Origin of the sequence: Bifidobacterium minimum, from assembly GCF_000741645.1 — a bacterium.
Lineage (GTDB): Bacteria > Actinomycetota > Actinomycetes > Actinomycetales > Bifidobacteriaceae > Bifidobacterium > Bifidobacterium minimum.
In genome coordinates, this window is record NZ_JGZD01000004.1 from 56,936 (window position 1) to 114,606 (window position 57,671).

A 57,671-nucleotide genomic window follows, 5' to 3' on the forward strand; every position below is an offset into this window, starting at 1 on the left:
CACGATGCCCTGCTCGGAGATCATGATGTTGCCGGGCTTGATGTCACGGTGGATGATCCCCATCCTGTGGGAGTACTCCAAGGCGTTGAGAACCCCGACCATCACCTGCGCGGCGTCGCGTTGGGTGAGTGCGCCGTTGGCGTGGATGATGTCCCGTAGGTCTGACCCTTGACGTATTCCATCACCAGATAGGGGAGATGCTCGCTGTGCCCGTTGCCGTCGGTGACGTTCTCCTCGCCGGAGTCATAGATGTTGACGATGTTCGGGTTGTTCATCTGCGCGACGGAGTGGGCCTCGCGACGGAAACGTGACAGGAATATCTCGTCGTTCGCGAGGTCGGACCGCATGATCTTGATCGCGACGGTACGGCCCAGACGGGTGTCGGTGGCCTGACGCACCTCGGCCATCCCGCCTCTGCCGATGAGCTGGCCGAGCTGGTATCGTCCGTTAGCCAATGACGATGGCATGATGCTGTTCATTGCTGTTCCTTCCAGTCGATCCGTGCGTGGGCCGGCGTTGCGTGGCGGTGTGTGCGTGGTTGTGACGCGTGGTCGTCGGGAAGCGAGTCACCATCATCGTCGGACGATGCTGACTGCGGGCGCTGCAGCAGCGTCCCCTGGTGCGGTGAGCTGGAGACGACGCGTGCATGGCCCGTGCCCTGATTCGCCAGGGCGGAATCGTCTCCCACGGGCGTCTCCTCGTCCAGCAGACGCCGTTCGATGCGCGACAGCGTTCGTGATACGACCAGGGCGTCCTGCGGGCGGTCCCGGGGATCCTTGGACAGCATGGACATGACGAACAGATTGAGCTGCAGATCCACGCTATCGGGAAGCGGCGGGACCACGTCGTTGACGTGGGCGGCGGCGATGTCGACCGCCGTGGTGCCGGTGAAGGGACGGTGTCCGCACAGCCCCTCGTAGGCCACCACGCCCAGCGAATAGATGTCGGACTGGGGTGTCGCCTGTTTCCCTTGCGCCTGTTCGGGAGATATGTATTGCGCCGTCCCCACGACCATCCCATCCTGTGTTATCTGCTCCTGATTGGTCGAGTAGGAGACCCCGAAATCGGTGATCTTGACCTCGCCGTCGTCGGCGACCATGATATTGGCCGGTTTGACGTCGCGGTGGATGACGCCGTGCGAATGAGCCACGAAAAGCCCTCGGGCGGTCTGCATGAGAATGGGCAGAAGCTCGGTGGGGGGTATCGCCCCGCGCTCATGGTAGATGTCCGCCAGGGATTTGCTGGGGACGTACTCCATGATGAGGAATCCGATGCCGTTGTGCTCGTAGTATTCGAACAGGGCCGCGATGTTGGGATGCGCGAGGTTGGCCGAATTGTGGGCCTCCGTCCGCAGCCGACGGAGCTTGACCTCGACGTCTCCGGTGTCACCGCGCAGCGCCTTGATCGCCACCGGACGCTCAAGCTGGATGTCGTAGCCCTTCCAGACCTCGCCCATGCCCCCCTGGGCAAGGCGATGGTCGAGGCGGTATCGCCCATGGATGAGCTGCCCCTCGATGAGTTTCATTCCTTGAGCGCCTCCTCCATCACCTGTTTCATCACTGGTCCCACTGAATAGGATGCCAGCTCATCAACATTGTGGATGACGACGGCGACGGCGATCTTCGGGTCGTCCGCGGGGGCGAACCCCATGACCCATCCGTCGATGGAACTGTTGTCCGATCCGATCTGCGCCGTTCCGGTTTTGGCGGCGACCTTGACTCCATCGATGGACAGCGTCGTGAACTCCTTCGATACCACAGCCTCCATCATGGTCGTCAGCTGGCTCGCGGTGCTTTCGCTGAACGCCTTGGACATCACGGTCGGCGATGTCTGCGAGAGGACGGAGAGATCGCTTGAACGTACGCAATCCACCAGAGTCGGCTGCATAAGCGTGCCCTTGTTGGCGATCGCGGCCGCGATCATGGCGTTCTGCATCGGCGTCTCCAGCGTGTCGCCCTGACCGATCGACGCCAGCGCGAGCTTGTCCTCGGTGATGCCCGTGGGGAAGGTCGAGGATATGGCCTTGATGGGCAGTCCCGTGGAGTTCGAGCCGTCAAGGGTGATGGAGGATCCGAAACCCAGTTTCTTCGCCTGAGCGGCGATGGCGGCGTCTCCCAGCTTCACGCCCAGCTGTGCGAACGCCGTGTTGGACGAATACGCCATGGCGTCCTCCAACGAGATCTTCCCGTTCACGCCGTTGGCCTGATAGGCCACATTGGTCAGTTCCGTCATCGTGCCGGGAAGCGTGTAGCTTGAACCGGCCGGGATGCTGCTGCTGGTCGTGTATTTTCCGCTTTCCAGCGCCGCGGCCGCGACCACGGTTTTGAACGTGGACCCGGGAGGATAGAGCTGCGATGTGGCACGGTTGAGCATGGGATTGAGCGAATCGCCGGTCAGGGATGCGTAGGCCTTGTTGACTTTCGACGTGTCGTGGGATACCAGCTGGTTGGGGTCGTAGCTGGGGGTGCTGACCATGGCCCTGATGCGTCCGGTGCTGGGCTCGATGGCCACAAGCGACGCGTCCTCGTTCTTGAGCAGATTATAGGCGAGGGTCTGCAGCTTGGGATCGATGGACGTCTCGATGGATGCCCCCTGGCTCTCTCCCCCCGTGAACAACGATTTGAACTTCTGCCAGAACAGCGTGTTCGATTGCCCGCTCAGAAGTTTGCCGCGTGACGCCTCGATGCCGCGGTCGGCGTTCTGGCTGATGGAGAAGTAGCCGGTGACGGGCGCGTATACGGCACCCGCCTTGTAGGTGCGTTGGTATTTGAACGCGTCGTTGACGGGATTCGATTCGGCCAGAACGGTGCCATCGGCCGCCAGTATGGCGCCTCGCGGAGCGTCGAACTCATGATAGAGCGAGCGCCCGTTGCGGGGGTCGGAATCGAGCGTATCCGCGCGTATCGCCGTGATAATCGTCGAGGATCCCGCAAGGACCACGAAAAGGACGACCACGGCGACGAATAACTGTCGAAGGTAATTGTTCATGATGTCGATCCCTTGGACGTGGACTCGTCTGAATGCACCATTCTGGGCTTCCGCTCCGGTGCTGTCGCACCCGCTTCGCGGTCACGGTCCCGCAGGGCCGTCAGGGCTGCGTACCGGAAGGTGTCGGAGGAGACGTCCGCTGCGGGCTTGTTGGCGGAGTTGGAGATCACGATCAACAGGGCCGCCAGAATGTAGTTGGCCATCAGCGACGAGCCGCCGGCGGCCATATAGGGCAGCGTCAGACCGGTGAGGGGAATAACGAGGGTTATTCCTCCCACGACGGTGAACACCTGAAAGGCCATGGTGAACATAAGCCCCGACGCCAGAAGCTTGCCGAATCCATCTTTGATTTTCATGGCCGTGATGAGACCGGAGGTGATGATGACCAGATACAGGACGAGGATAGCCAGCAGTCCGACCAGTCCCAGCTCCTCGCCGAGCGACGCGTATATGAAGTCGGAGTTGGCCAGCGGCGTGAGCGCCGGATGTCCCTGTCCCAGACCCGTTCCAAGAAGCCCGCCGGAGGCCATCCCGAACAGTCCCGAGACGATCTGCCCCGAACCGCCGATGCCCATGCTGTAGATCGTGGGATCAAAGGGATGCAGCCATGCCTGGATACGGTATCCGACATGCGCGAAAAGCCGGATGGCCAGAAGGTTCCCGCCACGAACGCCACGAAGCCGATGCCCAGCCAGCTTTTGCGGCCGGTGGCGACATACAGCATGGACACGAACATCGCGAAGAACATCAGCGACGTCCCCAGATCATGCTGGAGCACGAGGACGCCCATCGAGGCGATCCACACCACGATGATCGGGCCGAGGTCACGCATCCGGGGGAGTTGGATCCCCATAAGCCTGCGTCCGCCGACGGCGAGCTGGTCGCGGTGGTCGAAAAGGTAGGCTGCGAAGAAGAAGGCCAGAAAGAGTTTGGCGAACTCGCCGGGCTGCATCGTATGACCGCCGATGCCGATCCATATCCGCGCGCCGCCGATCTGCTTGCCCAGACCGGGAACCATGGGCGAGAGCAGCAGAAGCAGACCGATCACCATGCTGACATACGAGAACCGGCGCAGAAGACGGTAGTCCTGAAGAAAAACGGTGATGAGGGCCACCATGATGAGCGCGACGCACACCCAGACCAACTGCCGGAACGCCACGTCGGTGCCGTTGCTTTTGTCGATTCTGGCGATCATGATCGTTCCGGTCGACGTGAGCAGCAGAACGGCCGGAAGGATCGACTGGCTGGCATAGGGCTGGAATTTGAGCAGCAGCCCCCACTCGACGAGGAACAACGCGGCGACGATGGCCAGTATGCCGGCGTATCTGGCCGGGAATCCGCCCCAGGTGCGTTCGAACATCTGAAGGAAACCTATGAAGCTGATGAACATGGAGAACAGCAGCAGGGATATTTGACGGCAGCGTGTGGCGATCATCGCGTGCCGTCCTTCGTGGTGGAGCTGGACTTCGATGAGCCGGACTTCGATGAGCCGGCGCTCGCGGATGCCGAGGCCGATGATGACGGCGATGATCCGGCCGCGTCGTCCTGCTTCTTGAGGTCCTGTGCCTCGCTTTCGATGAGCTTGGCGTGTTGTTTGGCCTCGTCCAGCGTGTCCATGGTGATTCCGTTGTCGAGCTGGTCCCGCCAGCCGTCGGGCAGGGACGAGACGAGAATGTCCGTGCGCTCGATCTCATGCGACAGGCTGAGTCCGAAGATGTTCGTGGGAACGCCCTGGTATATCGTGACGACGCCGTTGTCCTCGCCGAGATAATAGGACGACTGGCTCCACCGGTATGCGGCGGCGCCTCCTGCCGCGAGCAGGGCCAGAACGAGGACCGTGATCGCGGCGATGGTCAGACGGATGCGGCGACGCCTTCTCCTGGTGGTCTGGCGCTGCCGGAGCTGCTCATTGCGGATGGCCTTTGCCACGTCGGGGTCGTTGGGATCGGCGGTCAGCCTCCCGTCGCGTTTCTGCACCACGGGTATCTCGCTGGTGTCGAGGTTGGCGCGTTCCCCCGATTTCTCGCGCACCGCGGACGGCTGGGCTATGCGGGGGGCCTCCGAGGCGGCGCTTTTGTCGTCCTGGGCGAGCGCCGCGGCGCGTTGCGCGGGCGATTCGTTGTTGGCGCGCAGCGAAGGGGCGCTCGCCACGGGTTCGTTGACGATGTCGGCGATGGGCTCGAGTGTGGCGCTCGCCGCTCCGCCGATCAGCGGCGTCTGGCTGGGGCCTTCGAAGGATGAGGAGTCAAGGCATAGCGTGGCGTCCGCCACCACCGCGGTGACGTTGTCGGTGCTTCCCGCCTTGAGCGCCAGGGACACGAGTATCTGGGCGCAGTCTTCGAGGCTGGCCGTATCCGTGAGGATCTGCTCGATGGTTGAGTCCTCGAGCACGCCGCAAAGGCCATCCGAGCACAGGAGCCAGCGGTCGCCGGGACGCGCCGCGCGGATCGCGATGTCGGGACGCGGATCGATGTCGAAGTCCCCCAGAACGCGCATCACCACATTGCGCTGGGGGTGGTTGCGTCCCTCCGCCTCGGTGATCCTCCCCGTGTCGATGAGATGCTGGACGTAGCTGTGGTCCAACGTCATGCGCCCCAGATGCCCGTTGCGCAGGAGGTAGGCGCGGGAGTCCCCGATATGCGCGAGGATCCAGGAGTTGTCGACCAGTGCCACGGTGGTCACCGTCGTGCCCATTCCGGCGAGGGTGCGGTCGCGTTTCGCCTTCCCCACGATCGCGTCATGCGCGGCCATAACCGATGTCTCCATCATGGAGGAGACGGTTGCGACGTCATCGTCGAGATCGTCGTGTTCGACGTGCGCGAGCGAGCGGATGGCGATCGTCGATGCCGTGTCGCCCCCGGCGTGTCCGCCCATTCCATCGCAGATAGCAATCAGATGCTCGCCCGCGAAGGACGAATCCTGATTGTTGCTGCGCACCGTTCCCACATCGGAGACGGTCGTGGAATACATGAACAGCTTGTGGGACGGGGACGGATCGGTCATGCGCTCACCTCAGCTCAAGAGTGGTGGCGCCTATGCGCACGGGCACTCGTGCCGGAAGGATGGTGGGGGAGTCGATGCGACGTTGGTTCACGATGGTCCCGTTCGTGCTTCCCAGATCCTCTATCGCCCAGTTTCCTGTGGCCTGATCCTTGTACACGCGGGCATGATGCGACGACACGTACTCGTCGTCGAGCACGACGGTGTTCGACGACGAGCGTCCCACCGTGATGGTCTGATCCGTCAGAGGCACCGACGCTCCTGCGGCGGGGCCGTCGATGAGAACCAGAAGCGTGGGGCCCGCCGATTCCTCCGGCATCTCGGATGTGGATGGATAGACGGGGGCCGGACCCGCCGCGGCCGGTGATGGAGCGGTGACGGCCTTTTTGCGTGCGCGTTTCTCCTGACGACGGTGTGACAGGGACTTGCGGGGGCTGAGGCTGGCGATGTCCCGATGCAGGGAGCGTATCGCTAGGGCGACGAATACCCAGAGCAGTACCAGGAATCCGTACTTGAGGATGGCGAATGTCAGCTCGGTGATCATGGGTGCGATTGGCCGCGGCGGACGGCTTTACTCCTGCTCCTGAGAGGCCCAGTAGAGTATTCGCGTTCGTCCGATGGTGATGGTGTTGCCGTCAAGAAGCGTCGCGGCGGGAACCTTGTGCCCCTCGACGTAGGTGCCGTTGGTCGATCCCAGGTCGCGTGCGACGACGCCGTTGGGCGTGATGTCGATTTCAAGATGTCTGCGCGACACTCCCTGATCGTCGATGATGATGTCGCAGTCCGAGCCGCGGCCGAGGACGGTTTTCTCGCTGGTCAGTACGTATTTCGTGCCGTTGATCTCGATGACGGGATTGTCCTGCGACTGCTCGTCGGTGGTCACGGGGGCGGCGTTTCCTTGGACGGATTCGGAGGTGAGGGTGAAGTTGCCTTTGCTGAGGTCCAGATCCTCCTCGAATATCACCACAACGGGTCCCACGAAGGCGTAGTGCTGGCTTTTGGCGTAGTTCGTGAGGTTGTCGGCCAGCTCGTCGGCCAGGGCGGCGCTTCCCCACTGTTCGATCCGGTCGAAATCCGCCGTGCTGAGCTTGAATCGGTACTCGTTGGGAGCGACCGTTCTATCGCGTCCCAGTGGCATGGCCTTGGCGTCGATCTCATGTTCAAGGGCGCTGGAGAGGTCCACTGGCTGAAGGTCTTTGGAGCCAAATTTCGCAAACATGCCGTTGACGGCGCCTTCGACGCTTTTCTCGAAACGGTCAAGAACGCTCATGGTGACCCCTTTCTATTCTCACCATATCCTACGCGGGCTCACGGTATGGGCCAACCGGGGACTGTGATGCTTGCAATTTCTCCATTACACGCACCTCCGACGGCCGGCGTCCATGGCCGCCTCCGACGGGACGCCGCATGTGTCCGTGGAGCCGCGCGGCGATGGCTCGCAGAAGCACGGCTCGCAGAACGCGATTCGGGTGGCATGGTCTCGGTCGGTGGTCCCACTGGTCGGTGGTCCCACTGGCTGGTGGCTCCACTGGGTGGCGGTGTGGGTACCGTATTGCCTATGGAAGAGTTTGATGGCAGGCCCATGCGTCGGGCCGTTGCCGACTATCCCGCGCGCAAGGCACGAACGATGCGATTCACCTGCGGCGCGCCCCGTTCGGCGAGGACTCTGGGGGATGGATCGAGGATGGTCTTCCTCCGTTCCGGCGACCCCGAGGACCGCGTGTGCTCGCTGTGGCTCAGCGTGATCGACGATCATGGCGGGCATGAGATCCTGCTTGCTGATCCACGGGTCCTACTGGACGGTCTAGGAGCCGAGGACGTTCCGGCCGAGGAAAGGGCGCGGCGCGAGCGGGCGCGCGAGGGCGGGGCGGGCATCGTGTCCTATGACGCGGATGCCGCCGGTGAGCGTGTCGTCTTTGCCCTTGGCGGCCATGTGTTCATGGTCGGCGCCGGCGGACGGAGCCATGGCGGACGGAATCAAGAGCGTGATCGCGGCGGACGAAGCCATGACGACTGTGGGCGGGCCGGTCAGGAGTGCACCGACCCCGTCATCCTGGATGCCCAGGTCGCCTCCGGGCCGGAGTGGACGCCGATCCTCAACCCCCGCATCTCCCCTGATGGACGGCACGTGCTGTATTCCACGGGCCGACGCCTGGTTCTGTTGGACGTCGACGACCGCATGAGGGTGATCGGACGCAGCGCGGTTCTGCCGCTTCCCGACGACGCGCCTGACACGCGGACGGTGGGCCTCGCGGAGTTCGTCGCCGGCGAGGAGATGGATCGCTACGACGGTTTCTGGTGGTCGCCGGATTCACGGCATGTTCTGGTGGAGGATTTCGATTCGGCGCAGGAGCCCGTGTGGTACATGAGCGCTCCGGCCGACCCCGAGGCGGCGCAGACCGCCCGGCGCTATCCGCGGGCGCTGACGCATAACGCCGTCGTCCATCTGACGATGGTCGATCTGGCGGTTGGCGGGGACGGCGCGGCGACGCCGCGCGAATCGCATCCCGTGAGATGGGACGCGAACAGCTACGAGTACCTTGCCGCCGTGAACTGGACCGGTTCCTTCGATCCCGTCATTCTCGTCCAGAACCGCCGGCAGAACCGTGATCAGGTCCGTGCCGTGCGGCCCGACGGGTCCACCACGCTTCTTGAAGGCCATGAGAATCCGCAATGGCTCGATCTCATACCCGGCACGCCCGCGCGCACGCCGGATGGACGGCTGATATGCGCGATGAACGACATGGAGTCGGACACCAACCGGCTCACCCTCGATGGCGTTCCCTTCACTCCCGAGGGCTGGCAGATCAGGGAGCTTCTCGATGTGGGGGAGAGCGATGTGCTGGTGGTCGTCCAGCGCACTGCGCGCGAGGGAGTCGGGGTGTGCGGGCCGTGGGCCGATGACGCCGACCGTCATGATGCCCGCAGCATGGACGTGGCGACCGTCGACTATGCGGACGGCCGTCCCGGGACGGTTCTGCCGGTGTCGTCGCGTCCCGGGGTATGGACCGCAAGCCGTCATGGCGACGGGATGGTCCTGTCGGGGAGGGACATGGAGCATCCGAAGTCGAGCATGGTCCACACTCTCACCCGTGTCGACCCATCGGGCCTCACGGCCGTCCATGCGCCGATCGCCAATCATTGCGCCACACCCGGATTCGTTCCCACCACCACATTCACGCGGCTTGGCCGGCATCGTCTGATCGCGGCCATCACCCGTCCGAGTGCGGACAGCCCGTATGCGGCCGCGACCTCGCTGCCGGTTCTCATGCGCCCCTATGGTGGTCCAGGCTTTCAGCAGGCCGTGTTCAGCCAGGCGTATCACTGGGATTCGCAATGGTGGGCGGATCAGGGATTCCTTGTCGTCACCGCCGATGGCCGGGGAACCACCGGACGCGGGCCGCTATGGGATCGCGAGATCGTCGACGACATGAAGAACGTCACCCTCGCCGATCAGATCGAGGCCGTCCGCGCGCTGCCCCAGGCGGCCCCCGAGGCGGATCTGGACAGGGTCGCGATAATCGGATGGTCCTATGGAGGGTTCCTGTCCGCATTGGCCGTCATCGACGCGCCCGAGGTGTTCCACGCCGCCTGCGCAGGCGCTCCGCCGACGGACTGGACGCTGTACGACACCCATTACACCGAGCGTTATCTGGGATTGGACCCGGAGGTCTACCGCCGCAATGGCATCATCGAGGATGCTCCGCGCCTGCGTCGCCCGCTGATGCTCATCCATGGATTCGCCGACGACAACGTGACCATCGCTCATTCGCTGCGGCTGTCGCAGGCGCTGATGGCCGCTGGCAGGCCCCACACCTTCCTGCCCCTGAGCGGCATCACGCATATGACCAATGATGAGACGGTGGCGCGCAATCTGCTGATACTGCAGCGGGATTTTCTGCGTGATGCGCTGGGTGTGGGTGTGGGTGTCGGTGGCGACGTCGACGTTCCTGACGGGCGGGGAGGTGAGTCGTGACCGGCGTGACGTTGATCGACGAGTTCCGATACGGCCAGATCATGGATGCGACGGTTCTTCCGGCCTTGGACCAATGCCGGGAGGAGGGATGGATGGAATCCCCGGGCAACGAGGGACTGGGCATCCCCGCCGCGCCCGGACGCCTGCATTATGAATGCTATGACGCGACCAGATTCGATGATCTTAACGTGGAGGGCGCGGCAGCCCGTTTCCGGGGCGCAATCGTCATATCCCACGGCTTCACGGAGTTCGCCCGCAAGTATTCCGAGCTGATCTGGTATTTTCTGCTGGCCGGGTATTCGGTATGCGTGCTTGAGCATCGGGGGCACGGGTATTCCGCACGCGACGTGGACAACCCCTCCCTTGTGTGGATCGATGACTGGCGCCGTTATCTGGCCGATCTGGTGCGGTTCAGCGAAACCGTCGGGCAACGCTACAGCGGAAGTCATCCCCTGTTCCTTTTCGCCCATTCCATGGGCGGGGGAGTCGGCGCCGCGGCGATCGAAAGATTCCCCACGCTTTTCGACAAGGCCGTGCTGTCGAGTCCCATGATCGCGCCATCCACCGGAATGCCGCTGTGGTTCACCCGGCTGGTCGTCGGCTGCGCCCAGATGGTTGGATTGGGCAGGCACCGTGCTCTGGGGCATGACGACTTCTCGTCGGAGTTCGACATGACGGGGTATGAGGGCGCCTGCGAGCAGCGCGTCAGATGGTATCACGAGCAGCGCCTCCACGACGTGCATTACCAGACCTACTCGCCGACGTATGGCTGGGTCCATGAGGCGCTCGCCATGTCGAAGGCCACGCTGAGGCAGTCGGCCTGCGATCGGGTGGAGACGCCCACGCTGCTGCTGCAGGCCGGACGTGACGTCTGGGTGCGCACCGACGCCCAGAATCGCTTCGTCCGACAGGTCAAGCTCGGCGGGGGCGATATCGATTCGCGTCGGTTCCCCCAATCCGTGCATGAGATATTCAGCATGCCCAACAGCGTTCTCGGGCCCTATATGGATGAGGTCCTGGCCTTTCTGGACACCCCGTCAGTGGAGATCATCGGAAGCGATGAGTGGAGGCACTCGTCGCGGCGGTGATCTCCACCGACGGTTTCCGCACGGTGTTTCTGGGGCGTCGCTGCGGTGGCGGGGGTGTTATTGCGATGGCTCTGCGGCGTCACTGCGGCGTCACTGCGATGGCGTTTCGATGGCGTTTCGGGAAGCCGGATTTCCGACGGATCCATCGAGAGGGTGCCGCAGGAGTTGTCAGTCCTCGCCCCACACGTCCTTCGCTATGGACCGCACCAGCGCGATCTTCGCCCACTGCTGGTCTTCGGTCAGGGAGTTTCCTTCCTCCGTCGAGGCGAACCCGCACTGCGTGGAGAGGAACAGACGGTCAAGAGGAACGAACCGCGAGGCCTCCGCGATTCGCGCCTTGATGGTTTCCGGATCCTCCAATGCCGGACGCTTCGAAGTGATGAGGCCCAGAACTATCTTCTTGTCGCCTGTCACCTTCGCGAGGGGCGCGAAATCGCCGGAGCGGTCGTCGTCGAACTCCAGATAGTAGGCTTCCGGATTCTCCTCGCCGAAGAGAACGTCCGCGACCTGTCCGTATCCGCCGGAAGAGAACCACTGCGACTGGTAGTTGCCGCGGCATACGTGCGTCGTGATCGTCATGCCCTTGGGAGCCGCGGAGATCGCGGCGTTGTTGATCGCCGCGTACTGATGCTGGACGGCAAGCGGATCACGGCCGAAGACCGAGTCCTTGAAGTCAGCGGAGACCAGCATTCCCCATGTGCAGTCGTCGAACTGCGCCACGCGGCATCCGGCGTCGTACAGGTCGCGAAGCACCCGCGCGTAGGCGCCGACGAGCGCGTCCGACAGGGCGTCATCGGAAGAATAGGGATTGGGATAGTTCTCCGCCGATCCCGCCTGAAGAAGGAACAGCGTCTGGGCGGGCGACGGCATCGTCTGCTTCGCGATGGTGGAGTCGTCCTCGAGATCCTTCATGAAGCGGAAGTGCTCGATGAAGGGATGGTTCTCGCCGGAGATCTCGCCGCACACGGCCGCGGTCTCGGACACGCCCGCGCCGCCGGATCCTTTGACCTCCACGGGATTCGTTCCCTTGGCCACGCCGTGGAGTCCCCACATGAAGTCCAGATGCCAGTAGGCGCGTCGGAATTCGCCGTCGGTGATGACGTGGAGACCGGCGCGCTTCTGCTTGGCGACGAGGTCGGTGATGGCCCTGTCCTCCACGGCCTTGAGATCGGCGTCGGAGATCCTTCCTGCGGCGTGGTCGATCCGTGCCCTCTTCAGGGCTTCGGGACGGAGGAAGCTCCCCACCACGTCGGCGCGGAAAGGAGGATGCTGCGGGTATGTCATGATTCTGATGCTCCTTGGAGGTTATGGCCAGAGTGGGCCGATAAAGGCCGGAACCCGTTCGAATGACACTCTAATCCGCGTGGCGTGGCGCGGACGTGCGCGTCTCAGCGGCGTGACGGTGGAGTGACGGTGGAGTGACGGCGCGACTGTTGTGACGACGGTGCGATGGGTGGTTGCGTCGATGACCATGCGTCGATGACCGTGCGTCGGCGGGGGCGGCAGGAGTGCATGTCGGAGGCCGCGCTCGGATTTACGCTCGGGGAATGAGAGCGCGTCGATTGCGGATGTGCTATACTGTGTTCCGGCGTTGCGCGCGGATGCTGCTGTGCGGACGCTGACTGCTGGAGGGTGCCACAAGGCGAGGGCATCCCGGCAGTTCTTTTTGTTTTGGTGGTCCCGCCGCCTCTTCGCCTTACCCTTATGCGCCTTGGGTACGCTCCCGTGAATTGGTTGAATCAGTGCGTGTGAGCGACAACCAATTATGTTCGTAAGGCTATCGGAACGGCTAACGGGGAAACCTCCGGAATCAACGGCCCATGGTCTGAGCGTTGCCGCGGTTTGCGTGTGATGATGGAAGAGTGTTGCGAAGAGTGTCACGTTCCCCGTTATATTTTCCGACTTGTGGATAGCGAAAGGCCCCCGGAAACGGCTTCATACCGCCATTCCGAAGGCCCTCGTCATCGTGCGAGCGGGGGGAGTTGAACCCCCACGAGCATTCACTCACTGCCACCTGAAGACAGCGCGTCTACCATTCCGCCACGCTCGCAGACAAGCTATCAAGCTACCACTGTCACGAGTGCGGAGCAAGACGGAGTGTCGCAACGTGGGGGATTCGGCGCCCGTCGCGGTGTCCGCCGTCCGTCCGATGCCCGTCGTGGCACCCGCCCGTTGGATGAAATCCGCCCATCGGGTAGTTCCGCCCGCCTGACGGGGTTCCCTCGTCCGGATTCCTGTGCTCCACGGATTCCTGTGCCCCACTTGGCGGTGCCTGATATCCGGGATGGCGTGGGTGCTGGATGCGACCTGCCGGGTGGTCGCGATCCCGGGTGGTCGTGATCCCGGGTGGCCGGGAGCCCGGGTGGTCGGGGGCACGGACCGTCCGATGAGTGGAGTCAGTCGACGAATGCGCGGCCGGCGTGGGCGTAGAAGCGCGAGAGCGTCTCGTCGCGGAATTCCTCGAATCGTCCCGCGTCGATGGAGGCTCGTATGTCGTCCAGCAGCCTCACGAAGAATCGCTCGTTGTGGATCGTCGCCAGAGTGAAGCCGTTGATTTCGCGCGCGTGAAGGAGATGCGCCACATAGGCCCGTGAGTAATGCGTGCATGCGTGGCAGTCGCATCCCTCCTCAAGCGGCCCGAAGTCCGTGCGGAACCGCGATCGCTTGACGTTGTACCGTCCGTCGCGCGTGAAGATGGCTCCGTTGCGCGCACAGCGTGCGGGAGCCACGCAATCGAAGGTGTCGCCGCCGTTCTCCACGCATTCGAAGATGTCGTCCACCGAGGCGATGCCCAGTACGTGACGAGGGCGGCTTTCGGGCATCGCGTCGCCGATCCACGCGCAGGTGTCTCCGATGAGCCGCTTTTCGATCGCCCCTCCGATGCCGACGCCGTCGAAGTCCAGCGAGGCGATCTGTTCGGCGGCGTGGCGGCGCAGATCCTCGTAATTGGCTCCCTGAACCACGCCGTACAGCGCCTGATACGGCTTGTCCGACCTCTCCTCGGTCAGCCTCCGGTGTTCGGCCACGCATCTTCTCGCCCAGCGGAAGGTCCGTTCGACCGATCTCTCCTGATATCCACGGGTGTTCATCAGCGTCGTCAGCTCGTCGAAGGCGAACATGATGTCCGCGCCGATCCTGTGCTGGATGCCCATGGATATCTCGGCGCTGAAACGGTGCGTCGAACCGTTGAGAGGGGATTTGAAGGTCACCCCGTCCTCGTCGACGAAGGCCAGACGCTCCTTGCCTTCGGCTATGACGTCGTCTGATTTCATGCCGGTCACGTCCATGGCGAGAGTCTTCTTGAACCCCGCCCCCAGCGAGAGCACCTGGAAGCCTCCGGAATCCGTGAACGTGGGGCCGTCCCAGTTCATGAAGCGTCCCAGTCCGCCGGCCGCGTCGATGACGCCCTCGCCGGGACGCTCGAAAAGGTGGAAGGCGTTGGACAGCAGACATTGGGCGCCCAGCTCCTTCATGGTCTCGGGGAGCACCGCCTTCATGGCCGCCTGGGTGGCTACGGGGACGAAGGCCGGCGTGTGGATGACGCCGTGCGGCGTGTGGATGACGCCGGTGCGCCCATAGCGGGCTCCGCCGCGTCCTTTGCCGTGGGCGGAATCGTCGAGTCGTGTGATGGTTTCGAAATGAAATGCTCGGTGTTCGACATCGCCGTGCGCGTCTGTTGGAGATTCTGTGGTCGAAGGCGTGTTGGGTGCCGTGGAGTCGCTTCTCATAGGGCATACTGTAGGGCCATGGGTGCCGTTGTGCGTCGGTATGGGGACGCATGGCGGGTATTGGCCGGCAACTTGACTTATTCTTTCAACGAACGTTCAGGAAACTTCCAGAGCCGATGTCTTAACTCTGTGAATAGCACAGCGGCGGCGGGGAGCTTCCCGACCCCAGACGGACCGCCACCGTCCCGATGATTAAGGAGCAACAATGGCCGACGACTATAACAACGGCTGGAATGGGCAGCCCTCGCAGCCGCGAGACGATGAGCGCAACGAGGGACAGGACGAACAGGATACGCTGAACGCCTCGCACCCTGACGATCAGGACGCCAACGGCGTCAGCGGCGTCAGCGGCGTCAACGGGAATGATGACGACACCACGCCGGGAACGGCGGGTGAGGCGGAGGCCACCGAGAGAATCGAGCGACCGGTCGCCTCCCAGTCCTCCGAATGGGACAGAACCACGTATCCGGCACAGGGCACGGATGATGGGTCGCAGCAGCAGTCCCAGCCACAGCCGCAGCCACAGCCGCAGCAGAACGGCTACTATCGCCCCGCTCCCCAGTACGGCGCATATGCACCGACCGCCCCGGTTCCCAATCAGGGCCAGGATGGTGTGAACGGATCCATGCAGAATCCGACCCAGCGTATACCCATGGGATTCCAGCAGAATCCGGAGTCGGGAGATCGGTCGCAGACCCCGATGTCGAACGCAGGCAACCGCAATCCGTACGTCATGCCCACGGGGAATCCGTTCACGAACAACCCCGATCCGCGTTCGTCCGCGCAGGAACAGCCGGCACAGCAGGGGCCGTGGGGTCCCGGCGGGCCTCAGGGGCCGCAGGATCCCACGATGATGGGGCAGATGCCCGAGGGGTCCGACGGCGGGCGACCCGTCCAACGTCGGACGGCCGGCAACGTGATCGTCGCGGTCGTCGCGGCCCTCGTGTCGGCGGCCCTGTGTCTGGGCGTCGGCTATGCCGCCGTGACTCAGGGATGGGTGACGGTGCCGACGTCGGGATCGCTGTCCAGCGTCAGCTCAAACACGTCCGGATCGGGCACGGCCTCCGCGAAGACCGGAAGCGCCATTGACTGGACCGCCGTCGCGAAGGACGTCTCCTCGTCGGTGGTGTCCATCCAGACCACCCTCTCGAACGGAACCGCCAAGGGGTCGGGTGCCATCATCGACACCAAGGGCTACATCGTGACCAACAACCACGTCATCTCCGACGCCACATCCATCGAGGTGACCCTGGCGAATGGGCAGATGTACACGGCGAAGGTCGTGGGCACGGACTCCACCACGGATCTGGCGGTTATCAAGCTGGAGAACCCTCCCAGCGATCTGAAGGCGGTGGAATTCGCGGACTCCGATAACCTCGCGGTGGGGGAGGCCGTCATGGCCATCGGCAATCCTCTGGGATACGACGACACCGCCACCACGGGCATCGTGTCCGCGTTGAACCGTCCCGTTTCGGTGGAGGACGACCATAATTCGCAGATCGTGACCAATGCCGTCCAGATCGACGCGGCGATCAATCCGGGCAACTCCGGTGGGCCAACGTTCAACGCGGCGGGGCAGGTTATCGGAATCAACTCGTCCATCGCTTCGACGGCCACGTCCAGCTCCGAGGCGGGGTCCATCGGCATCGGCTTCGCGATTCCGGCCAACCTCGTCAAGCGCGTCGCGAACGAGATCATCAAGGACGGTTCGGTCAAGCACGTCATGCTCGGCGTCACCATCACCAGCGACACCGTCACCGCGGATGGCGTGACGCGTGGAGGAGCGAAGATAACGTCCTCGAGCGGAAGCACCGGCGTGGTGTCCGGAAGCCCTGCGGCCAAGGCCGGGCTGAAGGTCGGTGACACCATCGTCGCCTTCAACGGAGAAGCGGTGGGCAACAGCTATTCCCTGCTGGGATTCGTCCGGGCCGCGTCTCTGGGCGACAAGGTCACGCTCACCGTGGTGCGGGACAGCAAGACGATCACGGTGGATGTGACGCTGGACCAGCAGGAGGCCACCAGCAGCTCGAGCAGTAGCAGCGGAAACAGCAACAACAACGAGAACAACAACGAGAATAACAACAACGACGACGGCAGCAGCGGAGACGACGGAGGCCTCGTCGATCCCTTCGGACTCTGGTAGATCCGGCGGGTTCGGGTCGTCGGGCGACGGTCCGGCGGTTTGATGGGCACGATGGCCGCGACGATTATTCGTCGCGGCCATCGGCCATTCTCGCGGCGTGCGTGCACACGATCTCGATTCCCCGCTCCACGTCCGAGGTGTCCGGACGGGCGAAGTTCAACCGTATATGTCTGTCGTCCCCGGCTTCGACCGAAAATATGGCGCCCGGCATGAACGTCACCCCATCGGCACGGCAGACGTGCAGCAGCGTCTCGGCTTTGACGCCTTCGGGAAGCCGGGCCCAGATGTAGTATCCTCCACGCGGATCGTGCCATGTCATTCCCCGCGGCGCACGCCTTCGCAACGCGTCCTCCATGAGGTCGCGTCTACGGCGGTACGTCTCGACCAGGGTGGACACATGGCGGTCGATGGTGTCCCCCCGGAGAAGCTCGATGCAGATTCTCTGAGATGATGCGCTTGTGCGCTGGTCGATCATCCTCCGCAGCGCCGCCAGTCGCGAGATGACGTTTCTATCGGCCTCGATCCAGCCCGTCCTCAATGCCGGAGCCACCGTCTTCGAAAACGTGGACAGATAGATCACGTATCCGGAGTTCTCCACGCCTGCCAGCGGGATTGGGGCCTCCCCCTCGTAACGCAGATCGCCATAGGGATCGTCCTCGAGAATGAGGCATTGATATCTGATCGCGGTCTCCACCAGAGCCCGCCTGCGTTCGGCCGGTAGCGTCCTGCCGGTCGGATTCTGGAAGGTGGGGATGGTGTAGATCATTTTGGGGTGGAGCCTTGAGCAATAGGCCTCAAGCATGTCGGCACGGATGCCGTCCCCGTCGGTGGGGACCCCGACGATTCGTGCCTGCGCCGATCGGAACGCCTGCAGCGCGGGGAAGAACGTGGATTCCTCGGTGAGGATCACGTCACCGGGGTTGATGAGGGTGCGCACGCATAGATCTATGCCCTGTTCGGAGCCGGAGAGAACCATGATGTTGGAGGCCCCGCAGCTCACGCCGCGTTGGGACATCCGTGCCGCCAGCAGCTCGCGCAGCTCGTCGAACCCCTCGATGGGGGACTCGGGTTTGCCGTCGAAGGCGTGGGATGCGAAGGCCTTCGAACTGATGCGTCGAAGCAGATCATCGGGGATGTCCTTCGGGTTGGGGGATCCCGTCGCGAAGTCGATTCCCGAGCCGGGGTCCTGCGCCATGTTCGCCGAGGCGATGTCATGGTAGGTGAACCTGTTCGAGTAATCGCTGAAGAGGATTGGCCACGGGGGCGATGTGCGCCCGGGAACGGATCCCGCGTCGACCGTTGGCCGCGGGTCATGGAGGTTCCGCTCGGAACACACGAACGTGCCGCGGCCGGTCATGGAGACGATAAGGCCTTCGGAGCGGAGCTGGTCATACGCCTGCATGACGGTGGCCCTGTTGACCCCGAGGTCGTGGGCCAGGGACCGTTCCGGTGGGAGGCGGTATCCGGCCACCATATGTCCGCCCAGAATCAGACCGCGCAGTTCCCCCGCGATCTGGCGGTACAGCGGGACTCCGCTGTGTCTGTTCACTGTGACGCGCATGTCTGGGCCTTAGACGACCGGCCTGGGAGGCCGGCCGGGGACGTGATGATGATGGTGCCGGGATGCCGAAGGCGGCGTATGCCCATCACCAGCCATCATAACGACAGGAACAGTTCGTGGATTCGGGTGTCCGACGTGAGTTCGGGATGGAATGCCGTGGCGAGGATGGATCCCTGCCTCAGTCCAACGGGATGCCCGTCGACCCGCGTCTCCACGGTGACGTCCGGGCCCACGTCCACCACATAGGGGCCGCGGATGAACACCAGCGGCATGTCGGTGATGTCGCCGAACGACCCCGTCGCGGAGAAGCTTCCCAGCTGCCGCCCGTAGGCGTTGCGCCGGACCGTGGCGTGAAGGGCCCCGAAGTAGACGGAATCGTCGTTCTCCAGACGTTCGGCGAGCAGGATCATGCCGGCGCAGGTGCCGAGCACCGGGCGTCCGAGCGCGATATGCGCGGCGATGGGATCGGACAGGCCGCTGGATCGCAGCAGCCTGCCCTGCGTGGTGCTTTCGCCTCCCGGCAGGATGACGCGGGTGATGGAGTCGTCCCAGTCCTCGGAGGATCGCAGCAGTCGCCAGGGGGCGCGCAGCCTGTCCAGCATCGCCGCATGCTCGGCGAAGGCGCCCTGGACGGCGAGGATTCCCGTCACATCGGCGTCCTGTCTGCCTGATAGTTCCTTGGTGATGTATTCGGCCTTGAGAACCATCGCTCACTCGCCACGCTTGGCCATGAGGGTGGTTATCTCGTCCTCGTTGATGCCGACCATGGCCTCGCCGAGGTTCTCCGACAGGCGGGCGAGTCTGTCGTCGTCGCGCCAGTCAGCCGTGGCCTGCACGATGGCGCCCGCGCGCTTGGCCGGATCGCCGGACTTGAAGATGCCCGATCCCACGAACACGCCCTCGGCGCCCAGCTCCATCATGAGCGCGGCGTCGGCGGGTGTGGCGATGCCGCCGGCGGCGAAGTTGACCACGGGAAGACGGCCGTTGTCGTGGACGTACCGGGCGAGATCCAGAGGCACGGCGAGCTGCTTGGCGGCCTCGAACACCTCGTCGTCGCGCAGGGCCGCGAGCTGCCGTATCTGCTTGTCCATCGTGCGCATGTGGCGCACGGCCTGGATGACGTCGCCGGTGCCGGGCTCGCCCTTGGTGCGAATCATCGCCGCGCCCTCGGCGATGCGTCGCAGGGCCTCGCCCAGATCCTTCGCCCCGCAGACGAAGGGCACGGCGAAGCGCGTCTTGTCGATGTGGTGGACGTCGTCGGCGGGGCTGAGCACCTCGGACTCGTCGATGTAGTCGATGTCGATGGCCTGCAGGATGCGGGCCTCGGCGATGTGCCCGATGCGAACCTTGGCCATAACCGGAATGGACACGGCCTTCTGGATGCCGCGTATCATCGCCGGGTCGCTCATGCGCGACACCCCGCCCGCAGCCCGGATGTCCGCCGGGATGCGTTCGAGCGCCATCACCGCGCAGGCGCCGGCGTCCTCGGCGACGCGGGCCTGGTCGGGGGTGGTCACGTCCATGATGACCCCGCCTTTGAGCATCTGCGCCAGATTGCGGTTGAGCTCTGCTCTGTCCGGTGCCCCGGAAAGTTCCCGTGCGGTGTCGTTGGTCTGCGATGAAGCCATGATCGTCCTTCCTGTGATGATGATGCCGCACGTCAGCCTAAAGTCGTCGCGCTCGCCGTGACAGGTCCAATCCGAAGGTTTGGGACCCAGCCAATCCCTTGTGGTACCATACCCTTGTGGTACCAAGCCAATTCATGGCCATGATGCATGTGGCCATTGATGGATGGACAAGTCAGCATAATTGAAGATGTCATCTTTACGCCGTGTATCGAGCAGCGCCTCCGTGTGCCGTCGATGGGTTAACAAGGCGTGCCATGCCGCCTCCGGAGTTTTCCGGGGGTGATACATCCGCGTAAGGAGAATCGATGCGTCGCATCATTGATCGTGTTTCCCAGGTGCCCATGCTTGTGGCAACCGTCCTGTCCGCTCTTCCCGTCGCACTGCTATGGGGCGTGGAGTGGGGGGAGACGCCGTTCCAATGGGCGTGGCTTCCTTCGATCGGGCAGAGCGTGGTCGTCGCCGTGGTCGTCGCCACGGTGGTCCCGATGGTCGTCGGCGTGGCGTCCGATCTGCTCCATGGCAGGGCCGGGGTGGACATACTCGCCATCATGGCGCTCGTCTCCACGCTTCTCGTCGGACAGTACTGGGCGAGCTGGGCCGTTGCCCTTATGGTGTGGTCCGGCGACGCCATCGAACGGTACGCCAACGGTCGCGCCACCTCGAATCTCACCGCTTTGGTGGCCGCCGCCCCACGTCAGGCCCATGTGGTCATGCTCAGAGGAGTGGGAGCGTCCGCTCGCGGGCGCGGCGCCGATGGATGGAGAAGTGCGGGGAACGACGGATCGGCAGGGGACGCGCCATCCGCACGAGGGTCCAAGGCGGGCTCCGGGGTGGGCTCCGGGACAGGCTCCGGGGCGGGCTCCGGGACGGATGCCCACTTCCATACGATTCCCGTCGATGAGGTTGCCGTCGGTGACGTCGTTCTCGTGCTTCCGGGTGAGACCGTGCCGGTCGATGGCAGTCTGCTCAGCGTCAGCGCCACCCTGGATCTGAGCAGCATCAACGGGGAATCCGTTCCGCGTGAGGTGTTCGCCGGGGCGAGGGTGCTGTCCGGAGCGGTGAACGGGTCCACGGCGATCACGGTCAAAGCCACGCGGGTGTCGGCCGATTCGCAGTATCAGCGCATCCTCGCGATGGTGGCGGACGCCCAGGAGTCGCGCGCCCCCGCGGTTCGCATCGCCGACAGGCTGGCCCTTCCCTTCACCGCGGTATCCCTTCTCATAGCGGGCGTCGCCTGGGCCGTATCCGGTACCCCGCTGCGATTCGTTCAGGTCCTCGTCCTCGCCACTCCCTGCCCGCTGCTGATAGCGGCGCCGGTGGCCTTCGTCGCGGGGACGGGACGTCTGGCCAAGGCGGGCGTGCTCGTGAAAAGCCAGGACGCACTCGAGACGCTGTCGCGCGTCGACCATGTGTTCTTCGACAAGACCGGAACGCTCACTTCGACCGTTCCCCGCGTCGTCGGCGTCGACATGGTTCCGGGGACGTCCCGGCCACGGAGGCTGTCCGGCGAGTGGGACTCCGACAGGATTCTGGAACTTGCGGGAGTGGTCGAGACCTACTCCGTGCACATTCTGGCCAAGGGCATCGTCCGGGCCGGGGCCGAGGCGGCGCGCCGCAGACCGGGGCGTTCGCGTCGCCCCGTGGTCGTCGGAGTCCGGGAGGACGCCGGCAACGGGGTCCAGGCGGACGTGGACGGCGTCCGGGTGCGTGTCGGCCGGCTCGGCTTCGTCTCCGATCAAGACGCCGACGGCGTCGGGGGGATCCACGGATGGCGTCCGCTGAAACCCGATGAGATGGTCGCGTATGTGTCCTGTGACGGTGTTCTGACCGCCCGCGTCGTCATGCGCGACCTTCCCCGGGTGAATTCGCGTTCGACCTTGGATGCGCTGCGCGGCATGGGCATGGATCTGACCATGGTGACGGGAGACAGGGCCGAATCCGCACGGGTCATCGCCGATGAGGTCGGCATCGACGACGTGCGCGCCGATCTGCTTCCGCAGGACAAGGTCGCCGTGGTCTCCAGCGGCGGCGCAGGGCGTTCCCGGTCCCGCACCGCCACCATGATGGTGGGCGACGGCGTCAATGACGCCCCGGTTCTCGCCGCCGCCGACGTCGGCATGGCGATGACGGACGGAACCGCCACGGCCGCCGCCGATTCGGCCCAGGCGGTCATCATGAACGACGACATCGCCTCCGTGCACCGGGCTCTGTCGATAGCTCGTCGAACCATGAGAGTGATGCTCCAGGCGGTGGTCGGAGGACTTCTGCTGGCGCTTTTCGGCATGGTCGCCGCCGCTTTCGACCTCATACCCGTCGTGGCGGGCGCGTTCCTTCAGGAAGGCATCGACGTGGTGTCGATCCTGTGGGCGCTGACCGTGTTGATCGACGTCCCGCTTGCGCTTCCCGGAAGCGACGGCGGGAAGGCCTCTGCGGTCCATCGCCCATCACCCCTGCCATAATGGCGTCGATTGCATTAGGCTAGAGCGCGTGACTGAGAACTCTGAACTTCGCATCGCCGTCATCGGCGCCGGCCCGGCAGGCGTCTACTCATCCGACATCTTCCTGCGTCAGCTGCGCAAGATTGGCGGGGACATGGGATTGGGCGACAAGGCCCGCATCGATCTCTTCGAGAAGCTTCCCGTCCCGTTCGGCCTGGTCCGCTATGGAGTGGCGCCCGATCATCCGAGCATCAAATTCATCGCCGACGCGTTGGAGAAGACGCTGGACAATCCCGACATCCATCTGTACTGCGACGTCGAATTCGGCAGGGATCTGACTCTGGAGGATCTTCTCGAGCGCTACGACGCCGTCCTGTTCGCCACGGGCGCGGTCGAGGACAAGCCGCTTCCCATCCCCGGAACGGAGCTCGAGGGCGTCTATGGGGCGGCGCGATTCGTCGAATGGTACGACGGGTATCCCACGGGAGCCAGACAATGGCCGTTGGATGCGGAGAGCGTGGCCGTCATCGGTGGCGGCAACGTGGCGATGGATGTGGCCCGTGAGCTCATGCGCGACGCCGACGATCTGAAAAGCCGCACCGACATCCCCGACAACGTCTACGAAGGAATCAAGGCCAACAAGGCCCGTGAGCTCCATCTGCTCATCCGCCGTGGAGTCGCGCAGGCGAAGTTCTCGGTGCAGGAGCTTCGTGAGCTGGAGAAGCTTCCGGGCGTCCAGCTGATCATCGACGAGGACGACTTCGATCTCGATGACGAGACCGTCGAGGCGGCCGGGCGCGACAAGCTCACCCGCCAGATGGTCGAGGAGCTTTTCGCCATACGGGAGATGGCCGAGGACATGGAGGATGACGGCGACGTCGACTTCGAGGGGAATCCCGCGGATCGGAAGTACTTCCTGCATTTCAACACGGCCCCCGTCGAGATCGTCGGCAAGGACGGCGCGGTCTGCGCCATACGGGTGGAACGCACCGTCACCCGCGCCGATGGCACGATGACGCGGACCGGCGAGTTCAGGGACATACCCGTGCAGGCCGTCTACCATGCGGTCGGATACAAGCCCGCCGCCGCTCCGGGGATCGCCTATGACGGGCGCCGTACCACGCTCGCCAACAGCGAGGGGCGGATCCTCACCGAGGCGTCCGAGAACGGGAGCGTCCGTCCGCGGCTGTATTCCACGGGATGGGCCAAGCGCGGTCCCGTGGGACTGATCGGATCGACGAAATCGGATGCGCTCGCCATCGTCACGCATATGCTCGAGGATCTTGCCGCCGCCGCCGACGGTGGCAGGATCGCCCCCGACCGTGATCCCGAATCCGTGGACCGACTGCTTGCCGACCGTGGCGTGACGCCCATCGACTTCGCCGGATGGAAGCGTATCGACGCTTTCGAGAGGTCGGAGGGAGCCAGGGAGGGCCGGGAGCACAAGAAGGTCATCGATCCCGATCGGATGCGTGAGCTGGCGCGCTCTTAGGGGGTATTCGCCGTTGGCGGTTTCCCGGTTCTCTGGTTCTCCCCCGGTTCCCCGCTTCTCCGCTTCTCCGGTTCCTCCGGTTCCGCGGTTCCTCCGGTTCCGCGTCCCACGGCGTCTCCTGAGGCGGCTGACATTCCCCCGGGGGACGTCCAGCAATCATTCAGCAGACGACGTTAGTCTTCTTCGCATGGGTGACGGCAAGACGCATGTGCATGGCCACTTCAATGGCCTGAAGACCACTCTCCTGTTTGGGCTGATGTGGGCCATCATTATGGGAATATGGTGGCTGACGGACGGAACGACGTCCACGCTGAGCGTGTATATCGTCATCGGCCTGGTCACCACCTTCGGATCCTACTGGTTCTCCGACAGGCTGGCGATCGCCTCCATGCGGGCCCGACCCGTCAGCGAGCAGGAGGCTCCTGACCTGTACCGGATCGTGCGTGAGCTGTCCGCCAAGGCCGGGAAGCCGACGCCCCGCATCTACGTCGCGCCCACCGAAAGTCCCAACGCCTTCGCGACCGGACGCAACGAGAACCATGCGGCGGTGTGCTGCACCCAGGGCATTCTGGAGATACTCAACGAGCGCGAGCTGCGTGGAGTCCTCGGCCATGAGCTCATGCACGTCTACAACCACGACATCCTCACCTCCGCGATAGCGTCGGCCATGGCGACCGTCATCACCTATCTCGGATACTCGCTGATGTATCTGGGAGGCGGACGGGACAACCGCGATTCGGGCCCCTTGGGGGCGGTGGGATTGCTGCTGAGCATGATTCTCGCGCCGATCGGCGCGTCCCTCATCCAGATGGCCATCTCCCGGACGCGTGAATACGATGCCGACGAGGACGGCAGCAGGCTGACTCAGGATCCGGAGGCTCTGGCATCGGCCTTGAACAAGATCACCGCGGGGGCGAGCGCGCGACCCATGAGGCAGACCGCAGGCACGCAGTCGGTGTCGTCCATGATGATCGCCAACCCGTTCTCGTCAGGGGGGTTCTCGCGCCTGTTCTCGACCCATCCGCCGACCGCCGACCGCATCGCGCGGCTGATGCAGATGGCGCGGGAGATGCGTGATACCCCACACGTGCTATGATGTCCACTTGTGCGCCTGATGGTTCTCCTCGGGCATCTGCGGATGTAGTTCATCGGTAGAACGGAAGCTTCCCAAGCTTCAGAGGCGGGTTCGACTCCCGTCATCCGCTCCATCGGGGTTTCGCTGTAATAGCAGCGATTAGAAGGTCTTTCACTCTCGGTATTACATCGAAATGATAACTCGATGATAACAATCTGTTTTCCCCAAACATGGTTCCTCCAGATTGCTGAAGGTGGGACATCCCAAACCCGGCGGTCATCGTGTCCAAATCGTGTCCAGACTTGCCCTGACATAGAGACGGCCCCCTCCATATTAAGAGCTGTCAAGTGCTGCTATTCAACGGGTAATGACGACAACTGTGCGACAAACGCCGTCGATGGTGGCGATGAACAACGGTGAAGGATCCGGCTGGTGCTGTATGACGGATACGGTATGGCGGACACGTTCACTGAAGTCAAGAGGATACTAAGAGGTGCGGGTGGAATGGCGGTGAATGACGAGCATGATGCGCGTGACATGCGGATCTGCCTGTACAGTCTGGACGGCCTTCCAAGCGTCGGGGTGTTCCATGTCGACGTTCAGGTTCTCGAAACCCGAGGATGTCGGGGATGTCCGACCGTGCTTCTGGTTCTGAACCGTGCTTCCGATTCAGAACAGGGCGGCGACGAGCAGCAGTATCAGCGTCAGCAGAGGCAGGGACAGCTGCTTGAGGGCGGCGGTTCGCTTGGTGGGGTCCGAGGCGAGCAGCACCACGGCGGCGGCGCTCATCGAAGCGGTTCCGGCGACGATCAGCGCCACGCCGGTGTCCGTTCCCCCGGTCAGGGCGAGGATCGCTCCTGCAATCGCCATCAGCGCGAGGAACAGGTTGTAGAAGCCCTGGTTGAAGGCCATGGATCGGGTGGCCCGGGACTCCTCGGGATCCGCTATGGAGAACGTCGTGCGCGTGAAATCCGAATCCCACAGGATCGATTCCAATACGAAGATGAACACATGAAGCGCACCCGCGGCTATGGCAGCGATCGATGCGGCAATTATCATGACAGTCTCCCCTTTTCCTGCTGCTCTTCCGTCCCGGATTCCAGTGCGTTCACGTCGTTCCACCAGATTAGTTCGTTGGCGGGCAGACGGTATGATTCGTGGCCCGGTTTCCTGGCCTTGCCGATGGCGATGATGATGACGGGCACGTAGCGGTTCGGATCGATGCCGAAAGTCTCGGCGATCCTGTCCTCGTCGAAGCCGCCGATGGGATTGGTGTCGTAGCCGTGCTCCCGGGCGACGAGCATCAGCTGCATGGCCATCAGACTGGAATCGATGTGCACGACGCGGGTCATCTTGTCGCGCGTGAACTTGCGGTAGGCCGGGACGATGGCGGCGAGCTGCGCCTTCGCCATCAGCGTGGGGATTATTCCCCGTTGGGCGGCCTGACCATAGATCCGCTCCGCCTTGCGATAGCACTCGAGGTCTCCGAAGACGACGATCAGATCGGAGGCGTCCCTTGTCTGGCGCTTGTTCAGACGCATCAGGGGCAGAAGCTTTTTGCGTGCCTCGTCCGACTCCACCACGAGGAAACGCCATGGCTGCATGTTGACCGACGAGGGCGCTCGTGACGCTTCGTCGAGCATCCCGACCAGCTCATCGCGGGTGATATGCGTATCGGGATCGAAATTGCGCACCGACCGTCGGCCGGTTATCGCCTCGCTCAGGGTGATGTCGTGCGCGTCGTAGGAGCCGTGTGCCCGGATCGCTGTCATTGTGTGATCGTCCTCTCATCGTCCGATTCCGCGCGGAAAGGAATGAAGCGCGTCTCTCCCCCCTGCGGCGGTGTTCACGCGGCGGCGTCCGCACCTGTGCCACTGGGCGCGCGCGGCGATGTCCGCTGATACGGGGTTGTCGCTGAGCAATCGTACAGAGGGAAGCGTGGCGCCGACGCCGTTGCGCGCACAGCGTGGACGGAACGCGGGCGGTAATGGTCGCCGATATACTGGCTCGCGTCCGTGGCGCGTGCCGTGAGGTCACTGGGCCGATAATGGTGCTATGACCATAGCCACTCGCGAGCGATACGCCGCCATGCTGGATGCCGCACTACGTGGCGGTTATGCCTATCCCGCCATCAACGTCACCAGCACGCAGACGCTGAACGCCGCGTTGCAGGGCTTCGCCGAGGCCGATTCCGACGGCATCATCCAGGTGTCGGTGGGCGGCGCCGCATACCTGTCCGGCAAGGCGCTGTCGGACAGGGCCGCCGGATCTCTGGCCTTCGCGGAGTTCGCCCGTGAGGTGGCATCACATTACACCGGGGTGACGGTCGCGCTGCACACCGACCACTGCGCGCCGCAGTATCTGGACGATTGGGTCCTTCCGCTTCTGCATCGCGAGATCGATCAGCGCCGGCATGGCCAGGAGCCGGCGTTCCAATCGCATATGTGGGACGGGTCGAGCGTTCCGCTGTCGAGGAACCTCACCACAGCGCGGCATCTTCTTGATCTGAGCGATCAGGCGGGCACCATTCTGGAGATCGAGATCGGGGCCGTGGGCGGCGAGGAGGATGGACATAGCGCCGATATCGACGAGCGCCTGTATTCCAGCCCCGCCGATGCCATGAAGGTCGTCGAGCGCCTGGGACTGGGTGAGCGCGGACGGTATATGGCCGCCTTCACCTTCGGCAACGTGCACGGCGCCTACAAGCCCGGCATGGTCAAACTGCGGCCGGCGTTGCTGGGGCGGATCCAGCGGGAGGTGGACGTCCGGGTGAGGTCCGGCTCCTTCCCCGGCGTGGACGCGTCGTCGCTGGTTCCGGGCAAGCCGTTCCATCTGGTTTTCCACGGGGGCTCGGGCTCCACCGCGGAGGAGATCGCCGAGGCGGTCTCGTACGGGGTCGTCAAGATGAACATCGACACCGACACGCAGTACGCCTTCACCAGAGCCGTGGCCGGGCATATGTTCACCCATTACGACGCCGTGCTGAAAATCGACTCCGAGGTAGGCGACAAGCGTTTCTACGATCCGCGATCCTGGGGGCGTGAAGCCGAGGACGCGATGGCGAAAAGAGTGGTACGCGCCTGCGAGCAGCTTGGATCCGCGGGCCGCGCCCTGCGGTGAGCGGGTTCGTCGCCTTCCTCGCGCATCAGGGGAACGGTGTGGTAGGGGCTTCTTCATGGGAGATTCATAGGGACGGCTGCATGGTCGTCCGGCGGCGGACGACTCTCGTGCCGTTTTGTGTAGGGAGCGCGCGATAGCCTGATTCCGGCGGAATTCGTGTTCAGGAGGTGCGGTATGCCCGGAATTGTTCTGATTGGCGCCCAATGGGGGGACGAAGGCAAAGGCAAGGCCACCGATCTGATCGGCTCCCATGTCGACTATGTGGCCCGATTCAACGGGGGCAACAACGCTGGTCACACTGTGGTGGTCGGGGATGAGTCGTACGCTCTGCATCTTCTTCCCAGCGGCATCATCAGCCCGGGCGTCGTCCCGGTCATAGGCAACGGGGTGGTCGTCGATCCCGAAGTGCTTTTCGAGGAGATCGACGGTCTGCAGGCGCGTGGCGTCGACTGCTCCAGGCTGCTGGTCAGCGAGGAGGCGCACGTCATCGCGTCGTACCACCGAGTTATCGACAAGGTCACCGAGCGCTTCCTCGGCAAACGGAGGATCGGCACGACAGGCCGCGGAATCGGGCCCGCCTATGCGGACAAGATCAACAGGGTCGGCATTCGCGTCCACGATCTATTCAACGCGGACCATCTGCACGACAAGGTGGAGGCGAGCCTGCATCAGAAGAACCAGATGCTGGTGAAGCTCTACAACCGACGTCCCATCGACGTGGATGAGACGACCGATGGACTCCTTCGCCTCGGGGAGCGGCTGAAGCCGTATGTGGCCAACACGTCCCTGATCCTCAACAAGGCCTTGGACGCGGGCAGGACGGTGCTGTTCGAGGGCGGCCAGGCGACCATGCTCGATGTGGACCATGGCACATACCCCTTCGTGACGTCTTCAAATCCCACCGCCGGCGGCGCCTGCACGGGAACCGGCGTGGGCCCCACGAGGATCACGCGGGTGATAGGCGTGTCCAAGGCCTACGTGACGCGGGTCGGCGAGGGGCCGTTCCCGACGGAGCTTCTGGACGAGAAGGGCGAGTGGCTTCGCGCTCAGGGGCACGAGTTCGGTGTGACCACGGGCCGTCCTCGCCGGTGCGGATGGTTCGACGCCGTGGTGAACCGTTACGCCGCACGGGTCAACGGCCTGACGGATATCGTCCTCACCAAGCTTGACGTTCTCACAGGGCTGAAGGAGATTCCCGTATGCGTGGCGTATGACGTCGAGCACGCCGATGGCACGCATGAGAGGTATGAGGACATGCCCGTCGACCAGGCCGAGTTCGCCGCGGCGAAGCCCATCTACGAGATGCATCCCGGTTGGGACGAGGACATCTCCGCCATCCACTCGTTCGATGACCTTCCGCGCTCCTGCCAGGATTATGTGCGTCGTCTTGAGGAGCTTTCCGGATGCCGTATCTCGCTGATCGGTACGGGTCCGCAGCGTGACCATGTGATCGAGATCCGTTCGCTTGTCGACTGATCGCCGGTACCGATCGCCGGTGAAAACCGGGGGACGCCTCCCGAATCCGGGCGATCGTGTGATGCCGAGGTCGTAAGGAGGACATGTCACGTGCGCAGACCGCGGGATGCCGGATCCGGATATGGCGATGTGGGCGGATTGCTGTCGCATCTGCGCCAGACGCAGTGGATGATGGCCCTGCGCGCCATGCTGTGCGGGATCGTCGTGGGGATGCTGGTCTCCGTCTATCGTGAGGGGATCGAAGCCGGCACCCGTGCGGCTCAGTGGGGGTATGCCGTTGTGGCGAGGAACCCCTGGTGGCTTGTCGCGTGGGCGTTCGGGCTCATCGGTGTCGCCGCAATCGTGGCTTTTCTGGTGCGATGGGAGCCGATGGCCGGCGGGAGCGGAATACCACAGGTCGAGGGGGTGGCCCTGCGCGGCATGCGCATGCGGTGGTGGAGGGTTCTCCTCGTGCGCTACGCGGGTGGGCTGCTTTGCGGCATGTTCGGCTTGTCTCTGGGACGCGAGGGGCCGTCGATACAGATCGGAGCGGCGTCCAGCCAGGCCGTGTCGCGTGCGATGGGCCGACGCGGAATCGAATCCAACTACCTTATGACCGCCGGTGCCGCGGCGGGGTTGTCCGCCGCTTTCAACGCGCCTCTTTCCGGAATGATGTTCGCGTTGGAAGAGGTCCATCGGAGCTTCTCCCCGATGATCCTTCTGTCCGCCACGGCGGCGTCCCTGAGCGCCGACTTCGTGTCGAAATACTGGTTCGGACTCACCCCCGTTCTCAACTTCACCCGTCTTTCGCAGCTGTCGCTGCCCGAATATCTGTGGATGCTGCCTCTTGGTGTCGTGGCGGGTCTTGTCGGATCGCTTATCAACCGCATGCTGCTGGGTTTCCAGACGATGTACTCCCGGGTTCCCGCCACGGCCCGCATCGGCATCGCCCTGGCCATCGCGCTGCCGGTGGGGATATGGCTGCCGATGGTGTTGGGCGGAGGAGAGGAGCTCATCGGCTTCGCCGAGAAGGCGACCAGTGGGATAGGCTTTCTCGTGATCCTGCTGGTGGCGAAGATGCTGTTCACCTCCACCAGCTTCGGCAGCGGGGTGCCCGGGGGGATATTCATGCCGATCCTCGCCTCGGGGACACTGGCGGGAAGCATCATGGGGCTTGTCGCCGTCCATGCGGGAGTGCCGCAGGAGCATGTGGCGGTTTTCGCCGTATGCGCCATGGCGGGAACGCTGGCGGCGTCCGTGAAGGCGCCCGTCACCTCGATCCTTCTGACGGTGGAGATGTCGGGGACCCTGGTCCATATGCTGCCCGTCACGGCATGCGCCTTCGTCGCGCTGCTCGTATCGGATCTTCTGCACATCAGTCCCATATACTCCGCGCTGCTGGACCGTTATGTGCAGGCCCACCCTGATGACGGGACGGCCCTGCGACGCGATTCGGCCGGCCGGGCGTCGGGGAACGCGGTTATGGAGTTCGCGGTGGAGGCGGGAAGTCCCGTGGCCGGACGCGCCCTGTCGGACGTGTCGTGGCCGTCCGGCGCGGCGATAGTCGACATTCGGCGTGGCGATGATGAGATCGTTCCGACGTCGACCACGGTCGTGGAGGCGGGGGACTATCTGCTGGTGATGTTCCCGGCGACGCATCTCGCGCAGGTCCGGTCCGATATGGCGCCCCTGTGTGGTGCGTCCGACTAGAAGCCGATCGGGCTCCGACGGCCGGGTCCGGTGGCCGGACGTCGTTCGCATGCTCCGAGGTGTCCGTATCCGTATCCGTGTCCGTGTCGGTGGTTGTGGTTGTATCGGTGGCTTCGTCGGTGACCGCGTCCGCGTCCGCGTGTCCTGCGCGCCTCGTGCAATTCTCGGGGCCAGGATCTCCGCCGCTTTTCTTTTCCGTTACGGATCTGTCCCGTGGTAACGCGAGCGAAACCTGAGGGCAATCGGTCGTCTCCTTTCTGTGCATAGCGTGATGCAAAACGATGCAGAGAGAGGACGCGCTTATGAGGGTTGGGCCCCTTTTGCGACGATTCGGACGTGTGGCGGCTATGACCGTGACGTCCGCCGTTCTTCTTGTGGCGATGTTTCTGGTCTTCCCCGCCGAAGGGCATGCTGCCGAAGCGGTGAAGTCATGCAACCCTTCGGCCCAGAACGGGTGTGTGAGCGGAGTCCTCCAGGACGCCTCGCAGAAGCCGGTCGCGGGAGTGACCATCACGCTGTCGGGTACGGAAAAGGCCACCACGACAAGTGCGGCGGACGGCCAATGGGCCTTCTCCGTCAGCGCCGATGGCGACTACACCGTCTCCATCGACCCCTCCGTGGCGAGCGCCCATGGTCTGAAGGCGTCCTCGGCCACGGTGGAGATCGACAAGAACAGCTTCAGCAAACAGCGTGGAGTGGTGAGGTTCGACACGTCGTCATCGGAGAGCTCGTCGTCAGCCTCATCGTCCCCATCGGACGGCTCGTCCTCGTCCTCGTCGTCCGGTGAGTCGTCCTCGTCCGCGTCGCGGACGGAGGATTCCGGAGGATCGACATGGTGGTCCGATGTTCAGGCCCGGTTCTGGCAGCAGCTGTTCTCCGGCGTGATCTTCGGGCTCATGCTGGGGCTGATGAGCATGGGCATGAACCTCATCTATGGCACCACCGGTCTGAGTTCGTTCTCCCATGGCGAGCAGGTGACCCTCGGCGGTCTTATGGCCTACGTCGGAACGCAGATGCTGCACATGCCCCTCTGGGCCTCCGCGGTGTTCGCGATTCTTGTGGGCGGCGTGACCGGGTGGATCCAGAACGATCTGGTGTGGGCGCCGTTGCGTCGCAGACATGTGGGAACGATGCAGCAGATGATCGTCACCATAGGCCTGTCGATGGCGCTGCAGTACACCTACCAGTTCTTCTTCGGAGGCAGCACTCTGGGGATTACGATGCACGTCCCCCAGGGATTCCAGATCGGTCCGATAACCACGGATGCTCCCACGCTGCTGTCCGCGGCCATCGCCATCGCGGTGATCGTCGGCGTGACCGTCTTCCTCTATGGCACCAGAATCGGGCGCGCCACCCGCGCGGTGTCGGACAACTCCGCGCTGGCAGCGGCCTCGGGGATCAACGTGGAGCGCGTGGTGCGCGTGGTCTGGATACTGTCCACGTCGTTGGCGGCGCTGTCGGGCGTCCTCATGGGCATTTACCTCAATGGCGTGGCGTGGAACACGGGGGCCCTGCTGCTTCTGCTCATGTTCTCCGCCGTGACGCTGGGCGGACTGGGCACGGCCAACGGCGCCTTGGTGGGCTCGCTCATCATCGGCGTGGTCGCGGATATGAGCTCGTTGGTCATCCCCAACGACATGCGCTACGCGAGCGCTCTGGCCATCCTCATCATCGTGCTTCTCATCCGTCCCCAGGGACTGTTCGGCAAAAGCCAGAGGGTGGGGTGAGCATGATCCGACGCAATGATGGACAGGGCCTGAAGGACGGTCTTGCGATCGTGACCGTGGACGTGACCGTGGAAAGGAGCCGACAGTGGATTTCGGCACGGTGATTGGCAATTCTCTGGGCGAGCTTCTCGCTCCCACGACGGCGGCCTATGCTTTGGCGGCCATCGGACTCAACATCCACTTCGGCATGACCGGCCTGATGAACATGGGGCAGGCGGGATTCATGCTTCTTGGCGCCTATGGCTTCGCCGTCACGCAGAGCATGGGCTGGAGCCTTCTGGGGTCGGTGCTCGCGGCTTTGGGCCTTGCGGCCATATACGCCGTCCTTCTGGGCCTTCCCACGGTCAAGCTGGGACCCGACTATCTGTCCATGGTGACGCTCGCCTCCGCGGAGATCATCAGGATCATCGGCAGATCCACGTCCCTGACGTGGCTGACGGGCGGTTCGGGCGGCATATCGCCGCAGGACTTCACGGGCAAGTTCGAGGCCGCGTCGCCTCTTCCCGACGGGCGCACGACGTTCCTGCTCTGGACGTATTCGAACAACACGGCGAACTCATGGTGGATCAGAATCGTGGGATGGGCGCTGGTGGCGCTGGGCGTGGCGCTGACGTGGCGGTGGTTCCATTCCCCATGGGGCCGGGTTCTTAAGGGGATCCGCGAGGACGAGAACGCCGTGCGCTCGTTGGGCAAGTCAGTCACCAGGTTCAAGCTTCAGTCGCTGGTCCTGGGCGGAGGGTTCGGCGCCATCGCGGGAATCCTGTTCGTGCTTCCGCGTTCCGTCCAACCGGACTCGCTGGGCAGGCAGGTCACGTTCTACACGTGGACGATCCTGCTGCTGGGCGGTGCGGCGACGGTGTTCGGTCCGATCCTCGGTTCGTGTCTGCTGTGGGTCATCCTCACCTTCACCAAGGAGCTTATGCGCGGCGTGATACCCCAGACCATCATCACCTCGAACCAGGTGGAGGCTCTGGGATGGGTTATCGTCGGCGTGGCGCTGATGTGTCTGGTGATATTCAGACCGCAGGGGATGCTGGGTGACAGGAAGGAGCTGGCGTTCAATGTCTGACAACGCTCATATCGATGGCGCGGGGACGCCGGCGTCCGGTCCCTTCTACGATCTGGCCGCGTGGGCCACCAAGGCGCCGGAGGGAGAATCCCTCATCTCCACGGCCTATGGGGACAAGGTTCAGGAGGATCTGGCCTTCGTCCGCAGCGAACCCGGCGTCCACAAGCCCGACCCGATTCTCGTCGCCGACGGTGTCACCCGCCGTTTCGGCGGCGTGACCGCGGTGGATGTGGGACATTTCGAAATCGAACGGCATGGAATCACCGCGCTGATCGGACCCAACGGCGCGGGAAAGACGACGTTCTTCAACCTCATGACGGGTTTCGACCGCCCCCAGACCGGTTCGTGGACGTTCGACGGGGTGGAGCTCGCAAGCGTCTCCCCCGAGAAGGTCGCCCGGATGGGCATGGTCCGCACCTTCCAGCTGACGAAGGTGATGAGCCGGCTTACCGTGATGGAGAACATGCTGCTGGGCGCTCCCGACCAGCCGGGCGAGGGGATGTTCCGGGCGCTGTTCCCGCCGTTGTGGCGGCGACGCGAGAAGGCGGTGATGGAGAAGGCGGAGTCCCTGCTGAGCCGTTTCCTTCTGGACAAGAAGAAGGACGACTATGCGGGTTCCCTCTCGGGCGGGCAACGCAAATTGCTGGAGATGGCCAGAGCCTGATGAGCGACCCGCAGATGGTGATGCTGGACGAGCCGATGGCCGGCGTGAACCCCGCGCTGAAGCAGTCGCTCCTCGACCATATCGTCGCGCTACGTGAACAGGGCACCACCGTGCTCTTCGTCGAGCATGACATGAACATGGTCCGGCATATCGCCGACTGGGTGACCGTGATGGCGCAGGGGGAAATCGTCGCCGAGGGGCCGCCGAAAACCGTGATGAACGATCAGGCGGTGATCGACGCCTATCTGGGATCGCATGCGAACATCGATCTTGGGGATGACAGCGTTCTGGACGATGGCGTTCCCGCCGGGCCGACGGCCGCACGGGAATAGGCGAGCAGCCGCCGACGAGGCGGTTCACGGATTCGAATGGATTCAAGGAGGTGCGCGATGGACAAGGATTCCCTCACGGGCGTCGCCGGAGACGGAGTGACGGGCGATGCAGGGACGGCGTCCGGACCGGCGGACGGCGTCGATGCGCTGATGGAGGCGGTGGATCTTGTGGCGGGGTACATCCCCGGCGTCAACATCCTCAACGGCGCCTCCCTGACGCTCAACCCCGGGGAGATCGTGGGGATAATAGGTCCCAACGGCGCGGGCAAGTCCACGCTTCTCAAATCGCTGTTCGGTCTGGTCCACGTGTCCTCCGGATCGCTGACGCTCAAGGGCGAGAACATCACGAATATGCGGGCCGACAAGCTCGTCTCCCGCGGGGTGGGATTCGTCCCGCAGACGGAGAACGTGTTCCCCACGCTCACCATCAAGGAGAACATGCAGATGGGTGCGTATCAGGAGCCGGGAAGGTTCGCCGAGAGGTTCGACTACGTGGCCTCGATATTCCCCAAGCTCGCGGATCGGCGCGATCAGGTGGCCGGTTCCCTTTCGGGGGGCGAACGGCAGATGGTGGCGATGGGCAGGGCCCTGATGATGGATCCCTCTGTGCTGCTGCTGGACGAGCCGTCGGCCGGCCTTTCCCCGATGCTTCAGGATGAGACGTTCATCCGCGTGAGGCAGGTCAACAAGGCCGGCGTCTCGGTCGTTATCGTCGAGCAGAACGCCCGCCGGTGCCTGCAGATCTGCGACAGGGGATATGTGCTCGATCAGGGCCGCAACGCCTATTCAGGCGAGGGCCGGTCCCTTCTCAACGATCCCAAGGTCGTCTCCCTGTATCTGGGGAACCTTGAGGAGGAGGTCGAGCAGGAGGGGCGGTGACCGCGTCCCGTCCCTCGTCCGTCGGAGTCGTGACGGCGGTTTCCGTCCGGGCGGTGGCGGCGTCTTTCGACGCTGGGCCACTGAGCGGATACAGCAGGTTCCGTCCGGGTACCGGTGGCGACGTCGGCGGCGAGACGCGACGCCTATCCGGACTCGCGTCGAGTTGTGTTACAAGTAGGCGACAACGACACTTTGGTGAAACATCCGCAGAATATCGCCGTTTCATGGCTCACCTAGCTTGTGGATAACGGATGGGGAGGATTCTGTCGTCCTTGTCCTGCCAGCCGTCCGCGCCACGATCCGCGGACGGAAAGAGAGAGAAAGGTAGTGCGATGAGGAAGAGCAGAACAGCATCCATGGTCACCGCGCTCGCGGCGACCACGGCCGTCATGATGGCGCTCGCGGGCTGCGGCGGGTCCTCGAGCTCCGGATCCTCCGGGTCCTCGAGCTCGTCGGCGCAGTTCGTCGCCGGCGGTCTGTTCCCGCAGACGGGATCACTGGCGTATCTGGGACCGGCGGAGGTGGCGGCCTTCAAGCTGGCGGTCAAGGACATCAACGCCGCCGGCGGCGTTCTGGACAAGGACGTGACCACGGCCACGGCGGACTCCTCGGATGCGGACCACGCCGACCAGAACACGGCCGGCGCGGAGTCCATACTGAGCAAGAACCCCTCGGTTATGGTCGGTCCTCCCTCCAGTGCCGTCGTGAAGAACACCTACAAGGAGGTCACGGAGGCGAAGGTCCCGATGATCTCCAATGGGGCGACCTCGACCAGCCTGTCCGGCATCAATGACTACTTCTTCCGCACGGTGCCTCCGGACACCGTTCAGGGCGCGGTTCTGGGCAGCATCATCGCGCAGGATGGAGTGAGCAATCTGGCAATCGAGGTGTTCAACGACGAGTACGGCACCAGCCTTCGCGACGTGGTCGTCAAAACGGTGGAGGCCGCCGGCGTGAAGGTCGTGTACGGCGCGAAGAGCACCTTCGATCCCACGGAGACGAACTTCTCATCGCTCGTCACGGCGGTCAAGGCCACCAAACCCGACGCCGTCCTCGTGATCGCCTTCGACCAGACCAAGGCTCTGGTCAAGGAGATGGCGGCCCAGGGGCTCGACACCAACACGATGTACATGACCGACGGCAATACCGCGGACTACTCGGACACGTTCTCGGCGGGGCTCCTCAAGGGGACAAAGGGGACCATCCCCGGCGCCCATCCCAGCGACGCGTTCCAGGAGCGTCTGAAGACGATCGACTCCAGTCTGGTCAACTTCACCTACGCCGCCGAGACGTATGACGCGATCATCCTCTCCGCGCTGGCTGCGCAGAAGGGAGGGGCCGTGGACGGCGCCACCGTTCAGAAGAACCTCGCGGCGGTGTCCGGGGCTGACGGCGGAACGAAGTGCACCTCGTTCAAGGAATGCCTCACCCTTCTCAAGGACGGCAAGTCCATCCAGTATTCGGGCCAGGCGGGGATAGGGGCGTTCAACTCCGACAACGATCCCAGCTCGGCGTCGATCGGAATCTACAAGTTCGATGGCGACAACAAGCCCGTGTTCGACACCAGCCAGACCGGCGAGGTCCCGAAGGGCTGATCGCTCGATCCCGTGAACGGCCGGTTCGCGAGGAATCGCGAAGGGCCAGGTTCCCCCCGCCGATCCGCATGGACGGATTCGCGGGGGGAACTTTCTTGCACGTGAGCGGAGTCGGTCAGGGGCCTGGGAACCTCCACACTTCCCGTATGCTGTGTATGATTCCGCTGTATATGGTCACCCCAACAAGGCGGGGCGCCTCGGAAAAGCGGGACTATGGGTCAAAGGGGGGCTGCACTGTGGCTATTGGGATGCGTGACGTCGCGAAGAAGGCCGGAGTATCCCCCAGCACGGTGTCCCTGGTGGTCAATCAGGCCGGCTATGTGTCGGATGCCATGCGGGCCAAGGTCGAAAGGGCGATGGAGGAGCTCAACTACGTTCCCAACGAGCTCGCCCGCAACCTGTACCACGACCGCACCAACATGGTCGGCGTTATCGTCCCGACCATCCGGCATCCCTTCTTCTCCTCGCTCAGCGCGTCCCTGCAGCATGTGTTCATGCAGCATGGCCTCAGGACGCTTCTGTGCTCGACGGTGGACGCCGAGACCGGCGAGGCCAAATACGTCGATATGGCTCGCCGCCACATGATGGACGGCCTGGTCGTGGCCGCGCACAGCGCGCACTCGGAGCGCTACTGGACGTCCATAGGGCGTCCGATCGTCGCCTTCGACAGGTATCTGGCCGACGGCATCGCATCGGTGGGTTCGGATCATGAGCAGGGCGGCATGATGATAGCCCAGCTGCTCATACCGTCCGGGGTGCGGCACGTGGTCATGGTCGGAGGTCCGCTGTCCCAGTTCCATGACATGCCCATAGCCTCGGGAACGACCTTTCCGACCGTGGGGTATTTCATGGCTCTTCAGCGGGAGTGTCTGCGGGCCGCCGTCCGCTGTGACTATGTCGAGGCCGGGACGGTCAGCGATATGAGTGCCTACGCCCAGGCGATTCATGACGTGTTCAGCCGATGGGATGACGTCGATGCGGTCGTCAGTTCCGATATCGGCGCGGCGTACTGCGTTCAGGAGGCGCTTCGCCGGGGGGTCTCCATTCCGCGTGACCTGCAGGTGGTCGCGTATGACGGCACGTATCTGGCCGACTTCGCGGGAATGCGGCTTACCGCCGTACGCCAGGACTGTGACGGCATTGCGGCGGTTATCGCGACGCATATGCTCGACGGCATCGAGCATGATTCGAACGGTGGCGACGATGGTCTGCGCAGGCCCAGACGGGATGTCGTCCCGGTGACTTTGGTGCGAGGCGAGACCACGCGGGCGTAGGGCGGCCGTAGGGGATTGCGGGAACGAGGCCGGGCTCCCGCGATGTCCGTCCCGGGACGCGGGTTCCGGATGGCCGCGCTGCTTCTGGCCATGCTGCCCATCCTGGTTCTCTACATATTCCTTCAGAGGTATGTGGTGGAGGGGGTCACGGCCGGGGCCGTCAAGGGCTGAGAGATTCCCGGACGATCGCAGGAGGGCGCATCCCCCGGACCCGCATTCGTGGTCCGGGGGATGCGTGCTTCCCGGGGCGCCGTCTTGGGTCACATCGTGGACGCCGGCTTGTGGCTTGGCGAAGGGCCGACCTACGTTACGTAGCAGTCGGGCCGGAAGGCCCGAAGGAACTTGTAGTCGAAAGGAGGTCCGCCACGATGACTGGTGTTGTGTCGATGGTCGCGCGCATAGCGTGTGGAGATGCCATGGCGCGAATTATTAGCCCGTCTTCGTTGGCGGGCTGATTCGGCGATCGCGTCGGACCCTGTCAACGGAGGCAGGGCCCACGGTCGATGTCATCGCATCGCAGACCCTGCACTCGTTGCGGGGTCTTTTTGTTGGCCCCGGGGTCGGATGGGACCAGAGCTCCTCAATCGCAAGGAACAAGTCCCGATGCGGGCACCCGCACCGGGACGGATGGAGATGCAATGACAGCAGTGGATGGCGTCGCGGCCGTGGGAGCGGACGTGGCTCATGAAGGGACGGCCCTTCAGAAGACCGCCCGAAAACTTGCGACCATGACGCGCGATTCGGTCAAGACGGTGATCGCGGCGTCGATGGTGGGGACGGCCATCGAGTTCTACGATTTCTATGCCTATGGGACGGCCGCCGCGAACTACTTCCCCAAGGTCTTCTTCGGGCAGACCGGTGCGGCCGCGTTGATCGGCTCCCTGCTGACCTTCGCGGTGGCGTTCATCGCGCGTCCGGTCGGATCGTTGATCTTCGGCCATTTCGGCGATCGTATGGGACGCAAGACGACGCTGGTGGTCTCCCTTATGACGATGGGCGTGGCCACGTTCCTTATCGGCTGCCTTCCGACCTACGCGGTGTGGGGCGGATGGGCCGTGGTCCTTCTGGTGGCGTGCCGTTTCGTCCAGGGCATCGGGCTTGGGGGCGAATGGTCCGGCGCGGCTCTGGTGGCTACCGAGAACGCCCCGGATGACAAGCGCGCGCTGTATGGCTCGTTTCCCGAGCTGGGTGCGCCCATCGGATTCTTCCTGTCGAACGGCACCTACTTCCTGCTGGAGACGTTCACCGATTCCGACGATATGCTTGCGTGGGGATGGAGGGTGCCGTTCCTGCTGTCCGCCGTTCTGGTCATCGTTGGACTGGTGGTTCGGGTGCGCATGGAGGAGACTCCGGTCTTCCGGCTGGCGCAGCAGGAGAACAAGGTCGTCAAGGCTCCGCTTACCGAGGTGTTCAGAAAGAGCTGGAAGCAGGTTCTGCAGGCGACGTTCCTCGTGGCCGTGACGTACACGCTGTTCTACACGCTGGCCACATGGTCGTTGGCGTGGGGCACCAAAACCGTCGAACAGGGCGGTGGCGGCCTCGGATTCACGAACCGCGAGTATCTGCTGATGCTTATGGTCGCCATCTGCGTCTTCGCCGCGTTCATCGTGCTGTCCTGCCTGTACGCCGACAGGGTGGGACGCCGCCGCGTGCTCATGTTCTCGTCCGTCGCGCTGGTGGTGTTCTCCCTGGCGTTCCCCTATCTGCTGATGGGACATAGGAACTTCGCGCAGGTCATGGTGTTCCTGTGCGTCGGATTCGCGCTTATGGGTATCGCGTTCGGGCCTATCGGGGCGTTCCTCCCCGAGCTGTTCGACGCGAACGTGCGGTATTCGGGGTCGGGGATCGGGTACAACCTCGCGGCCATCGTCGGCGCGGCCTTCGTTCCCACGATTGCCACATGGCTGTCGCATAACTGGGGGGTGCGGTCCGTGGGACTGTATCTGGCCGTGATGGCGCTGTGCTGTCTGGTGGCGCTGGTCACGACTCCCGAGACCAAGGACACCGATTTCACCCGGTGAGGCGCGCGGTGGCGATATTGCCGCGCGGGGCCGCATGGAAGGAGGTGGCGCGTAACCGACGAAAGGATACCAGCGGATGAAAGGGCATGGGAGATTCTCTCAAGTGTTGAACAGTGACGGTACCACCGGAATGTTTCCGGTACTATGGGCATCAGTTCGAGGACAAAATCCCCATGCGACAGCCGCAAGGCATGGATAGACAACTAGACGACGACCGTGATGCAATGGCGACGACAAACCGCCCGCGTGACGATCACCACAGCAATGGATGCAACGCCGTCCGATGACGGCACCACACAAACAAGGAGTGCAAGGAATTATGACAGCTCAGATCTGGTACGAGAAGGACGCGGATCTTTCGGTGTTCGATGGCAAGAAGGTCGCCATCATCGGCTACGGCTCGCAGGGGCACGCTCATGCGCTGAACCTTCGCGACTCGGGCGTCGACGTGGTCGTCGGCCTGCGCCCCACCTCGAAGTCCGTGGCCTTCGCCAAGGAGCAGGGTCTTGAGGTCAAGTCCGTCGCCGACGCGACCAAGGAGGCCGACGTCGTGATGGTTCTGGCCCCCGACCAGTACCAGGCGCAGATCTACAAGAACGACATCGAGCCCAACCTCAAGGAGGGCGCGGCTCTGGCCTTCGCCCATGGCTTCAACATCCACTACGGCTACATCAAGCCCTCGGCCGACCACCCCGTGTTCATGGTCGCCCCGAAGGGACCGGGCCACATCGTCCGTCGTGAGTATGCCGCGGGACGTGGCGTGCCGGTGGTCGTGGCCGTCGAGCAGGATCCCCGTGGGGATGGCTGGGGCATCACTCTGGCCTATGCCAAGGCTCTTGGCGCGCTGCGCGCCGGCGCCATCAAGACGACGTTTAAGGAGGAGACCGAAACCGATCTGTTCGGTGAGCAGGACGTCCTCATGGGCGGCATCAACCACCTCTGCGAGATGGGCTTCGAGGTTCTCACCGCCGCCGGCTATCAGCCGGAGATCGCCTACTTCGAGGTGTTCCACGAGCTGAAGATGCTCGTCGACCTCGCCAACGAGGGGGGCCTGAACAAGGCCCGCTGGTCCTGCTCCGACACCGCTCAGTATGGCGACTTCACGTCGACCGTCATCGACGAGCACACCCGTGAGCGCATGCAGTACCAGCTCAAGCGCATCCAGGACGGCTCCTTCGCCAAGGAGTTCATGGAGGATCAGGCCGCCGGCGCCCCGAAGTTCAAGGAGCTGCAGGAGGAGTACTCCCACCCCCAGCTTGAGACCGTCGGACCGAAGCTTCGCGGAATGTTCTCCTGGAACAGCGACAAGTCCGCCGACGCCGATGAGAACGAGTCCTTCACCGGCAAGATCGCCCGCGCCCAGGTTCAGTGAGACGCTCGGCGAGACGCGTCGCCCGTTGATCTCCGGTCTGGCCGATGGCATGTGACCCGATCCGTATGATGCGCGATTCGAGGCCCCGACCCTTTGTGGATCGGGGCCTCGAGCCGTTCCGGGCGCTCTCGTTCGGGCGCTCTCGTCTCCGTCGTTTCCGTGCTCCCGTCGCTCCTGCCGCGGCCGTCTCCCCGTCGTTTCTGCCGTTTCCGCTGCCGCCCCGTTCTCTTCTCCTCGCAATGTCCACAGGACGATGTTCGAAGACCGATGACCGCAGGCCAGCGTCCGCAGGTCGGCGTCGGCGTGCCATGCCGGATTGTGCCGGATTCAGCGCAGCATGTCCTCGATCTGGGTGGGGCTGGAGGCGACGGCGTGATCGGAGGTGACGGTTCCCAATCCCGAGAGAAAGGCCTCGCGCCCGGCTTCGATCGCATGCTTGAAGGCGCGGGCCATCACCGGAATGTTCCCGGCGCTCGCGATGGCGGTGTAGGCCATCACGGCGTCCACGCCCATCTCCATCGCCTCGGCCGCCTGGCTGGGCCTCCCGATCCCGGCGTCGATGATCACCGGAACATCCGCGTTGGCGACGATGACCTCGATGCCGTCGCGGAGACGGATCCCCTTGTTCGAACCGATCAGGGACCCCATCGGCATCACGCAGGCAGCGCCGGCATCCTGCAGATTCCGGGCGGCCACGGGATCGGGGAACATGTAGGGCATCACCACGAAGCCCTCGTTCGCCAGCATCTCCGTGGCGCGGATCGTCTCGGCGTTGTCGGGTAGCAGATATCGCGTCTCGTGCTCGATCTCGACCTTGATGAAGTCCGTCGCGCACACCTCGCGGGCCAGCCGGGCTATGCGCACGGCGTCCTCGGCGTTTCGGGCGCCGACGTGTTCGGCAGAAGCGTCACGTCGGGCGGCAGATAGTCCAGAAGGTTGTTTTCCGTGGTGCGGCAGCGGCGCAGTGCCATGGTGACGATCTGCGTGCCGGCCTCCCGCACCGTGGCCCTGATGAGATTGAGGTCGTAGCGGCCTGACCCGAGGATGAAACGGCTGGTGAAACGGTGCCCGGCGAGGACGAGCGGGTCGTCATCGCCTGTGGCGACGGCGTCGTAGGCTGTGGCGGACGGTTCGGGGAGCAGAGCCGTGTTCACGGCCGTTCCTATGAGTTCATCGAGCGTAGGTGACGTGGTCGCCGCCGTGGCGCCGGCTCCGAATGACGGTGCGCCTTCCGTCGTCACGGGCGCGTTCCGCGACTGTGGCATGGTGGATGATGTGATGGTGGATTCTGGTGTGGTCATTGTCCTACGCCTCGTTTTCTCCCAGGATGATGCGGACGATCATATTGGCCTCGTGACAGGCGACGACTCCCACGCGGGGCGCCATAAGCCCCGCTCCGGGCACAGGGGCTGTCTCCCCGTCCCCGCAGAAGTAGAAGTTCCGTGACACGCGCCGCGTGGCGATGAGGTTCGAGCTGCGGAATCCCGCCATGCCCGAGCCGCAGACCAGCTTATGGTCGGGCAGCCGCTCGAGAACGGTGTTGACGAGCATCGTCTTGTTCTCGGGAACGTCGAAGGCCTCGCAGATGATGTCGTCGCCGCCGAACAGCTTCTCGACGTTGTCGGGCGCTACGATGGTCGTGTCCGTGGTGACGTCGAGATAGGGATTGATCTGCGCGAGGTTGGCCTTGAGCGCCGTGGTCTTATGACGGCCCAGATCCTTGAGGAAGTACTGCTGGCGATTGAGGTTCGTCGCATCCACCCGGTCGAAGTCGACAAGATGCAGATGCCCCACGCCGATTCTCGTCAGCGCCACGGCTATGGTCGACCCCAGGCCTCCCAGACCGGCTATCGCGACCCGGGCCGCGTCAAGCCTGTTCTGTACGTCGATGCCGTGACGGTCGATGAGGGCGGCGCGTATCTCCGCCTCCGTCGCCAGGCCATGCGGATCGGGTGCCGAAGCGATGGCCTGGCGACGGGCGGCGAGAACGGTGTCGGCGGCGAGAACGGTGTCGGTGGCGAGGATGGCGTCGGCGGTGGTGGCGTTGTCGGCGGTGGTGGCGTCCGCATTGTCCGTGGCGGATGACGGGGTGGATCCCTGATATGCCATCGTCAGCCTCCCTGGACGAAGGTGACGATTTCGACGGTGTCCGTGCCGGACAGCGTCGTCTGGGCATGCGCGGTACGCGGAACGATGCTCCCGTTCACCTCCACCGCCACGCGGTCGGGTCGCAGTCCGCGTGAGGTGATGAGCTCCTCGACGCTTATGGGTGTGCCGATATCCTGGTTCCGACCATTGATGATCATGGTCCTGTCCTTTCCGTGAGGACGCCACGCGGCGGCCGGGAAGGTTCGTGCGGTCCGATGGGTCCGGTGGATCCCGGAATCGAAAAAGGGGTCGACGAAGGAACCGTACCCTGTGAGGTGGTGCGCCCCTTCGTCGACCCCTGACCGCGGCCTGATTCTTCCGCCGTTGTCGCGTGCGTCTGTTGTGTCTGTTCTGTTATGCGCGGGATCGGGAATGGACGCCGCCCATACAACGGTGGCATGCCGTGCGATGGGGGCAGAGCGTCAGGAACGGCGCGGAGAATCATCCGAATGCAACTGTCATCCTTACGGCGGCATTATCCGCATCAAGTTGACGGTCGAAGTCTCCGCGACTTCCTCTCAGCCCGGTCTCTGGGGCTCCCGTTCGGTTGCGGAATCCAGCCTAGGACGGACCGTGGTCAACGGTCTATCGCGCGTGGCGGGCCGTGGCCGCGTATCCCAGAAGCAGGATGACGATCCAGACGGGTCCGGCGATGGCCGCGACCACATAATTGGGAGAGAAGCACATCAGCACGACCACAAGAAGCAGGAAGACCAGAACCACCCATGGGGTGACCCGCGCGAACGGCAGGGGGAAGCGCAGAGAGGCGATGGCCTCGTCGCCGGTCCGTCCCGCCAGCTTGTTCGGCCCGTCCCCGCGTCTTACGGCCTGACGGAAGTGCAGCTGGGTGATCATGATGATTCCCCAGTTGATGATCCCGGCGATGGTGGCGATGGACATCAGATAGTTGAACGCGAAGGAGGGCCAGAGGAATACCACGACGACGGCGATCACCGTGATTCCCGCGGAGGTGAGAACTCCGGCGGCCGGAACCCCACGATGGTTGAGCTTCCCGAGATAGCGTGGCGCATTGCCCTGTCTGGCCAGTGAGTAGAGCATCCGGGAGTCGGCGTAGAGGCTGGAATTGTACACGCTCATCACGGCGGTGAGGCAGACGAAGTTGAGGATTCCCGCGGCGGCGTGGATGCCCACGGAGTCGAAGATCTGCACGAAGGGGCTGCTGTCGCCGTCGATCGTATTCCACGGCACCACCGCCATGATCACACCCAATGCGGCGATATAGAACAGCAGGATGCGCCAGATGACGCCGTTCGTGGCTTTGGGGATCGTGCGTCTGGGGTTCTCGGCCTCCCCTGCGGTGATGCCGATGAGCTCGGTGCCGCCGAAGCTGAACATCACCACGCACAGCGCCATCGCCAGGCCCGTCCATTGGCCGTCCGCCGTTCTGCTCATCACGCCGTGGGGAAGGAACCCGCCTCCAACGGTGAACCAGTTCATGAACGATGGCGTGACGCCTGAGACCGTCGACAGGCCGAGCGCGATCACCACGATGCCGCCGATGACCATGGCCGCGACGGCCGCGATCTTCACGATGGCGAACCAGAACTCGAATTCACCGAACCGGCTCACGCCCAGAAGGTTCGCCGCGGTGATGAGGACGAGGAACGCCCCCGCCGATACCCAGGCCGGGATGGAGGGGAACCAGTAGTTGACGAAGGTGCCCACCACGGACAGCTCCACCATGGACACCAGAATGTAGTTGAACCAGTAGTTCCAGCCGGAGACGAAGCCCGCGCGCTTCGACCAGTACCGGCTGGCGTAGTAGCTGAACGCCCCCGCTCTGGGATCCTCCACGCTCATCTCGGACAGCGCCCTGACGATGAGGAATATCATCGCCCCGCCGATGAGATAGGCGAGGAGTATTCCCGGTCCCGCCAGTTGGATCGACTCGCTCGACCCATAGAACAGGCCCGTCCCGATGGCGCCTCCCAGTGCGATGAGCTGGATGTGTCGGTTCTTCAGCGTTTTGCTCAGTTCCGTGCCGTCGTCGCCCGTGGATGCGCCGTGCGCGTCCGACTGGTTCCCGGCCGGTGCGGACCGCGTCGTCTCGTTGGCCATGCTGTTCCCTCGTCCCCCTTGGCCGCGTCTTCCGCGGTCGTCGGTCATGGTTGCCGAGTTCTCACTGTAGGCGGTGCCGTGCACCGTGGTGGAACCGCCAGCCGCATGATGGTCGCCGACGGCGTAATCGATGCGTCATATTACCTTCATGGGTAAGATGTTGACGAGGATGACGGAGTCGCGCAGGGATTCCGGGCTCTTTCAGGACGGACTTTTTCGGAACGGACGTTTCCGGGATGGCCATGGCGTCCGTGGCCCGGTTGCGCGTCCTTGGACGGGGTCGTGCCGTGTCCGGTGGCGCCGACGTGCTGGCCGGCGGATGTTGAGGGAGGAGATTGCGTCGTGGGGTATGAGCGTGAGGCCTTGGACGGGCTGTTCGCCACGGTGGCCGCGAGCCGGTCGCAGATGCAGACGCGGCTGATGCGCGCGGGCAAGGGGAGCCCTTCGTCCTGCGCTATCTGCAGCGGCACGGCACAAGCACGCCGTCGCAGCTGGCGTCGGCGCTGCGGGCGAGTTCCGGACGGATCTCGGCGCTGCTGACGGTGTTGGAGCGCAAGGGGTTCGTCACCCGCGACATGGATCCCGACGATCGTCGAACTGTTCTGGTGAACCTCACCTCGCTGGGTCGCGAGGAGGTCGAGCGGGGATACGAGGAGATGCGTTCGTCGATCTGCTGGATCTTCCAGCAGATGGGGGAGCGGCGGACCCGCGAGTTCGTCGCTCTGACCAAGGAGTTCTCCACGTACATGTCGTTGTGCAAACCGGGCGAGCCGCGTCCTTCCGCGGAGGAGATTGCGGCGGCCTTCGCTCCCGACGGGGATTGACGGGCCTCGTCCGACGCGCTCCGGGTGGCGCCGCCACGGTTTCCGTGCTAATTATCTAACAGCGTAAGAAACTATCAGTTGAAGGTGTTGAACGTATCATGCTTCAGTCGCACTGTATCGAGACGCACATGCCGACTCGCTGACCTCCACCGTGTCCCGTTGCCGTTCCAGCCAGTGGACGTCCGAATCCCCATGGCGCGGCGGGAAGGAATCCCATGCTTCGTATCTCCCGGTATCTATCGAAGGAGGAGGTCGGCCAGCTGGTCGTCGGCCTTCTGTTCGTCGTCGGCCAGGTGTGGCTCGACCTGCGCCTCCCGGATTACATGTCAGACATCACGACGTTGGTCCAGACGCCCGGAAGCCAGATGCGCGACATCTGGATCGCGGGCGGCAAGATGCTGCTCGTGTCCCTGGGATCGGTTCTGTGCGCCGTGGCCACCGGATTCATCGCCGCACGGGTGGCGGCCTCATTCGGACAGCGGCTGCGCTCATTGGAGTTCTCGTCGGTGGAGTCCTTCGGGCCCGAGGAGATGGGACGCTTCTCGACGGCCAGCCTGATCACCCGGTCCACCAACGACATCACCCAGATCCAGACCTTCATCACGATGGGGCTTCTTCTGCTTGTCAGAGCGCCGATCATGGCGGTCTGGGCGCTGGTCAAAATCGCGGGGAAAGGCTTCGAATGGACGCTGGCCACCGGTGTGGCGGTCCTGATACTCATGATCGCCGTGGCGATCCTCATGCGGATGGTCCTTCCCAAGTTCCGAAGCATGCAGCGTCTGACCGACAACATCAACGACGTTGCGAGGGAGAACCTCACGGGTCTGCGCGTCGTCAGGGCCTATAACGCGGAGGCGTATCAGGAGAGGAAGTTCGACGAGGCCAACCGCGAGCTCACCGACACCCAGCTGTTCACCAATCGTTCCATGGCCGTCATGATGCCGCTGATGAACACGGTCATGAACGGTCTTATGCTCGCCGTCTACTGGATCGGCGCCTACCTCATCCAGAACGCGGGGGCGGCCGACCGCCTCACGCTGTTCTCCAACATGGTGGTCTTCTCCAGCTATTCCGTGCAGGTGATCATGGCGTTCCTTCTCATGAGCATGGTGTTCGTGCTGCTTCCTCGCGCGGACGTCTCGGCTCGGCGCGTTCTCGAGGTGATCGACACGAAGCCGACCGTCGTTTCCGGCGCCAGGCGCGGCGGTGAGCCCGGGATGCGCGGGACCGTCGAGTTCCGTGGCGTGGGGTTCACCTATCCGGGGTCGCGTGAGCCGATGCTTCGCGATGTGAGCTTCGTCGCCCGTCCCGGGCAGACCGTGGCGTTCATCGGATCCACCGGATCGGGCAAATCCACGCTGGTCAACCTCGTGCCTCGGTTCTACGACGCCACCGAAGGGCAGGTTCTGGTGGATGGCGTGGACGTGCGTGATTACGACATCATGTCATTGAGGGACAGAATCGGCTATGTCCCGCAGAAATCGGTGTTGTTCTCGGGGACGGTGTCGTCCAACATCGCCTATGGCGATCGGAGGCGGGGCGTCGGCGTCGGCGGCGGCGAAGATGGTGCGGACCTGCCGGTGACCGAAAACTCGGCCGCGGCGGATCCCGAACGGGTCAGACGCGCCGCCCGGATCGCTCAGGCCGAGGAATTTATCGATCAGATGGAGGGCGGTTATGAGGCTCGGATCTCCCAGGACGGGGACAACGTATCGGGAGGGCAGAAGCAGCGTCTGTCCATCGCCAGGGCCGTGTATCGCGATCCGTCGATACTGGTTTTCGACGATTCCTTCAGCGCGCTCGACTTCCGAACCGATCGCGCCGTGCGGGAGGCGCTGAAGGCGCGGATGTCCGAGTCGACGGTTCTTCTCGTCGCCCAGCGCGTGGGCACGATCATGGACGCCGACCGCATCGTCGTCCTTGACGACGGCCAGGTGGTCGGACAGGGCACCCATCGTGAGCTGCTGGCGACCTGCGAGGTGTATCGGCAGATCGCCGAGTCGCAGCTGACGGAGAGCGAGCTGGGCGCATGAGGCGTATGGATGGGGACGGTGGAGCCCCGGTGGTCGTCGGTGGTCGGGCCGTGACGCGTCGTGGCGCGGTGCGCGGCATGGCGGACAAGGAGCGTGGATGATGGCGGAATCACGTATGGGACATGCACGTATGGGCCGCGGCGGACCGGGACACGGTGGACCGGGGCCACGGGCAGGCGTGGTCGAACGGCCCGACGACTTCGGAACGGTGATGGCGAAGCTCGCGAGGTTCAGCAGACGCTATGTTCCGGTGACCATCGTGGCTTTGGTTCTGGGAGCGGCCGGCACGGTGTGCCAGATCATCGGTCCCGACAGGCTTCGGGACATCACCAATGAGATTCTGAAGGGCCTTCCCGCGCTGGTCAACGGAAAACCCGTCGTGGGATCCGTCGACCTGTCCGCGGTGGGACGCATCGCGTGGATCCTGGTGGGACTGTACGCGGGATACGCGCTGCTGGGCTATCTGCAGAGCTGGATCATGGCGGACGTCACGCAGCGCACCGCCCAGCGTCTGCGCGAGTCCATCAGCGAAGCCATCAACGCCCTTCCGCTGAGATACTTCGATCGCACCAGCCACGGCGACGTGCTGTCACGCATCACCAATGACGTGGATGCGATCGGACAGACACTGGGACAGTCGTTGGGATCCCTCATAACCTCGTCGACGCTGTTCGTGGGTTCATTGGTGATGATGTTCCGCAACGACGTCGTCATGACGCTGTGGGCGATCGGCGCGAGCCTGCTTGGCATGGCCATCATGGGCGTCATCATGGGCGTCTCGCAGCGCTTCTTCGTCAGACAGCAGGAGGCGTTGGGCGACGTCAACGGACACGTCGAGGAGATGTACGCCGGCCATGTCGTCGTCAAGGCGTACAGCGGCGAAGGCGACGCCATCCGTCGCTTCGAACGGTACAATGCCGATCTGTACGATTCGGGATGGAAAAGCCAGTTCCTCTCGGGTCTCATGATGCCGTTGATGAACCTCGTCGGCAACCTGGGTTACGTGGTCGTGTGCGTGGTGGGCGCGGCGCGCGCCATGGACGGAACGATCTCCTTCGGCGTCATCGTGGCGTTCATGATGTACATCCGTCTGTTCACCCAACCCCTGGCCCAGTTCGCTCAGGCGTTTCAGAACCTTCAGCGGTGCGCCGCCGCCTCGGAGCGCGTTTTCGCCTTCCTCGAGGAGCCGCGCATGCCCGACGAGTCGCGAAAGCCCCGGCTGCTTGGACGCGACGCTGACGGCCGCGATGTGCCGGTTCGGGGGAATGTCGTGTTCGACCATGTCCGTTTCGGATATGACCCGGACAAAACCGTCATCCATGACTTCTCCGCCGTCGTCCCGGCGGGCGACAAGGTCGCCATCGTGGGGCCGACGGGAGCGGGGAAGACGACGATGGTGAACCTGCTGATGCGCTTCTATGAGATATCCGATGGCTCGATCAGCATCGATGGCGTGGACACCCGGTCCGTTGCCCGTTCGAACGTCCATGAGCAGTTCGGCATGGTTCTTCAGGACACCTGGGTGTTCCGGGGGACCATCCGCGAGAACGTGCGGTACGCGCAGTCCGGCGTTTCGGACGAGGCGGTGGAGGCCGCGTGCCGCGCCGTCGGGCTCGACCGTTACATCCGTTCGCTTCCCGAAGGCTACGACACGATGATCGAGGGCGATTCGCAGCTTTCCCAGGGGCAGCGGCAGCTGCTCACCATCGCCAGGGCCATGGTCCGCGACGCTCCGATACTGATCCTCGACGAGGCGACCGCGTCGGTCGACACCCGCACCGAGGAGCTGATCCAGAAGGCGATGGACGCGCTGACCGTGGGCCGCACGAGCTTCGTCATCGCCCACAGGCTGTCCACGATCCGCAACGCCGACATGATCCTCGTCATGAACCACGGGGACATCGTCGAACGCGGCACCCACGACGGGCTTCTGGCGGCCGGGGGATTCTACGCTGACCTGTACAACAGCCAGTTCGCGCTGGGGGATATGGGCTAGGGCGTCGTCGTGCGAGGCACGTGGTGTGGCACGTGGTGTGGCACGTGGTGCGGCGGGAGGATTCGCGTCAGGACGTGAACACCGTTCCCGGGAAGTCGCCGCCGACCGTCGCATGGAGATCGGCGGACAGCGTCAGGCAGCTGAAGGGAAGAAGCGGCAGAAGGGTCTCCATCGGCAGCAGGAACAGCGCGGTGGCCAGTCCATCGGCCTTGGCCGTCGGATACGCGGTCGTCGGCTCTTCTCCGTCCCGGTCGGGCACGTGGTTCCGGTCGGGCACGTGGGTCCGATCCGGTACGTGGTTCGGGGCCGGCACGTGGGTCCATGTGGCGGCGATGTCCGTCACGGGCATTCCGTCCAGCGCGTTGATGAGATGATGCGCGTCCAGAGTGGCGGATGCCCGCCAATGACGGCGGCTCGGCGACGACGCGCATAACGCCCCGGACGACAGTCTCGCGATTCCGACTCCCGATTCCTCGTCGCGGGGATCCTCCAGACCGACCGAAAGCGGCTCCCGAACGCGCGCCCTCATATCCCCGCCCGCATTGACGAGGAACCCGCGCTCCGGGTCGTCGTCCATCAGGACCATGGCTATGAGATCCACGAGAAAACCTTTGCCGCATAGGCCGAAATCCAGATGCACGGGAGCGTGGGTGCGCAGCGTGGTCCCGCTTCTGATGACATCACGCCTCCATGTCGGCCGTCCGTGGAGGCTTCCCAGATGCTCGGGGGCATCGGCCGTCATATGGAACGTGAGGTCGGCGCCGTAGCCCAGCCTCATGAGATCCTCGCCCACGCAGGGATCAATACGTCCGCCTCCCAGATCCACGAAGCGGTCCGTGAGGTCGAACAGCGGCGACGACCATTCGGGAAATTCGAAGGTGCCGCCGTGCGTGGCGCGGGCCATGGCTCCCACTGGAGAGTCCTCGCGGAAGCGGGAGAGCGTCGCCTCGAAATCCTCGATAAGCCCTGCGAGACGCGATCGGATGGCCTCTCGGACGGGATCCTCCGATTGGATGATGATTCCCGTGCCCAGCGCATGGGGGAACGCCAGCCGATGGCGCAGGGGCGCTTCCCTATGAGGGACGCCGAGAGTCGTGGGGGCAGCGGGTTTCCGGACGTCATCGGGTTCTTGGACGTGGTCGGGGTTCTCGCCCGGTGCCGTGAGACCGGTGGAGAGACGGGGGAGACCCACGGGGGTTCCCCGTCCGGAGTGATCCCGTTCGGTGCGCATGTCCCCATGCTAGCGCTTGGATTTTTTGCCATGAGCGTCCACATTCTGAGATTGATGACGTTCCGACATAAGAAGAATCGATGGAAACGCCCGAGGTGAGCGGCCTCCTATTACAACGATTCGGCACAAAAAACAAGACTGGTGTTTCACCCCGTTTCCTCTAGCTTGAGATGTGGATTTCATCCGTCGCCGTCGGCGGGGCGGAGCAATGTGATTCGATCCGATTCGGCGCAGGTCGGATCAAACGGAGGAAAGATGGGAGAACAGACGATGGATGTCATCATGCGGTCTCGACGGCGCATGCCGCCGTCCGCGTTGGTGTCGGCGTTCGTCGTGGTGCTTCTGGCCGCCGTCGCGGCTGCGGGGGTATGGTCGCCCTCACGCGCCTCCGCCGACCTCGTCCCAGCCGCAACCGTCGCGATTTCCGAGACCTCCACGGCGTCGCCGACCTCAGCCACGGGCTACGCGACGTGGTCCGACGTGGCGTCCGCCGTCGCGACGCAGATCGAGACGGCACGCGACCAGTACGCCGCAGGGGACATGTCCACCGCTTCATCGACGTTCATGTCCGCCTACAACTCGCTTTACGTGGCATCCAATTTCGCGGCCGTCGTGCGCGACACCATAGGATCGGACACCCAGACGGGCCTGCAGGACCAATTCACCACCGTGCAGACGCTGTTCTTCTCCGGGGGAAACGCCGACGCCATCGCCAAAGGCGTCGATGGGATCGCCCGGGGCCTGTCGACGGCCGCGACGACGCTCGATGCCACGAAATCTCTGGTCTCGCCGTCACGATACGCCAAGGAGCAGGCCGCGCAGGTAGCGGCCGACCGCAAACGGCTTGACGCCGCGAAGAAGAAGAACACCGGCAAGGGCGACAGGACCTGGGCCGATGTGGCCGACGACATGTCCAGAATACTCGATCGGGCGTATGCGCGTTACGCCGCGGAGGATGGCCGCGCGGGCGCCGAGCTGGTCAACGAGGCCTACTACCAGTATTACGAGAAGCTCGGCTTCGAGAAGAACGTCATGAACGTGATCAGCGGAAGCCGCGTCTCGCAGGTCGAATACCGGTTCAAGGAGACCCGGCAGGCGATGATGGCCGGCACAATGTCGACCAAAGACGTGAAGACCCTGGTGACGGGTCTGAAATCCATGCTCGTTCAGGACGCGGCCACTCTGGACGCGGGTTCGGGCTCCGATGTGAATCCCGTCACCCGCTTCGTGACCAGTTCCTTCGGTCAGGCCTTCCTGATTCTTCTTCGTGAGGGGCTGGAGGCGATTCTCGTCGTCGCCGCCATCGTGGCCTACCTCGTCAAATCCGGAAACCGTCGCATGACCAGGTGGGTGTATCTGGGAATCGTTCTGGGTCTTGTCGCCAGCGGAATCCTCGCGTTCGCGTTCACCATGCTGTTCGGCGGGTCAGGGCCGCAGCAGGAGATCACCGAGGGCATCGTCGCTCTGGTGGCCATGCTCATGCTTCTCTACACCAGCAATTGGATGCTGTCGAAATCGTCGGTGGAGGCCTGGAACAGCTACATCGCGGCCAAAACCGTGTCCGCCGTGTCCGCCGGGAGCCTTCTGTCGTTGGTTGTGCTGAGCTTCCTCACGGTGTTCCGCGAAGGTGCGGAGACCGTGATCTTCTATCAGGCCATGCTGTCGATGACCGATGGCGACACCACCGGCGTCTGGCTCGGTGCGCTGTGCGCTGCCGTCGTTCTGGTTGCCGTGTTCCTGCTCATTCGATACACGTCCGTGAAGATTCCCATCCGACCCTTCTTCATCGTCACCAGCGTTCTGATGGCGGTGCTGGTCGTCGCCTTCGCGGGGGGAGGCGTGCATGCGCTGATCGAGGGCGACCTCGTTGACGCGTATTACGTGGTGGGGGTTCCCACAAGCGACTGGCTTGGCCTGTATCCGTACAGGGAGACGCTGATCGCGCAGATCGTGGCCGCCGTGGCCGTGGTCGTCCTTATGCGCGTGGGGTGGGCGTCGAGCCGTGCCGGTTCGCGCGGACGCCGGGTCATGCCGGCAGCCGAGGCCAGGCCGGCGGTCGAAGGCGAGCCGGCGGACGAGGCCAAGTCAGCAGTCGGAGACAACAACAAACAGGAGAAGGAACAACAGCAATGAAAAAGAAGAGCACACTCGCGGCCCTTGTGGCGCTCGCACTTTCCGGGGCTCTTGTTCTCGCCGGATGCGGGTCGTCAACCAGCGGGACCTCATCCACGGCATCGGACGCATCGTCGAGCTCATCGACGTCCGATTCCGCAGGATTCGAGGAGGTTCCCGTCGGCTCGAACCAGGATCAGGAGGTCGGCATCCTCATGGTCGGCGCGGTCTACTTCCAGCCGGTCGACATGGAGCCGTCCGGAATGGGACTCAAGGCGGCGGACGCGAGCTTCCACCTCGAGGCCGACATCCACGGCAACAGCAAGGCCACGACCCTTGGATACGGCAAGGGCGATTTCATCCCCGACCTGACCGTGAACTACGAGATCATCGACACGTCCACCGGCAAGGAGGTCGAGGGAGGCAAGGCCACATCCGGAACCTTCATGCAGATGAACGCGTCGGACGGATCGCATTACGGCGCCAATGTGAAGCTCGAGAAGGCCGGGACCTACAAGCTCAAGCTGTCGATCGAATCCCCCGCGAAGCGCGGATGGATGCTTCACGTCGATTCCGAGACCGGGGTCAAAGGTCGCTTCTGGACGACGCCGTTGACGGTGACCTTCGACGGATGGAACTACACGCCACGCGAGTGGTAGTCGATGGGGGCCGGCCTCGGAAATCCGCGTTCACGCGCGTGTTTCCGGGGCTTTGGTCCGTCGCGATCCAAGGATAGGCAATGCTCAAACAATTCGTCTCGGTGATGCCGGGCGTGCTCGGCCCGGCCCTTCTGGTCATGTCGCTGTCGGTCGTGTTCTCCGTCGGGGAGGGCCGCCGGCGCCCGCGCAGCCATGGGTGGAGACTCTGGGGCCTTGTTCTGGGAATGGCGGCGGCCGTCGTTTTCGCCGCGCTGCGCGCCACGGCCGTGGTGAACCAGCGCACGTTCGTCAACTATCCGGTGCTGATGGTGCTGGCCGTCGTCGATCCCGCGGTGATCGTGGCGGTGGCGGCGTCCACGCGGATCGTCCGCGAATGGCGCTCGCGGCGCTGGCTCGTGGGTCTGGCCAACGCCCTGTCGGCCATCATGATCGCGCTTACCGTCTTCTTCGCCGTCCCGGACGTGATTCTGGAGCTCACCATCTGGGTTGAGCCGGGGGACCCGGTCTTCACGTCGGATATGCTTCTTCGCGCGTCCGGATTCGTTCTGGGGATTGGTCTGAGCATCGTCGTGGCGGCCATCTTCCGCACATTGTGGTCCACGCCGCGGGTCCGTGTCTGGTTCGTCGGTGCTGCCGCCGTTCTTGTCGCGATCATCTGGATGCAGCATCTCACCGCCCTTCTGCAGATCATTCAGGCGCGCGATCCGTCGTTCCCCATGCGTCTGTTCGTCGTTCTGGCATGGTCGATCAACCATAACGACTGGCTCATCATGGCGCAGGCCTGGTGTTCCTTTTCCCTGCGGGATTCAGTCTTCTGGTGGGGATCCGCCATCCCCCCGCCGTACCCTCTGCCGTGCCCTCCGGCGATGGACGCCGGGTGGACGCCGGCGAGGACGGTTTGGTGGGGGCCGGCCATGCCCGCGCCCGCATCGTGAGGGCTCGACGCCGCCATGCCATCGTCTCCGCGGTATGGAGCGCATGCGCGATGGTCATGGTCGTTCTGACGCTGACCGTTGGCGTGGCGAGATCCACCGAGGTCATCAACCTGTCGCCTCCGGAGAAGTACTCGCTGTCGCAGGGGGTGGCCACCATCACGTTCGCCCAGGTCGACGACGGCCATCTGCACCGCTTCGAATACACGGCCAAGGATGGCACGGTCATGCGATTCATCATCATCAAAAAGAACGGTGGCGCCTACGGGGTCGGGCTTGACGCCTGCGAGAACTGCGGCGACGCCGGATACTACGAGAAGGACGGCAAAATCATCTGCAAGAGATGCGAGGTGGCGATCAATCTCGCGACGATCGGGTTCAAGGGCGGATGCAATCCCATCCCCTTCGACTACACGACGCAGAACGGCAGGATCGTCATCCAGACGTCGGTTCTCGACGCCTTGAGTTCGCATTTCCAGTAAGGCGGCGGCGATGTTCTTCATGAGAATGGTCTATCGGTCCTTCAGCAGACAGCTTCGTCGACGTCTGCTCATCGCGCTCACCGTGTGTCTGTCGGCCACGGTTTCGGTCGCGATGCTGGGGGTCGTCTTCGATGTGGGAGACAAGCTGAACGCGGAGCTGAGCACCTACGGGTCGAACATCACCGTGCAGCCGAAGGCGGACGCGGTGGTCGACGACCTGTACGGATCGTCGGATGGGACTGGCTCGGCGTCGAGCGGCGGGGATCCCACGTCGTTCATCGAGGAGTCGCAGGCCCCCGCGATCAAAACCATCTTCTGGGCCTACAACATCGTGGACTTCGCGCCGAAGCTCACCGTTCACGTGATGGCGGGCTCCACCAGGATCCCGATTGTGGGCACGTGGTTCGAGAAAAGCGTCTCGGTGGATTCCGGTGAGACGAGCACCGCGGGCGTACGGGGTATGCGCTCATGGTGGAAGGTCGAGGGCTCGTGGGCCAAGGACGGCACCGATCAGGCGATGATCGGCAGGACGCTGGCCTCCACCCTGGGGGTGGGGGTCGGGGATTCCGTCACGCTCACCGATGACGGCCGGTCGCAGGTCGTGAAGATCGTCGGTGTGGTCGATTCGGGGGATGACGATGACGGATCGCTGTACATGTCATCCTCCCTGGCCCAGAAGCTGGTCGATCTGCCGGGGAAGGTGAGCTCCATCGAGGTCAAGGCCCTGACCACCCCGGAGAACGATCTGGCCCGCAAGGCCGCGCGCAATCCCGCCGCGCTGACCCAGGAGGAGTGGGAGACGTGGTACTGCACGGCGTACCCCAGTTCCATCGCGTACCA

The 57,671-nt window shown here is 63.9% G+C and carries 38 protein-coding genes, 2 tRNA genes and 6 pseudogenes (2 of these 46 running past the window's edge); 26 read left to right on the forward strand and 20 right to left on the reverse strand.

Annotation, left to right across the window (positions count from 1 at the left end; translation table 11 throughout):
• From pknB to BMIN_RS00910, 7 genes and pseudogenes are all read right to left on the reverse strand, one after another.
• Positions 1-479, reverse strand: a pseudogene (pknB, locus tag BMIN_RS00880) (Stk1 family PASTA domain-containing Ser/Thr kinase) (it extends 1,557 nt beyond the left edge of the window).
• Positions 476-1,525 (reverse strand): serine/threonine-protein kinase, encoded by a 1,050-nt coding sequence (locus tag BMIN_RS00885; RefSeq protein ID WP_022861500.1) that lies wholly within the window; start codon positions 1,523-1,525, stop codon positions 476-478. Before BMIN_RS00885 ends, pknB begins: the two are co-directional and overlap by 4 nt.
• Positions 1,522-2,988 (reverse strand): peptidoglycan D,D-transpeptidase FtsI family protein, encoded by a 1,467-nt coding sequence (locus BMIN_RS00890; RefSeq protein WP_022861499.1) that lies wholly within the window; start codon positions 2,986-2,988, stop codon positions 1,522-1,524. Before BMIN_RS00890 ends, BMIN_RS00885 begins: the two co-directional genes overlap by 4 nt.
• Positions 2,985-4,423 (reverse strand): annotated as a pseudogene (locus BMIN_RS00895) (FtsW/RodA/SpoVE family cell cycle protein). Before BMIN_RS00895 ends, BMIN_RS00890 begins: the two are co-directional and overlap by 4 nt.
• Positions 4,420-5,991: a PP2C family protein-serine/threonine phosphatase gene (locus BMIN_RS00900; protein ID WP_022861497.1), complete on the reverse strand. Its 1,572-nt coding sequence runs from the start codon at positions 5,989-5,991 to the stop codon at positions 4,420-4,422. Before BMIN_RS00900 ends, BMIN_RS00895 begins: the two are co-directional and overlap by 4 nt.
• Positions 5,992-5,995: 4 nt before the next feature.
• Positions 5,996-6,532 carry an FHA domain-containing protein FhaB/FipA gene (locus tag BMIN_RS00905; protein WP_022861496.1) on the reverse strand — a complete coding sequence of 179 codons (537 nt, stop codon included), beginning with the start codon at positions 6,530-6,532 and terminating at the stop codon, positions 5,996-5,998.
• 27 nt (positions 6,533-6,559) lie between these two features.
• On the reverse strand, positions 6,560-7,258 hold the full coding sequence (locus BMIN_RS00910; protein WP_022861495.1) for an FhaA domain-containing protein: 699 nt from the start codon (positions 7,256-7,258) through the stop codon (positions 6,560-6,562).
• 312 nt (positions 7,259-7,570) lie between these two features.
• Here BMIN_RS00910 and BMIN_RS00915 point away from each other — a divergent pair, with 312 nt between their 5' ends.
• On the forward strand, positions 7,571-9,964 hold the full coding sequence (locus tag BMIN_RS00915; protein WP_022861494.1) for a prolyl oligopeptidase family serine peptidase: 2,394 nt from the start codon (positions 7,571-7,573) through the stop codon (positions 9,962-9,964).
• A 41-nt stretch (positions 9,965-10,005) separates the two neighbouring features.
• A complete protein-coding gene (locus BMIN_RS00920; protein ID WP_051126392.1) occupies positions 10,006-11,052 on the forward strand; it encodes an alpha/beta fold hydrolase in 1,047 nt (348 codons plus the stop codon).
• 168 nt (positions 11,053-11,220) lie between these two features.
• Here BMIN_RS00920 and BMIN_RS00925 read toward each other — a convergent pair whose 3' ends face one another.
• The 3 genes from BMIN_RS00925 to tgt form a co-directional block, all read right to left on the reverse strand.
• Positions 11,221-12,336 (reverse strand): 5-methyltetrahydropteroyltriglutamate--homocysteine S-methyltransferase, encoded by a 1,116-nt coding sequence (locus tag BMIN_RS00925; RefSeq protein WP_022861492.1) that lies wholly within the window; start codon positions 12,334-12,336, stop codon positions 11,221-11,223.
• A gap of 683 nt (positions 12,337-13,019) precedes the next feature.
• Positions 13,020-13,102 (reverse strand) — tRNA-Leu (locus BMIN_RS00930).
• Positions 13,103-13,448: 346 nt separating this feature from the next.
• The gene (gene tgt / locus BMIN_RS00935; RefSeq protein ID WP_022861489.1) at positions 13,449-14,780 is read right to left on the reverse strand and encodes a tRNA guanosine(34) transglycosylase Tgt; all 1,332 of its coding nucleotides are present in this window, start codon (positions 14,778-14,780) and stop codon (positions 13,449-13,451) included.
• Between the two features lie 205 nt (positions 14,781-14,985).
• On the opposite strand from tgt, the gene BMIN_RS00940 reads away from it, so the two are divergent.
• A complete protein-coding gene (locus BMIN_RS00940) occupies positions 14,986-16,923 on the forward strand; it encodes a S1C family serine protease (RefSeq protein ID WP_022861488.1) in 1,938 nt (645 codons plus the stop codon).
• Positions 16,924-16,987: 64 nt separating this feature from the next.
• Here the strand turns inward: BMIN_RS00940 and pdxR are convergent, their stop codons facing one another.
• From pdxR to pdxS, 3 genes are all read right to left on the reverse strand, one after another.
• Positions 16,988-18,484 (reverse strand): MocR-like pyridoxine biosynthesis transcription factor PdxR, encoded by a 1,497-nt coding sequence (gene pdxR, locus BMIN_RS00945; protein ID WP_022861487.1) that lies wholly within the window; start codon positions 18,482-18,484, stop codon positions 16,988-16,990.
• Between the two features lie 95 nt (positions 18,485-18,579).
• Positions 18,580-19,191 carry a pyridoxal 5'-phosphate synthase glutaminase subunit PdxT gene (gene pdxT / locus BMIN_RS00950; RefSeq protein WP_022861486.1) on the reverse strand — a complete coding sequence of 204 codons (612 nt, stop codon included), beginning with the start codon at positions 19,189-19,191 and terminating at the stop codon, positions 18,580-18,582.
• 3 nt (positions 19,192-19,194) lie between these two features.
• Entirely contained in the window at positions 19,195-20,112 is a 918-nt protein-coding gene (gene pdxS, locus BMIN_RS00955) for a pyridoxal 5'-phosphate synthase lyase subunit PdxS (protein WP_022861485.1), read from the reverse strand.
• 305 nt (positions 20,113-20,417) lie between these two features.
• On the opposite strand from pdxS, the gene BMIN_RS00960 reads away from it, so the two are divergent.
• From BMIN_RS00960 to BMIN_RS00975, 4 genes are all read left to right on the forward strand, one after another.
• A complete protein-coding gene (locus tag BMIN_RS00960) occupies positions 20,418-22,571 on the forward strand; it encodes a heavy metal translocating P-type ATPase (RefSeq protein WP_022861484.1) in 2,154 nt (717 codons plus the stop codon).
• A gap of 28 nt (positions 22,572-22,599) precedes the next feature.
• Complete coding sequence (locus BMIN_RS00965; protein ID WP_022861483.1) at positions 22,600-24,042, forward strand: FAD-dependent oxidoreductase; 1,443 nt, start codon at positions 22,600-22,602, stop codon at positions 24,040-24,042.
• A gap of 187 nt (positions 24,043-24,229) precedes the next feature.
• On the forward strand, positions 24,230-25,138 hold the full coding sequence (htpX, locus tag BMIN_RS00970) for a zinc metalloprotease HtpX (protein WP_022861482.1): 909 nt from the start codon (positions 24,230-24,232) through the stop codon (positions 25,136-25,138).
• A 38-nt stretch (positions 25,139-25,176) separates the two neighbouring features.
• Positions 25,177-25,250: transfer RNA gene (locus BMIN_RS00975), tRNA-Gly, on the forward strand.
• A 536-nt stretch (positions 25,251-25,786) separates the two neighbouring features.
• Here the strand turns inward: BMIN_RS00975 and BMIN_RS00980 are convergent.
• Both BMIN_RS00980 and BMIN_RS00985 read right to left on the reverse strand, forming a co-directional pair.
• Positions 25,787-26,176 carry a DUF1304 domain-containing protein gene (locus BMIN_RS00980; protein ID WP_022861481.1) on the reverse strand — a complete coding sequence of 130 codons (390 nt, stop codon included), beginning with the start codon at positions 26,174-26,176 and terminating at the stop codon, positions 25,787-25,789.
• Entirely contained in the window at positions 26,173-26,889 is a 717-nt protein-coding gene (locus tag BMIN_RS00985; RefSeq protein WP_022861480.1) for a nitroreductase family protein, read from the reverse strand. The genes BMIN_RS00980 and BMIN_RS00985 overlap by 4 nt, the downstream gene beginning before the upstream one ends.
• A 283-nt stretch (positions 26,890-27,172) precedes the next feature.
• Here BMIN_RS00985 and fbaA point away from each other — a divergent pair, with 283 nt between their 5' ends.
• The 12 genes and pseudogenes from fbaA (at position 27,173) to ilvC (ending at position 42,335) form a co-directional block, all read left to right on the forward strand.
• Positions 27,173-28,237 carry a class II fructose-bisphosphate aldolase gene (gene fbaA, locus BMIN_RS00990; protein ID WP_022861479.1) on the forward strand — a complete coding sequence of 355 codons (1,065 nt, stop codon included), beginning with the start codon at positions 27,173-27,175 and terminating at the stop codon, positions 28,235-28,237.
• A gap of 174 nt (positions 28,238-28,411) precedes the next feature.
• A complete protein-coding gene (locus BMIN_RS00995; protein ID WP_022861478.1) occupies positions 28,412-29,713 on the forward strand; it encodes an adenylosuccinate synthase in 1,302 nt (433 codons plus the stop codon).
• A gap of 171 nt (positions 29,714-29,884) precedes the next feature.
• Positions 29,885-31,402 (forward strand): ClC family H(+)/Cl(-) exchange transporter, encoded by a 1,518-nt coding sequence (locus tag BMIN_RS01000; RefSeq protein ID WP_026647540.1) that lies wholly within the window; start codon positions 29,885-29,887, stop codon positions 31,400-31,402.
• A gap of 347 nt (positions 31,403-31,749) precedes the next feature.
• Positions 31,750-33,129: an ABC transporter permease subunit gene (locus BMIN_RS01005; protein ID WP_022861476.1), complete on the forward strand. Its 1,380-nt coding sequence runs from the start codon at positions 31,750-31,752 to the stop codon at positions 33,127-33,129.
• An 85-nt stretch (positions 33,130-33,214) separates the two neighbouring features.
• Positions 33,215-34,198 (forward strand): branched-chain amino acid ABC transporter permease, encoded by a 984-nt coding sequence (locus tag BMIN_RS01010; RefSeq protein ID WP_022861475.1) that lies wholly within the window; start codon positions 33,215-33,217, stop codon positions 34,196-34,198.
• A pseudogene (locus BMIN_RS01015) lies at positions 34,191-35,194 on the forward strand (ABC transporter ATP-binding protein). Before BMIN_RS01010 ends, BMIN_RS01015 begins: the two are co-directional and overlap by 8 nt.
• Positions 35,195-35,251: 57 nt before the next feature.
• Entirely contained in the window at positions 35,252-36,073 is an 822-nt protein-coding gene (locus BMIN_RS01020; protein ID WP_022861473.1) for an ABC transporter ATP-binding protein, read from the forward strand.
• 332 nt (positions 36,074-36,405) lie between these two features.
• On the forward strand, positions 36,406-37,668 hold the full coding sequence (locus tag BMIN_RS01025) for an ABC transporter substrate-binding protein (protein ID WP_026647538.1): 1,263 nt from the start codon (positions 36,406-36,408) through the stop codon (positions 37,666-37,668).
• Between the two features lie 248 nt (positions 37,669-37,916).
• Positions 37,917-38,942 (forward strand): LacI family DNA-binding transcriptional regulator, encoded by a 1,026-nt coding sequence (locus tag BMIN_RS01030; protein ID WP_033395593.1) that lies wholly within the window; start codon positions 37,917-37,919, stop codon positions 38,940-38,942.
• Positions 38,943-38,984: 42 nt separating this feature from the next.
• Positions 38,985-39,113, forward strand: coding sequence for a hypothetical protein (locus BMIN_RS08480; protein ID WP_022861469.1), 129 nt, complete (start codon positions 38,985-38,987; stop codon positions 39,111-39,113).
• A gap of 557 nt (positions 39,114-39,670) precedes the next feature.
• The gene (locus tag BMIN_RS01035) at positions 39,671-40,963 is read left to right on the forward strand and encodes an MFS transporter (protein ID WP_051126388.1); all 1,293 of its coding nucleotides are present in this window, start codon (positions 39,671-39,673) and stop codon (positions 40,961-40,963) included.
• A gap of 319 nt (positions 40,964-41,282) precedes the next feature.
• Entirely contained in the window at positions 41,283-42,335 is a 1,053-nt protein-coding gene (ilvC, locus tag BMIN_RS01040) for a ketol-acid reductoisomerase (protein WP_026647536.1), read from the forward strand.
• Between the two features lie 327 nt (positions 42,336-42,662).
• On the opposite strand, the pseudogene BMIN_RS01045 reads toward ilvC, so the two are convergent.
• The 4 genes and pseudogenes from BMIN_RS01045 to BMIN_RS01060 all read right to left on the reverse strand — a co-directional run bounded on the left by BMIN_RS01045 (position 42,663) and on the right by BMIN_RS01060 (position 46,562).
• A pseudogene (locus BMIN_RS01045) lies at positions 42,663-43,489 on the reverse strand (thiazole synthase).
• A gap of 151 nt (positions 43,490-43,640) precedes the next feature.
• Positions 43,641-44,444, reverse strand: coding sequence for a sulfur carrier protein ThiS adenylyltransferase ThiF (gene thiF, locus BMIN_RS01050; RefSeq protein ID WP_022861465.1), 804 nt, complete (start codon positions 44,442-44,444; stop codon positions 43,641-43,643).
• Between the two features lie 2 nt (positions 44,445-44,446).
• Positions 44,447-44,641: a sulfur carrier protein ThiS gene (gene thiS, locus BMIN_RS01055; RefSeq protein WP_022861464.1), complete on the reverse strand. Its 195-nt coding sequence runs from the start codon at positions 44,639-44,641 to the stop codon at positions 44,447-44,449.
• Between the two features lie 427 nt (positions 44,642-45,068).
• Positions 45,069-46,562, reverse strand: coding sequence for an amino acid permease (locus tag BMIN_RS01060; RefSeq protein WP_022861463.1), 1,494 nt, complete (start codon positions 46,560-46,562; stop codon positions 45,069-45,071).
• A 342-nt stretch (positions 46,563-46,904) separates the two neighbouring features.
• Here BMIN_RS01060 and BMIN_RS01065 point away from each other — a divergent pair.
• From BMIN_RS01065 to BMIN_RS01075, 3 genes and pseudogenes are all read left to right on the forward strand, one after another.
• A pseudogene (locus BMIN_RS01065) lies at positions 46,905-47,386 on the forward strand (MarR family winged helix-turn-helix transcriptional regulator).
• A 215-nt stretch (positions 47,387-47,601) separates the two neighbouring features.
• Positions 47,602-49,419, forward strand: a complete 1,818-nt coding sequence (locus BMIN_RS01070; RefSeq protein WP_022861462.1) for an ABC transporter ATP-binding protein — start codon at positions 47,602-47,604, stop codon at positions 49,417-49,419.
• A 130-nt stretch (positions 49,420-49,549) separates the two neighbouring features.
• On the forward strand, positions 49,550-51,415 hold the full coding sequence (locus BMIN_RS01075) for an ABC transporter ATP-binding protein (protein WP_026647534.1): 1,866 nt from the start codon (positions 49,550-49,552) through the stop codon (positions 51,413-51,415).
• Positions 51,416-51,482: 67 nt separating this feature from the next.
• Here the strand turns inward: BMIN_RS01075 and BMIN_RS01080 are convergent, their stop codons facing one another.
• Entirely contained in the window at positions 51,483-52,646 is a 1,164-nt protein-coding gene (locus BMIN_RS01080) for an FAD:protein FMN transferase (protein WP_022861459.1), read from the reverse strand.
• 270 nt (positions 52,647-52,916) lie between these two features.
• On the opposite strand from BMIN_RS01080, the gene BMIN_RS01085 reads away from it, so the two are divergent.
• The 4 genes and pseudogenes from BMIN_RS01085 to BMIN_RS01100 all read left to right on the forward strand — a co-directional run.
• Positions 52,917-54,779 carry an FTR1 family iron permease gene (locus BMIN_RS01085; protein WP_081648048.1) on the forward strand — a complete coding sequence of 621 codons (1,863 nt, stop codon included), beginning with the start codon at positions 52,917-52,919 and terminating at the stop codon, positions 54,777-54,779.
• The gene (locus BMIN_RS01090) at positions 54,776-55,417 is read left to right on the forward strand and encodes an iron transporter (protein WP_022861457.1); all 642 of its coding nucleotides are present in this window, start codon (positions 54,776-54,778) and stop codon (positions 55,415-55,417) included. The genes BMIN_RS01085 and BMIN_RS01090 overlap by 4 nt, the downstream gene beginning before the upstream one ends.
• An 80-nt stretch (positions 55,418-55,497) precedes the next feature.
• Positions 55,498-56,831 (forward strand): annotated as a pseudogene (locus BMIN_RS09130) (Fe-S-containing protein).
• 10 nt (positions 56,832-56,841) lie between these two features.
• Positions 56,842-57,671 carry the 5' portion of an ABC transporter permease gene (locus tag BMIN_RS01100; RefSeq protein WP_022861455.1) on the forward strand. The gene runs 466 nt beyond the window's last position, so 830 of the gene's 1,296 nt are visible here — the first part of the coding sequence; the start codon lies at positions 56,842-56,844; the stop codon falls past the right edge of the window.

Coding starts and splice junctions, on each gene's coding strand:
- BMIN_RS00885 (WP_022861500.1), bottom strand. CDS start 1,525: ATGAAACTCATCGAGGGGCAGCTCATCCATGGGCGATACCGCCTCGAC.
- BMIN_RS00890 (WP_022861499.1), bottom strand. CDS start 2,988: ATGAACAATTACCTTCGACAGTTATTCGTCGCCGTGGTCGTCCTTTTC.
- BMIN_RS00900 (WP_022861497.1), bottom strand. CDS start 5,991: ATGACCGATCCGTCCCCGTCCCACAAGCTGTTCATGTATTCCACGACC.
- BMIN_RS00905 (WP_022861496.1), bottom strand. CDS start 6,532: ATGATCACCGAGCTGACATTCGCCATCCTCAAGTACGGATTCCTGGTA.
- BMIN_RS00910 (WP_022861495.1), bottom strand. CDS start 7,258: ATGAGCGTTCTTGACCGTTTCGAGAAAAGCGTCGAAGGCGCCGTCAAC.
- BMIN_RS00915 (WP_022861494.1), top strand. CDS start 7,571: ATGCGTCGGGCCGTTGCCGACTATCCCGCGCGCAAGGCACGAACGATG.
- BMIN_RS00920 (WP_051126392.1), top strand. CDS start 10,006: ATGGATGCGACGGTTCTTCCGGCCTTGGACCAATGCCGGGAGGAGGGA.
- BMIN_RS00925 (WP_022861492.1), bottom strand. CDS start 12,336: ATGACATACCCGCAGCATCCTCCTTTCCGCGCCGACGTGGTGGGGAGC.
- tgt (WP_022861489.1), bottom strand. CDS start 14,780: ATGAGAAGCGACTCCACGGCACCCAACACGCCTTCGACCACAGAATCT.
- BMIN_RS00940 (WP_022861488.1), top strand. CDS start 14,986: ATGGCCGACGACTATAACAACGGCTGGAATGGGCAGCCCTCGCAGCCG.
- pdxR (WP_022861487.1), bottom strand. CDS start 18,484: ATGCGCGTCACAGTGAACAGACACAGCGGAGTCCCGCTGTACCGCCAG.
- pdxT (WP_022861486.1), bottom strand. CDS start 19,191: ATGGTTCTCAAGGCCGAATACATCACCAAGGAACTATCAGGCAGACAG.
- pdxS (WP_022861485.1), bottom strand. CDS start 20,112: ATGGCTTCATCGCAGACCAACGACACCGCACGGGAACTTTCCGGGGCA.
- BMIN_RS00960 (WP_022861484.1), top strand. CDS start 20,418: ATGCGTCGCATCATTGATCGTGTTTCCCAGGTGCCCATGCTTGTGGCA.
- htpX (WP_022861482.1), top strand. CDS start 24,230: ATGGGTGACGGCAAGACGCATGTGCATGGCCACTTCAATGGCCTGAAG.
- BMIN_RS00980 (WP_022861481.1), bottom strand. CDS start 26,176: ATGATAATTGCCGCATCGATCGCTGCCATAGCCGCGGGTGCGCTTCAT.
- BMIN_RS00985 (WP_022861480.1), bottom strand. CDS start 26,889: ATGACAGCGATCCGGGCACACGGCTCCTACGACGCGCACGACATCACC.
- fbaA (WP_022861479.1), top strand. CDS start 27,173: ATGACCATAGCCACTCGCGAGCGATACGCCGCCATGCTGGATGCCGCA.
- BMIN_RS00995 (WP_022861478.1), top strand. CDS start 28,412: ATGCCCGGAATTGTTCTGATTGGCGCCCAATGGGGGGACGAAGGCAAA.
- BMIN_RS01000 (WP_026647540.1), top strand. CDS start 29,885: ATGGCCCTGCGCGCCATGCTGTGCGGGATCGTCGTGGGGATGCTGGTC.
- BMIN_RS01005 (WP_022861476.1), top strand. CDS start 31,750: ATGACCGTGACGTCCGCCGTTCTTCTTGTGGCGATGTTTCTGGTCTTC.
- BMIN_RS01020 (WP_022861473.1), top strand. CDS start 35,252: ATGGACAAGGATTCCCTCACGGGCGTCGCCGGAGACGGAGTGACGGGC.
- BMIN_RS01025 (WP_026647538.1), top strand. CDS start 36,406: ATGAGGAAGAGCAGAACAGCATCCATGGTCACCGCGCTCGCGGCGACC.
- BMIN_RS01030 (WP_033395593.1), top strand. CDS start 37,917: ATGCGTGACGTCGCGAAGAAGGCCGGAGTATCCCCCAGCACGGTGTCC.
- BMIN_RS08480 (WP_022861469.1), top strand. CDS start 38,985: ATGTCCGTCCCGGGACGCGGGTTCCGGATGGCCGCGCTGCTTCTGGCC.
- BMIN_RS01035 (WP_051126388.1), top strand. CDS start 39,671: ATGACGCGCGATTCGGTCAAGACGGTGATCGCGGCGTCGATGGTGGGG.
- ilvC (WP_026647536.1), top strand. CDS start 41,283: ATGACAGCTCAGATCTGGTACGAGAAGGACGCGGATCTTTCGGTGTTC.
- thiF (WP_022861465.1), bottom strand. CDS start 44,444: ATGGCATATCAGGGATCCACCCCGTCATCCGCCACGGACAATGCGGAC.
- thiS (WP_022861464.1), bottom strand. CDS start 44,641: ATGATCATCAATGGTCGGAACCAGGATATCGGCACACCCATAAGCGTC.
- BMIN_RS01060 (WP_022861463.1), bottom strand. CDS start 46,562: ATGGCCAACGAGACGACGCGGTCCGCACCGGCCGGGAACCAGTCGGAC.
- BMIN_RS01070 (WP_022861462.1), top strand. CDS start 47,602: ATGCTTCGTATCTCCCGGTATCTATCGAAGGAGGAGGTCGGCCAGCTG.
- BMIN_RS01075 (WP_026647534.1), top strand. CDS start 49,550: ATGGGCCGCGGCGGACCGGGACACGGTGGACCGGGGCCACGGGCAGGC.
- BMIN_RS01080 (WP_022861459.1), bottom strand. CDS start 52,646: ATGCGCACCGAACGGGATCACTCCGGACGGGGAACCCCCGTGGGTCTC.
- BMIN_RS01085 (WP_081648048.1), top strand. CDS start 52,917: ATGGATGTCATCATGCGGTCTCGACGGCGCATGCCGCCGTCCGCGTTG.
- BMIN_RS01090 (WP_022861457.1), top strand. CDS start 54,776: ATGAAAAAGAAGAGCACACTCGCGGCCCTTGTGGCGCTCGCACTTTCC.